The organism is Stenotrophomonas sp. STEN021 (genome assembly GCF_056760175.1).
In genome coordinates this window covers 1-53864 of sequence record NZ_JBRREH010000022.1, presented here as the reverse complement: position 1 = coordinate 53864, position 53864 = coordinate 1, and the positions used below count along the sequence as shown (strand labels likewise).

The 53864-nt window shown below is 63.6% G+C and carries 43 protein-coding genes; 35 read left to right on the top strand and 8 right to left on the bottom strand.

Annotation, left to right across the window (positions count from 1 at the left end; all coding sequences use genetic code 11):
* Positions 1-358: 358 nt before the first annotated feature.
* Positions 359-742: a RidA family protein gene (locus ACVOL0_RS06980; protein WP_057629049.1), complete on the top strand. Its 384-nt coding sequence runs from the start codon at positions 359-361 to the stop codon at positions 740-742.
* A gap of 56 nt (positions 743-798) precedes the next feature.
* On the opposite strand, the gene ACVOL0_RS06975 is transcribed toward ACVOL0_RS06980, so the two are convergent.
* Entirely contained in the window at positions 799-1836 is a 1038-nt protein-coding gene (locus ACVOL0_RS06975; protein ID WP_481548499.1) for an AraC family transcriptional regulator, read from the bottom strand.
* Positions 1837-1954: 118 nt separating this feature from the next.
* Here ACVOL0_RS06975 and ACVOL0_RS06970 point away from each other — a divergent pair, with 118 nt between their 5' ends.
* The 7 genes from ACVOL0_RS06970 (at position 1955) to ACVOL0_RS06940 (ending at position 12133) form a co-directional block, all read left to right on the top strand.
* Positions 1955-3190 carry a parallel beta-helix domain-containing protein gene (locus ACVOL0_RS06970; protein WP_481548498.1) on the top strand — a complete coding sequence of 412 codons (1236 nt, stop codon included), beginning with the start codon at positions 1955-1957 and terminating at the stop codon, positions 3188-3190.
* 9 nt (positions 3191-3199) lie between these two features.
* Positions 3200-4387: an SO2930 family diheme c-type cytochrome gene (locus tag ACVOL0_RS06965; RefSeq protein WP_481548497.1), complete on the top strand. Its 1188-nt coding sequence runs from the start codon at positions 3200-3202 to the stop codon at positions 4385-4387.
* A 37-nt stretch (positions 4388-4424) separates the two neighbouring features.
* On the top strand, positions 4425-6875 hold the full coding sequence (locus ACVOL0_RS06960) for a TonB-dependent receptor (RefSeq protein ID WP_481548496.1): 2451 nt from the start codon (positions 4425-4427) through the stop codon (positions 6873-6875).
* Positions 6876-7104: 229 nt separating this feature from the next.
* A complete protein-coding gene (gene recG, locus ACVOL0_RS06955) occupies positions 7105-9234 on the top strand; it encodes an ATP-dependent DNA helicase RecG (protein WP_481548495.1) in 2130 nt (709 codons plus the stop codon).
* Between the two features lie 65 nt (positions 9235-9299).
* Positions 9300-10238 carry a nucleoside hydrolase gene (locus ACVOL0_RS06950; RefSeq protein WP_481548494.1) on the top strand — a complete coding sequence of 313 codons (939 nt, stop codon included), beginning with the start codon at positions 9300-9302 and terminating at the stop codon, positions 10236-10238.
* A gap of 98 nt (positions 10239-10336) precedes the next feature.
* A complete protein-coding gene (locus tag ACVOL0_RS06945; RefSeq protein WP_054657059.1) occupies positions 10337-10579 on the top strand; it encodes a type B 50S ribosomal protein L31 in 243 nt (80 codons plus the stop codon).
* A gap of 279 nt (positions 10580-10858) precedes the next feature.
* Positions 10859-12133: a citrate synthase gene (locus ACVOL0_RS06940; protein ID WP_481548493.1), complete on the top strand. Its 1275-nt coding sequence runs from the start codon at positions 10859-10861 to the stop codon at positions 12131-12133.
* Between the two features lie 167 nt (positions 12134-12300).
* On the opposite strand, the gene ACVOL0_RS06935 is transcribed toward ACVOL0_RS06940, so the two are convergent.
* Together ACVOL0_RS06935 and ACVOL0_RS06930 are read right to left on the bottom strand one after the other, a co-directional pair.
* Entirely contained in the window at positions 12301-12930 is a 630-nt protein-coding gene (locus ACVOL0_RS06935) for a hypothetical protein (protein WP_481548492.1), read from the bottom strand.
* A gap of 75 nt (positions 12931-13005) precedes the next feature.
* Positions 13006-15444, bottom strand: a complete 2439-nt coding sequence (locus tag ACVOL0_RS06930) for a penicillin-binding protein 1A (protein ID WP_481548491.1) — start codon at positions 15442-15444, stop codon at positions 13006-13008.
* 214 nt (positions 15445-15658) lie between these two features.
* Between ACVOL0_RS06930 and ACVOL0_RS06925 the strand changes: the two genes are divergently transcribed.
* From ACVOL0_RS06925 to tkt, 13 genes are all read left to right on the top strand, one after another.
* The gene (locus tag ACVOL0_RS06925; protein WP_481548490.1) at positions 15659-16717 is read left to right on the top strand and encodes a pilus assembly protein PilM; all 1059 of its coding nucleotides are present in this window, start codon (positions 15659-15661) and stop codon (positions 16715-16717) included.
* Positions 16717-17502 carry a PilN domain-containing protein gene (locus ACVOL0_RS06920; protein WP_481548489.1) on the top strand — a complete coding sequence of 262 codons (786 nt, stop codon included), beginning with the start codon at positions 16717-16719 and terminating at the stop codon, positions 17500-17502. Before ACVOL0_RS06925 ends, ACVOL0_RS06920 begins: the two co-directional genes overlap by 1 nt.
* Positions 17499-18164 carry a type IV pilus inner membrane component PilO gene (locus ACVOL0_RS06915; protein ID WP_481548488.1) on the top strand — a complete coding sequence of 222 codons (666 nt, stop codon included), beginning with the start codon at positions 17499-17501 and terminating at the stop codon, positions 18162-18164. The genes ACVOL0_RS06920 and ACVOL0_RS06915 overlap by 4 nt, the downstream gene beginning before the upstream one ends.
* A gap of 2 nt (positions 18165-18166) precedes the next feature.
* The gene (locus tag ACVOL0_RS06910) at positions 18167-18697 is read left to right on the top strand and encodes a pilus assembly protein PilP (protein ID WP_481548487.1); all 531 of its coding nucleotides are present in this window, start codon (positions 18167-18169) and stop codon (positions 18695-18697) included.
* A gap of 91 nt (positions 18698-18788) precedes the next feature.
* On the top strand, positions 18789-20606 hold the full coding sequence (locus tag ACVOL0_RS06905) for a type IV pilus secretin PilQ (RefSeq protein WP_481548502.1): 1818 nt from the start codon (positions 18789-18791) through the stop codon (positions 20604-20606).
* Between the two features lie 101 nt (positions 20607-20707).
* Positions 20708-21727: an AAA family ATPase gene (locus ACVOL0_RS06900; RefSeq protein ID WP_481548486.1), complete on the top strand. Its 1020-nt coding sequence runs from the start codon at positions 20708-20710 to the stop codon at positions 21725-21727.
* A gap of 67 nt (positions 21728-21794) precedes the next feature.
* On the top strand, positions 21795-22727 hold the full coding sequence (locus ACVOL0_RS06895) for a DUF58 domain-containing protein (RefSeq protein ID WP_481548485.1): 933 nt from the start codon (positions 21795-21797) through the stop codon (positions 22725-22727).
* The gene (locus ACVOL0_RS06890; RefSeq protein ID WP_481548484.1) at positions 22727-23179 is read left to right on the top strand and encodes a DUF4381 domain-containing protein; all 453 of its coding nucleotides are present in this window, start codon (positions 22727-22729) and stop codon (positions 23177-23179) included. The genes ACVOL0_RS06895 and ACVOL0_RS06890 overlap by 1 nt, the downstream gene beginning before the upstream one ends.
* Positions 23179-24177, top strand: a complete 999-nt coding sequence (locus ACVOL0_RS06885; protein ID WP_481548483.1) for a vWA domain-containing protein — start codon at positions 23179-23181, stop codon at positions 24175-24177. The genes ACVOL0_RS06890 and ACVOL0_RS06885 overlap by 1 nt, the downstream gene beginning before the upstream one ends.
* Positions 24156-25982, top strand: coding sequence for a VWA domain-containing protein (locus ACVOL0_RS06880; RefSeq protein WP_481548501.1), 1827 nt, complete (start codon positions 24156-24158; stop codon positions 25980-25982). The genes ACVOL0_RS06885 and ACVOL0_RS06880 overlap by 22 nt, the downstream gene beginning before the upstream one ends.
* Entirely contained in the window at positions 25979-27658 is a 1680-nt protein-coding gene (locus tag ACVOL0_RS06875) for a BatD family protein (protein ID WP_481548482.1), read from the top strand. Before ACVOL0_RS06880 ends, ACVOL0_RS06875 begins: the two co-directional genes overlap by 4 nt.
* A 58-nt stretch (positions 27659-27716) precedes the next feature.
* The gene (locus tag ACVOL0_RS06870) at positions 27717-29024 is read left to right on the top strand and encodes a dicarboxylate/amino acid:cation symporter (protein ID WP_481548481.1); all 1308 of its coding nucleotides are present in this window, start codon (positions 27717-27719) and stop codon (positions 29022-29024) included.
* A 182-nt stretch (positions 29025-29206) separates the two neighbouring features.
* Positions 29207-31213, top strand: a complete 2007-nt coding sequence (gene tkt, locus ACVOL0_RS06865) for a transketolase (RefSeq protein WP_481548480.1) — start codon at positions 29207-29209, stop codon at positions 31211-31213.
* Positions 31214-31578: 365 nt separating this feature from the next.
* On the opposite strand, the gene ACVOL0_RS06860 is transcribed toward tkt, so the two are convergent.
* Positions 31579-33537: an acetyl-CoA hydrolase/transferase C-terminal domain-containing protein gene (locus tag ACVOL0_RS06860; protein ID WP_481548500.1), complete on the bottom strand. Its 1959-nt coding sequence runs from the start codon at positions 33535-33537 to the stop codon at positions 31579-31581.
* Positions 33538-33655: 118 nt separating this feature from the next.
* Between ACVOL0_RS06860 and ACVOL0_RS06855 the strand changes: the two genes are divergently transcribed.
* The 3 genes from ACVOL0_RS06855 to ACVOL0_RS06845 are packed head-to-tail and all read left to right on the top strand — an operon-like array spanning position 33656 to position 36216.
* On the top strand, positions 33656-34030 hold the full coding sequence (locus ACVOL0_RS06855) for a BlaI/MecI/CopY family transcriptional regulator (RefSeq protein ID WP_481548479.1): 375 nt from the start codon (positions 33656-33658) through the stop codon (positions 34028-34030).
* On the top strand, positions 34017-35642 hold the full coding sequence (locus tag ACVOL0_RS06850) for a TonB family protein (RefSeq protein WP_481548478.1): 1626 nt from the start codon (positions 34017-34019) through the stop codon (positions 35640-35642). Before ACVOL0_RS06855 ends, ACVOL0_RS06850 begins: the two co-directional genes overlap by 14 nt.
* Positions 35602-36216, top strand: a complete 615-nt coding sequence (locus ACVOL0_RS06845) for a hypothetical protein (RefSeq protein WP_481548477.1) — start codon at positions 35602-35604, stop codon at positions 36214-36216. The genes ACVOL0_RS06850 and ACVOL0_RS06845 overlap by 41 nt, the downstream gene beginning before the upstream one ends.
* Before the next feature lie 47 nt (positions 36217-36263).
* On the opposite strand, the gene ACVOL0_RS06840 is transcribed toward ACVOL0_RS06845, so the two are convergent.
* Positions 36264-37088 (bottom strand): S1/P1 nuclease, encoded by an 825-nt coding sequence (locus ACVOL0_RS06840; protein WP_481548476.1) that lies wholly within the window; start codon positions 37086-37088, stop codon positions 36264-36266.
* Between the two features lie 129 nt (positions 37089-37217).
* Positions 37218-37865: an OmpW/AlkL family protein gene (locus ACVOL0_RS06835; RefSeq protein ID WP_481548475.1), complete on the bottom strand. Its 648-nt coding sequence runs from the start codon at positions 37863-37865 to the stop codon at positions 37218-37220.
* Between the two features lie 210 nt (positions 37866-38075).
* On the opposite strand from ACVOL0_RS06835, the gene gap reads away from it, so the two are divergent.
* On the top strand, positions 38076-39077 hold the full coding sequence (gene gap / locus ACVOL0_RS06830) for a type I glyceraldehyde-3-phosphate dehydrogenase (protein WP_282268943.1): 1002 nt from the start codon (positions 38076-38078) through the stop codon (positions 39075-39077).
* A 185-nt stretch (positions 39078-39262) separates the two neighbouring features.
* On the opposite strand, the gene ACVOL0_RS06825 is transcribed toward gap, so the two are convergent.
* Entirely contained in the window at positions 39263-40303 is a 1041-nt protein-coding gene (locus ACVOL0_RS06825) for a pirin family protein (protein ID WP_481548474.1), read from the bottom strand.
* A 105-nt stretch (positions 40304-40408) separates the two neighbouring features.
* On the opposite strand from ACVOL0_RS06825, the gene ACVOL0_RS06820 reads away from it, so the two are divergent.
* The 6 genes from ACVOL0_RS06820 (at position 40409) to ACVOL0_RS06795 (ending at position 47944) form a co-directional block, all read left to right on the top strand.
* Positions 40409-40822: a winged helix-turn-helix transcriptional regulator gene (locus tag ACVOL0_RS06820; RefSeq protein ID WP_481548473.1), complete on the top strand. Its 414-nt coding sequence runs from the start codon at positions 40409-40411 to the stop codon at positions 40820-40822.
* A gap of 311 nt (positions 40823-41133) precedes the next feature.
* Positions 41134-43884, top strand: coding sequence for a DUF2339 domain-containing protein (locus tag ACVOL0_RS06815; protein WP_481548472.1), 2751 nt, complete (start codon positions 41134-41136; stop codon positions 43882-43884).
* A complete protein-coding gene (locus ACVOL0_RS06810) occupies positions 43881-45266 on the top strand; it encodes a DUF3999 domain-containing protein (protein ID WP_481548471.1) in 1386 nt (461 codons plus the stop codon). The genes ACVOL0_RS06815 and ACVOL0_RS06810 overlap by 4 nt, the downstream gene beginning before the upstream one ends.
* A gap of 232 nt (positions 45267-45498) precedes the next feature.
* On the top strand, positions 45499-46893 hold the full coding sequence (locus ACVOL0_RS06805) for a serine hydrolase domain-containing protein (RefSeq protein WP_481548470.1): 1395 nt from the start codon (positions 45499-45501) through the stop codon (positions 46891-46893).
* Between the two features lie 54 nt (positions 46894-46947).
* Positions 46948-47418 carry a DUF4279 domain-containing protein gene (locus ACVOL0_RS06800; protein ID WP_481548469.1) on the top strand — a complete coding sequence of 157 codons (471 nt, stop codon included), beginning with the start codon at positions 46948-46950 and terminating at the stop codon, positions 47416-47418.
* Between the two features lie 82 nt (positions 47419-47500).
* Positions 47501-47944: a hypothetical protein gene (locus tag ACVOL0_RS06795; RefSeq protein ID WP_481548468.1), complete on the top strand. Its 444-nt coding sequence runs from the start codon at positions 47501-47503 to the stop codon at positions 47942-47944.
* 215 nt (positions 47945-48159) lie between these two features.
* Here ACVOL0_RS06795 and ACVOL0_RS06790 read toward each other — a convergent pair whose 3' ends face one another.
* Complete coding sequence (locus ACVOL0_RS06790; protein WP_481548467.1) at positions 48160-48714, bottom strand: GNAT family N-acetyltransferase; 555 nt, start codon at positions 48712-48714, stop codon at positions 48160-48162.
* An 81-nt stretch (positions 48715-48795) separates the two neighbouring features.
* Between ACVOL0_RS06790 and ACVOL0_RS06785 the strand changes: the two genes are divergently transcribed.
* From ACVOL0_RS06785 to ACVOL0_RS06770, 4 genes are all read left to right on the top strand, one after another.
* Positions 48796-49974, top strand: coding sequence for a phosphoglycerate kinase (locus tag ACVOL0_RS06785; RefSeq protein WP_481548466.1), 1179 nt, complete (start codon positions 48796-48798; stop codon positions 49972-49974).
* Positions 49971-50615, top strand: a complete 645-nt coding sequence (locus ACVOL0_RS06780; protein ID WP_481548465.1) for an HAD-IA family hydrolase — start codon at positions 49971-49973, stop codon at positions 50613-50615. The genes ACVOL0_RS06785 and ACVOL0_RS06780 overlap by 4 nt, the downstream gene beginning before the upstream one ends.
* Positions 50616-51061: 446 nt before the next feature.
* Positions 51062-52528, top strand: coding sequence for a pyruvate kinase (gene pyk / locus ACVOL0_RS06775; RefSeq protein WP_481548464.1), 1467 nt, complete (start codon positions 51062-51064; stop codon positions 52526-52528).
* Positions 52529-52692: 164 nt separating this feature from the next.
* Positions 52693-53697, top strand: coding sequence for a class I fructose-bisphosphate aldolase (locus ACVOL0_RS06770; RefSeq protein ID WP_481548463.1), 1005 nt, complete (start codon positions 52693-52695; stop codon positions 53695-53697).
* The last annotated feature ends 167 nt before the right edge of the window (positions 53698-53864 follow it).

Genomic DNA, 53864 nt, shown 5'->3' with positions numbered 1-53864 from the left:
AAAAAACGGCTGGTTTGTGGGTGGGGGGTCAGCGGCGAAGCAGATGATCCATCCGGCCAACCAGCATGCTCGATCAATTCACTGGCACCAGCTTCGCGGCTGACGCCGCTCCTACAAGATCACATCGGGTTTTCGTGGAAAGCCCCAGCCGAGCATGGCTCGGCGCTACCTGCATGCGGCTATCCACACAGGCTGTGCCCTGTGATGCCGACAAGTTGTGGATAAGGTCTGGCAGGCCTTGTGCCGCAGTGCTTTCGGATATCTGGTGATTTTTTGGCCAAGGCCCGCCCAGCCTGGTCAGCCGCCCGCCAAGGTGGCGACGTTACAATGGCCCACCTTTTCCAGACTGGAGCTGTCCATGTCCCGCCAGATCATCAACACCGCCAACGCCCCGGCCGCCATCGGCCCGTACTCGCAGGCCGTGCGCGCCGGCAATACCGTGTATTTCTCCGGCCAGATTCCGTTGGACCCGGCGACCGGTGAAATCGTCGCCGGCGACGTCACCGCGCAGGCCCGTCGCGCCTTCGACAACCTCAAGGCCGTGGCCGAGGAAGCCGGTGGTTCGCTGGACAAGATGGTGCGCCTTGGCCTGTACCTGACCGACCTGGGAGAGTTCGCCAAGGTCAACGCGGTCATGCAGGAATACTTCCAGGCCCCGTTCCCGGCCCGTTCGACCATCGAAGTGTCGGGCCTGCCGAAGGGCGCTGCGTTCGAAGTCGACGCGATCATGATCATCGACTGATCCGCAATGCGGATTCGGTGGTGTAGCAGATGCCCGGGAAACCGGGCATCTGCGTTTCAGCTTGGCGGTAAGCGGGTTCCGCTCGGGGTCTGCCCGGTCCAGCGCTTGAAGGCGCGGCGGAACTCGCGCGCATCGTTGAAGCCCAGCTGGTTGCCGATGGCGGCAACGGCGAGCTCCGGGTCCTGCAGCAGTTCCAATGCGCGCTCGGTGCGCACGCGATCGTGGACCTCGCTGAAGCTGGTTTCCTCGTCGGCCAATTGCCGGCGCAGGGTCCGCTCGCTCAGGTGCAGGGCCAGCGCGATTTCGCTCATCTGCGGGTTGTCACGCAGCCGTGGCCGCAGCTGGCGCTCGACCGCGGCGGTGGTCTCCCCGCGCGAGGCCAGCGTTGCCAGTTGCGCGTGGCACATCGACAAGGCCTGCTGCGAGGTCACCGGGTTGTAGCTGGCAAACGGCAGCTGCATCCAGCGCTGTTCCAGCAGCAATGCGTGACGTGGCTGGTTGAAGCGCAGCTCGCAACGGAACAAGGCCTGGTACTCGTCGATACACGCCGGTGCCGGGTAGCCCAGTTCCAGTCGCAGCGGGCTGAACTCATTGCCAGCCAGCTCGCGGGCCAGCATCACGATGCTGGAGAACATCTCCTCGCAGAGGAACTGCAGCAGGTCGTTGGCTTCATCCGGCGCGCTGGCAACGATGGCCAGGCTGTCGCTGCCGCCGTCTTCCAGGGCCAGGCTCATCAGCGGGCCGAGATTGCGCTGGTAATCCAGCCCTATCCGCACCGCGTCGCCAAACGTGCGTGCGGTCTTCATCGCCAGGCCGAGCAGGCCGAAGTTGCCACCGTTCTGGTTGCCGCCCATGGCCAGGCCGACCCCGTCGATGGGGAAGGTGGGCAGGGCGCGGCGTATCACCTCGATTGCCTGCCGGTAGGAAATGCGGGCACTGGGATCGTTGAGCTGCGCCGCGCTCAATTGCAGCCCATTGAACCAGTTGTCGCTGCTGACACCGCGTTGCTCGGCCAGTAGCAACAGGCCACAGAGCATGTTGGTTGGAACGTTGGCGATGCTCAGGCGGTCGCCGCCGCTGATCCTGCGATGCATTCAAGCCCCTCCAGCTTGTCCGCTTTGCCCCCCCCAAGTATGCCGTTCTTGCCCTTCGCGTGAACACTGCCTGAAGGCCAGACTGCGCCCAACATCTGCCACCGTATGGGAGCACGTCATGCAGCGCAGCATTACCTGGGCGGTTTCCGCCACCTTGGCCGTCATGGTCGTCGGCTGCCAGAAGCAGGCCGAACAGGCACCAAGCGTGGCTGCGGCCGACGGGGCATTCGCGGCCACGCTGCAGGAGCGCCTGCTCGATGCCAAACCCGGCGACGTGATCGACATCCCGGCCGGCCGCCACCAGTTCGAGCGCAGCCTGAGCCTGCGCGCAGACGGCGTGACCATTCGTGGTGTCGGCATGGACCGGACCGTGCTCAGCTTCAAGGGGCAGAAGGCCGGCGCCGAGGGGTTGCTGGTCAATGGCGACAACTTCACCATCGAGAACCTCACCATCGAGGACTCCAAGGGCGACGGGCTGAAGATCAGCGAGTCGGAGAACATCACCATCCGTGGCGTAAAGGTGCAGTGGACCGGTGGCCCCAGCACCAAGAACGGCGCCTATGGCATCTACCCGGTGCTGACCAAGAACGTGCTGATCGAGAACACCGTTTCCATCGGCGCTTCCGATGCCGGCATCTACGTCGGCCAGTCCGACGGAGTGATCGTGCGCAACAGCCGCGCTGAGCAGAACGTGGCCGGCATCGAGGTCGAGAACACCCGCAACGCCGACGTCTACGACAACGTCGCCACCGGCAATACCGGCGGCATCCTGGTGTTCAACATGCCGGGCCTGTCGCAGCAGGGCGCCAATATCCGCGTGTTCAACAACAAGGTCATCGCCAACAATCACGAGAACTTCGGTGCCAAGGGCACGCCGGTGGCCAGCGTGCCTGCCGGGTCGGGCATCGTCATCAACTCCAATGATGACATCGAGGTGTTCGACAACGAGGTGCGCGACAACGCCACCACCAACATCATCGTCTCCAGCGTGTATTCCACCGGTTACAAGGACAGCAGCGCCTCGCCCAATTTCGATCCGTATCCGGAGCGCATCTACATCCACAACAACACCTTGTCCGGCGGCGGCGACTCACCCGACGGACTGGATCTGAAGGCCTTGAAAGTGGCGATGTATGGCCTGACCGGTAACTTCCCGGACGTGCTGTGGGATGGGTATTACAACAAGGAGCGCATGGTCGATGGGGTCAAGGTCGGTCCGCAGATATGCCTGCGCAATGTCAGCGGCGTGATCAACGCCGATGGTCCTGGCGGTTACAAGAACCCGAGCAAGGATGCCAAGCCGTTTGAATGCGACCTGCCGCGCTTGCCGGCCATCGATCTGAAGCGTGGTTGAGGTTTGAACATGCGCAATCTGATGGTGCGGGTGATTGTGTTGCTCAGCGTCTTGCTGATGCTGGTTGGCTGCGGCAAACCAGCGGCGGTGCATTTCTTCGAGCAGGGCCAGCCGGCGACGCTGGATGAGTGGCATGTGCTGCGCGTCCGCGAGGGCAAGCTGTCGCTCAATGACGGCGTGGTGCCGTATGACTTGAACACGCCGCTGTTCAGCGATTACGCGCACAAGCTGCGCACGGTGTGGATGCCGAAGGGGCAGGCGGCCGGCTACCAGCCAGAGCATGCGTTCGACTTCCCGGTCGGCACCATTCTCAGCAAGACCTTCTACTACCCGCTGCCGGCGCCCGGCGTTGCCGACGGCAAGTCGGTAGCACGCACGCCGCCGTCGCAATCCTCATTGCACGAGGAGAGCCTGGACCTGTCCAAGGTTCACCTGATCGAAACCCGCTTGCTGGTGCACCGCAAGGAAGGCTGGGTTGCGCTGCCGTATGTCTGGAACAAGGAGCAGACCAGCGCGACCCTGCAACGTACCGGTGCCAGTGTTGATCTGGAACTGGTCGCTGCCGATGGCTCGCGCGAAGCGTTTGCTTACCAGGTGCCGGACCAGAACCAGTGCGGTGGTTGCCATATCACCGACAACCGCTCGCGCAAGCTGCTGCCGATCGGTCCCAAGGCGCGCAACCTCAATCGCGATTTCGATTACCTCAGCGGCCACGACAACCAGCTCGCGCATCTGGTCAAACTCGGCTATCTGAAAGACCTGCCTGCACCGGCACAGCTGCCACGCGCGGCCGATGCCACTGATCCTGCCGCGCCGCTGGAGGCGCGGGCGCGCGCCTATCTGGACGTCAACTGCGGTCACTGCCATAGCCGCACCGGCCCGGCCATCACCTCCGGCCTGTGGCTGGACGCACCCACCCGGGATCACCTGAAGCTGGGCATGTGCAAGCAACCCATCGCCGCGGGCAAGGGCACTGGCAACCGCCGCTATGACATCCAGCCGGGCGATGCGGATGCCTCGATCATCGCCTACCGCATGGACAGTGATGACCCGGCGGTGATGATGCCGGAGGTCGGGCGGGCGGTGGTGCACAACGAAGGCGTGGCCTTGATCCGGCAGTGGATCAACGCGCTGGAAACAGACTGCGATACCGCTGGCGAAGGCCAGCCGGGCAACACGGGACCGCCGGCAGTCTGACGCCGGCTTTACACCTCACTGCGTGGGAGAGAGCGCGATGCGAGTGAAGCAACGGAATCTGGTAGTTGGGGTGCAGCGGGCCATGGCCGGGCTGATGGTGTTGGGGGTGAGCGCCCCGGCAATGGCGCAGTCGGCGACGGAGGATGCTGCCACCACGCTGGATCGCATCACCGTCACCGCGCAGAGCCGGCAGCAGGAAATACAGGATGTACCGATCGCCTTGCAGGTGGTCGACCAGAACCTGCTCAACGACGTGGCCGCCGAGAATCTTGGCGACATCGACTCGCTGGTGCCGGGATTGGTGATCAGCGCGGTGCAGCCGACCCAGCCATCGTTCCGGCTACGTGGCGTGGAGACCGACGACTTTGGCATCGGTACCGATCCGGCGGTAGGCATCTTCGTTGATGGCGTCTACGGTGGACGTGGCGGCGGCGTGCTGCTGCCCTTCGTCGATGTGGAACGTATCGAAGTGCTGAAGGGCCCGCAGGGCACCTTGTTCGGCCGCAATACCGCTGCCGGTGCGATCTCGCTGGTGACCCGGCGCCCGCAGGCACAAACCGAGGCGCGCGCCACCGTGCGCGTCGGCAACTACGGCAAGAAGTACGCCGATGCGATGTGGAACATCCCCACCGGTGACAACTCGGCGTTGCGCTTCAATGCACTGATCAACACCAGTGATGGTTGGTTCCAGGACGGCGCCACCGGCAAGGACCTGGGCGGCGAGAACGTCTGGGCCACCCGCGCAGCCTGGCAGAGCCGCTTCGGCGACAACACCACCGCGTACATCACCTGGGACCACGAAAGCCTGGACCAGAATGGCCGCGTCACCACCGGCATCGTGCCATTGCCGGCCTATCCGGCGCGGCCGCCAGTACCGGTGGACCCGGACGACTATCTGGACCCGCGCAAGATCAAGACCTATAGCGATGCTGACAATGCCGAATGGCGCACCTTCGACGGCGTCAGCCTGATCGTCGACCACGCGCTGTCCTGGGGCAATTTCACCTCCACCAGCTCCTGGCGCAAATACGACTCCACCAACCACACCGAGGAAGACGGCACCAATCGCTTCGACCTGTACGTGGATTCGAAGAACACCGAGAACAACGAAACCTTCTACCAGGAGTTCAAGTTCTCCGGCAGCAATGAACGCTTCGATTGGGTGGCTGGTGCCAGCTATTTCAACGAGGACGCGCGCCAGACCAGCGAGGTCAACACCAATACCGAGGCGGTGGACAACATCATCCGCAACATGGGCGTGGCCTATCAGCTGGGTATTCCCGATGGCAGCCTGTTCAATTTCACCTCGATGCTGGCGCAGATGAACGGTATTCCGATTTCGCTGGTCGGCGAGAAATGGAACGAGCGCTTCAGCAACACGCTGGGCACCACCTCGTACGCCGCTTTCGGTGACGTGATCTGGAAGGCCACCGATCGCCTCAACCTGACCTTCGGCCTGCGCTACACCCGTGACGAGAAGGACTTCACCTGGCTCAATACGCCGCGCAATGCGCCCGGCCTTGAAGCGAAGCTCGGCACGTTGGAGGCGCTGGGCTTCTTCCAGGCACTGGCGGGCATGGGCATCCCGATCACCCGCGAGCTGCTGACCTTCGACATGGCCTTCATCGACCCGCCGGCCATGGTCAACAAGGGCAAGCTGGTGCGCGACAAGAAGAGCTGGAGTGACTGGAGCCCGCGCTTCGTCGTCGACTACCACCTTAATGACGACACCATGGTGTTCGGCTCGCTGGCCAAGGGCTACAAGGCCGGTGGTTTCAATGCGCTGCAGATCGGTCCGGCGTTCGAGAACGAGGATGTGTGGAATCTGGAAGTCGGCCTGAAGCAGAGCTTCGAACGCTTCTCCTACAACGTCTCCGTCTTCCACTACCAGTACGACAACCGCCAGGCGATCCGCCTGATTGATCCGGATCCGAACAATCCGGTCGACATCCCGGTCTATGTATTCGACACCAGCGACCTGCAGGCCACCGGCGTGGATTTCGACATGCGCTGGAAGGTCACCGATGGTCTGACCCTGGATGCGGCGGCCGAATGGATCGATTCCAAGTACAAGAATTACGTGACCCCGGAAGGCGAGGATCTTGACGGTGCACCGACCGGCGAGCCGCGCTTCAGCGCCTCGGCTGGCGCGGTGTACGTCGCTGACCTGGGCGGCAACGGCCAGCTGCGCTTCTCGCTGCGCCACGCCTACCGTGGCGCCCAGCGCTGCAACGCAGGTTCCGACCTGCAGGGTGACTGCGGCATCAGCAAGCTGCTCAACATCGGCGAATCACAGCAGCGCACCGACGTACGCATCGGCTGGACCTCACCGCTGAAGCACTGGAACTGGGCGGTGTACGCCAACAACGTATTCGACAAGCAGTACGTCCGTGGCCTGAACACCTACGGACGCGATCCCCTGGGCGTGGTCGGCGCAACCATCACCGACCCGCGCACCTACGGCCTTGAAATGACCGTGAAGTTCTAACGCTTGAAGCCCCTCTCCCCGCGGGAGAGGGGGGCAGTTCCGTAGAGCCGAGCCATGCTCGGCTGAGTCTCTCCCGGGAAGGCCCTTGCCGAGCATGGCTCGGCACTACGGTTTGCTTGAAGGCGCCAATCGACAACACCGTGACAAATCAGCACTTGGGGAGTAGGAAACCCCGGCGTCCAACCACGCCGGGGTTTCTGTTTGCGGCGCATGGCGGCATCCTTATGCAATGTCTGCACGCCGTGACCTCGCCACCCTTGATCTTTCCACCGAACCACTGAGCCGTCTGGCCGGGGTCGGGCCACGGGTGGCAGCCAAGCTGGAGGCGCGCGGCCTGACCAGTTTGCAGGACCTGTGGCTGCACCTGCCGCTGCGCTACGAGGACCGCACCACGCTACTGCCGATCCGTGCCTTGAAGGCCGGCATGGCCGCGCAGGTGGAGGGCAGGGTAGAGGCAGTGGAGCGTGGTTTCCGCTACCGGCCGGTGCTGCGGGTGGCGATCAGTGACGATTCCGGCGCCACCCTGGTGCTGCGCTTTTTCCACTTTCGTGCCGCGCAGGTGTCGCAGTTCGCGGTAGGCCGTCGTCTGCGCGCCTATGGCACACCGCGCGCGGGCCAGAATGGGCTGGAGATCGTGCATCCCAGTTATCACGTGCTCGGTGACGGCGAAGACGCTGCGCTGGGCGCGGTACTGGACCCGGTGTACCCGGCAGTGGAGGGCATTGGCCCGGCCAGCCTGCGCAAGTTGATCGGCCAGGCACTGGATCGCCTGCCGGATGCCGCGGCATTGGAATTGCTGCCGCCGGCCTTGCTCGCCGGCATGGGCCTGCCGTCGTTGCGCGAAGCCATGCTGACCATGCACCGGCCGCCGGCCGACGCCGATATCGGTGCGCTGGGGGCGGGTACGCACCCGGCGCAGCGCCGCTTGGCACTGGAAGAGCTGCTGGCCCACCACCTCAGCCTGCGCCGCCAGCGCATCGCCCTGCAGCAACACCGCGCGCCGTCGCTGCGTGGCCGCGACGGCCTGGTCAAAGCCCTGCGCGAGTCCTTGCCGTTCAAGCTGACCGGCGCGCAGCAGCGCGTATTCGACGAGATCCGCAAGGACCTGGCCCGCGCCCATCCAATGTTGCGGCTGGTGCAGGGCGACGTTGGCTCGGGCAAGACCGTGGTTGCTGCGTTGGCGGCGATGCTGGCGGTGGAGCGCGGCAAACAGGTGGCGCTGGCCGCGCCGACCGAACTGCTGGCCGAGCAGCACCTGAACAATCTGCGCAGCTGGCTGGAACCGCTGGATGTGCGTGTGGCCTGGCTGGCCGGCAAGGTCACCGGCAAGGCCCGCGCCAAGGTGCTGGAAGATGTGGCCAGCGGCCATGCACAAGTGGTGGTAGGCACCCATGCGCTGATGCAGGACAGCGTGGTCTTCAACGATCTGGCACTGGCCATCGTCGATGAGCAGCACCGCTTCGGCGTGCACCAGCGGCTTGCCCTGCGCGACAAGGGCGCAACGGCCGGTGTAGTGCCGCATCAGCTGGTGATGACTGCCACGCCGATCCCGCGTACCTTGGCGATGGCGGCGTATTCGGATCTGGATGTATCGGCCATCGACGAACTGCCGCCCGGTCGCACGCCGGTGCAGACCATCGCCATCAGCGCCGAGCGGCGTCCGGAACTGGTCGAACGCATCCGCATCGCCTGCCAGCAGGGGCGGCAGGTGTATTGGGTCTGCACGCTGATCGAAGAGAGCGAGGAAGACGCCGGCCCCGGCAATGCACGCATGGATGCGCAGGCCGCGCAGACGACCTTCGAGACGCTGTCGGCGCAGCTGCCTGAGTTGCGCATCGGTCTCGTCCACGGCCGCATGAAGGCGGTTGAGAAGCAGGCGGCGATGCGCGCCTTCAAACAGGCCGAAACCGATCTGCTGGTCGCCACCACCGTCATCGAGGTTGGTGTCGATGTACCCAACGCCTCGTTGATGATCATCGAGAACGCCGAACGTCTGGGCCTGGCGCAGTTGCACCAGCTACGCGGCCGCGTCGGTCGCGGTGCTACCGCGTCCAGCTGTGTGTTGATGTACCAGGCACCGCTGTCGGCGATGGCGCGCGAGCGTCTGGAGACCATGCGGCTTACCTCCGATGGCTTCCTGATCGCCGAGAAGGACCTGGAGTTGCGTGGTCCCGGCGAACTGCTGGGCACGCGCCAGACCGGCCTGGCCGCGTTCCGGGTAGCCGATCTGGCGCGTGATGCGGGTTTGCTGCCGACTGTGCACGATCTGGCCGAACGCCTGCTCAGCGATGCGCCGGAATTGGCTGATCGCATCGTCAACCGCTGGATTGGCGGCGCAGTGCGCTACGCATCGGCCTGATTGCGTGCTTCCACTGTCATGGAGGCCGTGACAGACTCCATGGCCAACCAGAAGTGAAGCAGAAGATGAGCAAGAAGATACCGTTGCTGATTGATACTGATCCGGGCGTGGACGACGCGCTGGCACTGCTGATGGCCTTTGCCGATGAACGCCATGATGTGATCGGGTTGACGGTGGCAGCGGGCAATGTCGGCCTTGAATACACCGTGCGCAACGCGCTGAAGCTGTGCGAAGTGGCTGGCCGCGAAGACGTGCCGGTGTTTGCGGGTACCGCTGATCCGCTGGTGTACCCGGCCGAAGATGCCGCACACGTGCATGGCCGCGACGGCTTTGGCGATGTGGATCTGCCACTGGCCGCGCGCAAGGTGGAAGCCGAGCACGCCGCCTTGGCGATCCTGCGCCTGTCGTACCAATATGCCGGCGAACTGCTTCTGGTCGCCCTGGGTCCGTTGACCAATATCGCGCTCGCGCTGAAGCTTGATCCCAGCCTGCCGCAGCGCGTGAAGCGCTTCGTGGTGATGGGCGGCGCGATCACCGGCCACGGCAACATCACCCCGGCCGCCGAGTTCAATATCGCCTTCGATCCGGAATCGGCGCATATCGTCTTCACCTCGTTCCCGTTCACCGAAGTCGCGGACTGGGAGGCCACCATCGCCCACGGTCTGCTGCATCGTGATGTCGAACAGTGGCTGGCTGCAGATACTGACAAGGCGCGTTTCTACGAGCTGATTTCCCGCCAGACCCGGCTGTGGTCGGAAGACAGTCGTGGCGAGCGCTGGTATGCCGCCGATGCACTGGCAATGGCGTGGGCATTGCAGCCGGAAGGCGGTACCGTGGTCGAGCAGCGTCCGCTGTCGATCGAACTGACCGGCACCCGCAGCCGTGGCGCCACCATCGTGGACTGGAATCGCCAGACCGGTGTAGCGGACAATACGGCGTTGCTGATCGGCTATGACCAGGCCCGCTTCGAGGCCCAGGTGCGCGGCGCGCTGCTCGGTCGGTAACCGTCCTGGCAAGTGATTCAGCAGGCACGACTTGCCTGACGCGGCAGGTCGTGTCTATAATGGCGGTCTTGACCACCAGACAATACGGTGTGAGCCCCATGAAGGCCGATATCCATCCCGATTACCACAACGTCGTGTTCCACGACGTGACCTCCGATTTCAAGTTCCTGACCCGTTCGACCATGTCCTCCAAGGAAACGGTCAAGTGGGAAGACGGCGAAGAGTATCCGCTCGTCAAGGTTGAAATTTCCTCGGCTTCGCACCCGTTCTACACGGGCAAGCACAAGGTTATCGATACCAGCGGCCGCATCGACAAGTTCCAGAAGCGCTACGCGCGCTGATTGGACTGGTTGTTGCTGAACAGACAACGGCCGCGCCCTGCGCGGCCGTTGTTTTGTCTTGCCCGTCGTACGGCTGAACCATTGCAGAATCTGGCGGTAGTGCCGGTGTGACGCTGTGTCGCGCTGAATCCCTGCCTATAAGACTTTTGTCTTCGCAATCTGCAAATGCTGCTGTGCGATAATCGTCGGAACCGCCGTGGAAAACTGCGGAATTCCTTCACGCGCCTGCCCGCACCCCATTCGTCAGGACAGGCGCCTTCCACTTGAGGAGCGCACACTGTGTCCGATCTTGATCAGGTCACGCTCAACGCCGGCGATACGTCGGTCGTTCTGCCTGTCGTCAAACCCGTCCTGGGCAATAACTGTGTCGATATCTCGAAGCTGACCAAGGAAACCGGTCTCTTCACTTACGACTCGGGCTACACCGCTACCGCCAGCTGCAAGTCGGCCATCACCTACATCGATGGTGACAAGGGCGTGCTGCTGTATCGCGGCTATCCGATCGAGCAGCTGGCTGCCAAGTCCAGCTTCGTCGAAGTGGCCTACCTGCTGATCAATGGCGATCGTCCGAGCGCCGACCAGCTGAAGGCGTTCGAAGCCGAACTGACCGCTGAAGCCGGTGTCGATGATTCGATCAACACCTTGATCGGCAGCTTTGCCAAGGATGCGCATCCGATGGCGATCCTGGCTGCCTCGATTGCGCAGCTGTCGGCCAAGTACCACGCTTCGCTGGACCTGGACGATGCCGAACAGCGCCGCCAGGCTGCCGTGCGTCTGATCGCCAAGGTTCCGACCCTGTCGGCGCTGATCTACCGCCACGGCGCTGGCCTGCCGGCCAACAAGCCGGACACCTCGCTGGATTACGTCAGCCGCTTCCTGAAGCAGACCTTCGAGTCGGCCGATGGCAAGTACGACCTGAACAAGGACGTGGTCAAGGCACTGGACCTGCTGTTCATCCTGCATGCCGACCACGAGCAGAACGCCTCGACCTCGACCGTACGTCTGGTCGGTTCCACCGGCGCCAACCCGTACGCTTCGGTCGCCGCTGGCGTCACTGCGCTGTGGGGCCCGGCACACGGCGGCGCCAACGAAGCCGTGCTGAAGATGCTGGAAGAGATCGGTACTGCAGACAACGTCGAGTCCGCCGTGGTCAAGGCCAAGGACAAGACCTCGGGCTTCCGCCTGATGGGCTTCGGTCACCGCGTCTACAAGAACTTCGACCCGCGCGCAAAGGTGATCGGCGAGATGACCAAGCAGGTGCTGGGTCAGCTCGGTGTGCAGGATCCGCTGCTGGACGTGGCCGTCAAGCTGGAACAGGCCGCGCTGCAGGATGACTACTTCGTGGCCCGCAAGCTGTACCCGAACGTCGACTTCTACAGCGGCATCATCTACAAGGCGCTGAATATCCCGACCGAGATGTTCACGGTCATGTTCGCCCTGGGCCGTACCGCTGGCTGGGTGTCGCATTGGCTGGAGCAGCAGGTTGATCCGGAAATGAAGATCGGCCGTCCGCGCCAGGTCTATACCGGCCACGACGTGCGCGACTACAAGTAATGGCAGTGGCGCAGCGATGCGCCGCCTCCATCACGACAAAAACCCCGCTTTGGCGGGGTTTTTTGTTGTGTGTCACTCCAGCAAGCGCAGGTGGATGTCCGGTAGCGCCGAGCCATGCTCGGCAGGGGGGCTTTACCGGGAATGCCTTTGCCGAGCATGGCTCGGCACTACCGCTGCTCGTGCGCCAGCAGTTGCTTCAGCTGTGCCAGAGTCGCCCGCGGCAGGGGCTTGCCGTCGTCAGCAGAAACCGGCGGCTGCCGCAGCGCATCCTCGGGCAGAACTACCAGTTCGAAGGCGATGCCGTCGGCGGCGAACTCGCAGCCTGGGTAATGCTGCCTGGACGAATGTCCCGCCAAACGTAGCGACCAGGTGCGCGCCTCGGCAGGAATGCGCTGCTCATGAAGAAAACGCTGCACCGCATCGGGGTCATCGCAATGCAGGTGCAGGATGACCGGGCTGTCGCCGCTGGCAACTCCGCTCAGCACTGCGCCGGCCAGGCGCGGCTGGAAAGCCTGCAGGAACTGCATGGCCTGCAGTGCCGATTCCCGGTGCCCGCGCAGTACGCCGGGCTGGCTGCTGGAGGCGAACAGGAGTTGATGCTCACGCAAGGCCTGCTCGATTTCGCTCAGGCGTGGCCACAGGGCTTCGCTGCTGATGCCAAGCTTGCCTGCGGCCTTGCGGCGCGCATGCTCGAGATCATGGATACCGCCTTCGGCGATCAGGCGTGCCGCCTCCTGCGCGATCAATTGCCGTTCGCGGCTGTTGCGGGAAGAAGGTTGCGGTGGCGATGGCGACATCGGGTTCTACCCTGTGGGTGCTGGCCCGATTGTAGGCAGGCGGAGGGGCTTGCGTCCCTCCGCCTGCGCGGTGAATCAGAAGATGTCGAAGGCTGCGTCGTCGGTGGCGTGGTCCTGCTGGCCGAAGTCGAAGTCCTGCACGCGGTCCAGGTCTTCCGTCTTGACCCATTCGGTAGCGCCGTTGAGCGTTGCCTGGACCATGCCCGAGGGCGGGTCGTTCTTGGCGATGGGGGCGTCCTTCAGTGCCACGCGCATGTAGTCGATCCAGATCGGCAGGGCTGCCTTGCCGCCGTACTCGCGGTAGCCCAGCGAGCGGAAATCGTCGCGACCGACCCATACGGTGGTCGCCAGCGGGCCGCCGAAGCCGGAGAACCAGGCGTCGCGGTGGTCATTGGTCGAGCCGGTCTTGCCGCCCACGTCTTCACGCCCCAGGACCTTGGCCGCAGTACCGGTGCCGCGCTGGACCACGTCGCGCATCATCGACACCAGCTGGTAGGCGGTGCGTTCATCGATGGCGCGCGGTGCGGTGCGGGCGTTGGGGTTCACCGGCTTGGCTGGCTCGATGGCCTCAGGCTTGGCCTCGGCGGCCTTTGCGGCGACTGGGGCGGGTGCCGCCTCGGCGCCAAAGTTGAAGCCGTCCACCACCTGGCTGACCGGTGCCGCGCCGGCAGTGGAGGCGCCGCCGCAGCCACGGCAGGCCATCGCCGGGTTTTCCTTGAAGATCACGTTGCCGTCGCGGTCCTTGATCTCATCCACGACCCAGGTGTCCACGCGCGAGCCGCCATTGGCGAACACGGCGTAACCGCGCGCGACCGACAACGGGGTCAGTGAGGCGGTGCCCAACGACATCGAGAGGTTCGGTGGCAGCTCGGCTTCCTGGAAGCCGAATTCGCTGATGTATTTGCGCGCATAGTCCACGCCCATGCTGTCGAGCAGGCGCACCGACACCAGGTTGCGCGACTGCACCAGTGCCTCGCGTAGACGCATCGGGCCGCGGAAGCCGCCGCCATCGTTCTGTGGCTGCCAGGTCTTGCCGCGACGGTCGCGGAACACCACTGGCGCATCCAGCACGATCGAGGCCGGGTTGAAGCCCTTGTCGAACGCAGCCGCATAGATGAACGGCTTGAAGCTGGAGCCGGGCTGGCGGCGGGCCTGGGTGGCGCGGTTGAACTTGTTGCCGGCAAAGCTGAAGCCGCCGACCAGGGCGCGCAATGCGCCGCTCTCGGCATCTACCGAGACCAGTGCCGCTTGTCCGCGTGGAATCTGGTCGATCAGCCATTCGCCTTCTTTGCTGCCGGCGCGCACGCGGATCATGTCGCCGCGGGTAACCAGCTTGGCGGGGCTGCGGCTGGTCCAACGGCTGGACGCCACCGGCAATACCAGTTCGCTGCGGTCGGCCAGGACCACGGTGATGCTGCCGTCGGCATGGGTTGCCGAAACTACCGCAGGTTGCAGGCCTGACTGCGTCGGGATGCCGGCGATATGCCGGGCCAGTGCAGTGTTGTCAGCATCGGCAGCGACGTCGAAGTGCTGCTCCACGCCGTGCCAGCCATGGCGGTGGTCGTAGGTGATCAGGCCATCGCGCACCGCCGTGTTGGCGGCTTCCTGCAACTGGCCATTGATGGTGGTGGTGACGTGGTAGCCCTTGTTGAGTACGTCGCTGCCGTATTTGGCGATCATTTCCTGACGCACCAGCTCGGCCACGTAGGGCGCATAGACCTGTACCGGCGGCTCGTGTGGGCTGGCGTGCATGGCCACGGCCTTGGCCGCATCAGCCTCGGCCTGGCTGATGTAGCCCAGGTCGGCCATGCGCTGCAGTACATAGTTGTCACGGCGTTGGCGCGCGCGCTCGGGGTTGCTCAGTGGGTTGCCGCTGGAGGGGAACTTGGGGATGCCGGCCAGCGAGGCCATTTCGTCCAGGTCCAACTCGCCCAGCTTCTTGCCGTAGTAGTACTCGGCAGCGGCGCCGATGCCGTAGGCACGGTTGCCGAAGAAGCTCTTGTTGAGGTACAGCTCGAAGATCTCGTCCTTGCTCAGCTCGCTCTCGATTTTGCGGGCGAGCAGGATTTCGGCGAACTTGCGGGTGTAGCTGACCTCGCTGCTGAGGAAGAATTGCCGCGCAACCTGCTGGGTAATCGTCGATCCGCCGGGTACACCGTCCTTGGAGCCGGTGCGCGCGATCAACCACACGGCGCGGGCAATACCTTTGTAGTCGATGCCATCGTGCTGGTAGAAACGGGCGTCTTCGGTGGCCAGGAAGGCCTGCTTCAGGCGCTCGGGGACGTCCTTCATCTGTACCGGGTAGCGGCGGGTCTCGCCGAATACCGCCATCAATTTCCCTTCATTATCATAGACATACATTGGCTCCTGCAATTCGACATTGCGCAGCGCCTGTACGTCCGGGAGCTTGGACGAGACAACGTAATAGAGTGAACCGATGGCGATTGCGCCGACCAGGGAGAAGGCGACAAAGAGGGCCAGCAGCCAACGCAGCCAGCGACGAAAACGTGGCATCCAGAAGTCCCGATTGCGGTTTTTGTAGCCGCAGAGTATAGATTACGCAGGGGAGCGGCTGGGGCCGCGTCCTGGGGAGAGCAAATGAGATACAGCTGGGCGGCGTGATGCAGATCGCGTCTCGCGTTCCGGATGGTTGCCATTTGCTGAAAAAACGTTATTAATGCGCCGGCGCAAGACTTGCGTCCAAGTGCCCGTCGGCAGGGGAGAATCCGTGGGGCTTATCCCAAAGAGTCAGGCACCAATCATTGGTGTCGACATCAGTTCGACTGCGGTGAAGCTGCTTCAGCTTTCCCGCAGCGGTAACCGTTTCCGCGTGGAACATTACGCCGTGGAACCTCTTCCGCCGAATGCGGTGGTGGAGAAAAACATAGTCGAAGTCGAAGCAGTCGGCGAAGCAATTCGGCGGGCTGTTGCGCGTTCAGGTACCAAGGCCAAGGCGGCGGCCGCCGCTGTTGCGGGTTCTGCGGTGATCACCAAGGTGATTCCGATGCCGGCCGATCTGGACGAAAACGACCTCGAAGCACAGGTCGAGCTGGAGGCGGTGAACTACATCCCGTACCCCATCGACGAAGTAAACCTCGATTTCGAAGTGCTGGGTCCAGTGCCGAACAATCCAGAAATGGTGCAGGTACTGCTGGCCGCGTCGCGCTCGGAGAACGTGGAGTTGCGCCAGTCCGCGCTTGAACTGGGTGGGCTGACCGCCAAGGTGATGGATGTGGAGGCGTTCGCGATTGAGAACGCCTTTGCATTGGTTGCCAGCGAGTTGGCTGTACCCAGTGATGGGGTAGTGGCACTGGTGGATATCGGTGCCACCATGACCACGCTCAACGTCTTGCGTGGTGGCCGCAGCCTGTACAGCCGCGAACAGGTGTTCGGCGGCAAGCAGCTTACCGACGAGGTGATGCGCCGCTATGGTCTTAGCTACGAGGAAGCTGGCCTGGCCAAGCGCCAGGGGGGCTTGCCGGAGAGCTACGAGGTTGAAGTGCTGGAGCCGTTCAAGGAAGCCACGGTGCAGCAGATCAGCCGTCTGTTGCAGTTCTTCTACGCGGGCAGCGAGTTCAACCGCGTTGACCACATCGTCCTGGCCGGCGGCTGTGCGGCCTTGATCGGCTTGCCGACCATGGTTGAAGAACAGCTTGGCGTGGCGACCTCGGTGGCCAACCCCTTGGCGCAGATGACGCTGGGGCCGAAGGTCCAGGCGCATGCACTGAGCCAGGATGCACCGGCGCTGATGATCGCGACGGGTCTGGCCATGAGGGGGTTTGACTGATGGCACGGATCAACCTATTGCCATGGCGCGAGGAGCGCCGCAAACAGCGTCAGCGTGAGTTCTACGGGATGCTCGGCTTTGCTGCGCTCAGTGGCGTGGTGCTGTCGGGCTTGCTGTGGTTCTACTTCAGCCAGCAGATCAGCGGCCAGAACGAGCGCAACGCCTACCTTGAGACCGAGATCGCCAAGGTCAAGGAGCAGAACAAGGAAATTGATCGTCTTGACGTGCAGAAGAGGCGTCTGCTCGACCGCAAGAAGGTGATCGAGGAACTGCAGGGCAAGCGCTCGCAGATGGTGCATTTGTTTGACTCGCTGGTGCGCACCATCCCCGATGGTGTGGTGTTGACGGCGTTGCAGCAGGAAGGCGACACGCTGACCCTGGAAGGCCGTACCCAATCCAACGCACGAGTCAGTGCCTATATGCGCAACCTCGAGACCTCAGGCTGGATGACAAGTCCGGAATTGACGATCATCGAAGCGCGCGCGCAGGAAAAGGCCGGCAGCGTCGTTGATATCAAGTCGCTGCCTTATGTGTTCACCCTCAAGGTGAAATTGCCCACGCCGGGTGATGGCCAGTCCCAAGGGGGGGATGTTGCCGCCCCCGATGCTGCGCCGGCTGAGTCCGCGGCGGTAGGGGCGAGCGCCCCGGCTGCCGCGGGCACGGCGTTGCCTGCCGCACCGGCAACAACGGTGCCTGCGGCACCCGCAGCCCCTGCTGGTGGGGCCGAGAAGCCCAAGGCTGAGACAGCACCAGCGGCGCCGGCGCAGAAGGAGGCTCGTTCGTGAGCAAGAAATTCAACGCCAAAGAGCTGGACTTCAACAACATCGGCGCTTGGCCACGCAACGCGAAGATCGTGTTCTGCGTGCTGCTGTCGCTGCTCATCATTGGTCTTTCGTACCTGCTTGTCGTCAGTGGTCAGCGAGAAGAGCTCGAAGGCCTGGTAAGCAAAGAGGCCACGCTGCGTGAGGAGTTCGAGAAAGAGCAGAAGCGTGCTGTCAACCTGGAGCCGTTGAAGCTGCAGTTGGCGCAGATGGAGCAGGTGCTGCAGCAGATGCTGCGGCAGTTGCCCAGCAAGACCGAAATGCCGGACCTGATCATCGATGTGTCGCAGACGGCGTTGTCCAGCGGTTTGAACAACGAACTGTTCAAGCCAGGCGACGAGACCTTGAAAGAGTTCTATGCCGAAAAGCCGATCGCGCTGCGGCTGGTGGGCAGTTACCACCAGTTTGGTGCCTTCGTCAGCGGTGTTGCGTCGTTGCCACGTGTGGTCATCCTGACCATGCACGACATCAACCTGAAGCCCAAGGGGGGGCAGGGCGTGATCACCCCGGGTGGCGCGCTGGAACTGTCCGGTACGGTCAAGACCTATCGCTATCTGGATGACGCCGAATTGGCCGATCAGGAAAAAGCGAATGCTGCTGAAGCCAAGAAAAAGGGAGGGAAGTAATCATGCGTAATGTTTCCTCCTTGGCCCTGGGTCTGGCGTGTGCGGTACTGCTGGGCGGCTGCGCTCGCGGCATCACCAGCACACCGGGCGATGCGCCCAATCTTGAGAAGTGGACTGCCGACGTGCGTGCACGCCCGGCCGAACCCTTGGAAGCGCTACCGGTGATGCAGCAGTTCGAAACCTTCGAGTATTCGGCCCAGGGCTTGCGTGATCCGTTCAGTGATGCCTGGGTCTCGGATGACGGCAACAGTCAGTTGCGACCGGATCCGAACCGTCGCAAGGAACCGCTCGAGGCGTTCCCGCTCGACAGCCTGGACATGGTTGGCACCATCGGCAGTGGCGGTGCTGCAATTGCTCTGGTGATGGGGCCGGACAAGGTCACTTACCGTGTACGCCCTGGGGTGTACATGGGTCAGAGCGACGGCCGTGTGACCGGCGTGCGCGAAGACGGGATTGAGCTTATTGAACTGGTGCCGGACGGTGCAGGTGGCTGGCTGGAACGCCCAGCTTCGCTTGCACTGGACGATCGTTGATTGATTAGGGGATAGCACGATGACTTTTACCAAAGCCCTGAGCCTGCGTCCCATCCGGCGCCAAGCACTGGTCCGCGTCTGCGCCCTGGGAGTGGCGTTGGCAGCGGTGTGCGGCTCTTCCTTCGCAGCGCAGCCTGTTGCTGGTGTTGGCGGCTTAGCCGCAGCTCCGCAACAGGCGGTGAAGGCGGTTTCCGTAACCAAGATCGACTTCAAGCGCGGCGATGACGGCGCTGGACGTTTGATCATGCAGTTCGATGGCCAGGGCGCCAGCCCGGACCTGCGCAGCCAGGGCAACAATGTCGTGATCGACGTTGGCAACGCCGTGCTGCCGGCCGATCTGCAACGCCCGCTCAATGTTGTTGATTTCGCCACGCCGGTGCAGCGCATTGATGCCAAGCCATCTGGGCAGGGTTCGCAGCTGGTGCTCAGCACCAATGGCGCATTCGACTCGCTGGCCTATCAGACCGGCAACGAGTATGTGGTGGAGATCACTCCGCGCAAGGCTGACGTGGCTACCGGTGCGGTGACCTCGAAGACTGTTGCGCAGGCAGCTGCTACGGTGGCTGCACGCGGTTACAGCGGCCGTCCGGTGACCTTCAACTTCCAGGACGTGCCGGTGCGCACCGTGTTGCAGCTGATCGCGGAGGAGTCCAACCTCAACGTGGTGGCGTCCGACACGGTGCAGGGCAATGTGACCCTGCGACTGGTCAATGTACCGTGGGACCAGGCACTGGACATCGTGCTGCGTGCCAAGGGCTTGGACAAGCGCCGCGACGGTGGTGTGGTCTGGATTGCACCGCAGCAGGAGCTGGCCAAGTTCGAGCAGGACAAGGAAGACGCACGCATCGCGTTCGAGAACAAGTCGGATCTCATTACCGACTACGTTCAGATCAATTACCACAGCGCCAACGCCATCTTCAAAGCCATTACCGAGGCCAAGGGTGTCGGCAATTCAGGTAACTCAGGTGGTTCAGGCGGCTCAGGTGAGAATGAGAATGGCTTCCTGTCGCCGCGTGGTCGCTTGGTAGCCGATGAACGTACCAACACCTTGATGATCAGTGATATCCCGAAGAAGGTCGCGCAGATGCGTGAACTGATCGGTGTCATCGATCGCCCGGTCGACCAGGTGCTGATCGAAGGCCGCATCGTCATTGCCAATGACACCTTTGCCCGTGACCTCGGTGCCAAGTTCGGCATCGGTGGCAAGCGCAGTTACAACAATGGTGACAATGACGCGACGATAGGCAGCACCACCAATGGGGTGGGTAACGCCAATCGTGGGCTCAACGTCAATCTGCCGGCGGGTAGCTTCACCTCGGCCAATGGCTTGGGTCCGAGCCTTGCCTACACCTTGCTGGGTGCCAACTTCAATCTGGATCTGGAATTGTCTGCGCTGCAGGAGGAAGGCCGCGGTGAAGTCATCTCCAACCCACGTATCGTGACCGCCAATCAGCGTGAAGGCGTGATCAAGCAGGGTAAGGAGATCGGCTACGTCACCATCACCGGTGGTACCGGCGGTGCTGCAGCGACCCCGAACGTTCAGTTCAAGGAAGTGCTGCTGGAGCTGAAGGTCACTCCGACCATCACCCAGGACAACCGTGTCTTCCTCAATATGAACGTGAAGAAGGATGAGGTTGATCGCTACTTGCCGGTTACCGACTTCGGCGTCGTTCCGATCATCAACCGTCGAGAAATCAACACCGCCGTGTTGGTTGATGATGGTCAGACCGTGGTTATTGGTGGCGTCTACGAGTTCACCGACAAGGAAAGCGTCGCCAAGGTGCCGTTCCTGGGTGATGTTCCGTTCCTTGGCAACCTGTTCAAGAAGCGTGGTCGCAGCAAGGACAAGGCTGAGCTGCTGGTGTTCGTGACCCCGAAGATTCTGCGTGTGGCCAAGGCTGCCCAGTAAGCACTTGTTACATTGAAGGAAAAGGGCCGCGATAGCGGCCCTTTTCCGTTTGCAGGCTGGTGTTTGGAACCATTTCACCGCGGATCGGTCAAACTGCGCCTATGAACCTACCTCCCCAGTTGCCCAACCAAGACGATGCCATGGTCCGCGACAACGGCCTGCATCAGGAATTCACCGCACTGCGCGACGCCCTGTCCAGCGAAATCGTTGGTCAGTCCTTGCTGGTCGACCGGCTGTTGACCGCGCTGCTGGCGGACGGTCACCTGCTGGTGGAAGGCGCACCTGGCCTGGCCAAGACCACCGCCATCCGTGCCTTGGCCTCCCGCATCGATGCCAGCTTCGCGCGCATCCAGTTCACCCCGGACCTGCTGCCCGCCGACCTTACCGGCACCGATATCTGGCGTTCGCAGGAGGGCCGCTTCGAGTTCCAGGCCGGGCCGATCTTCCACCCGATCCTGCTCGCAGACGAAATCAACCGTGCCCCGGCCAAGGTGCAGTCGGCCCTGCTCGAAGCAATGGGCGAGCGGCAGGTGACGGTGGGCCGCAACACCTATCCGCTGCCTGACGTGTTCCTGGTCATGGCCACGCAGAACCCGATCGAGCAGGAGGGGACCTTCCCGCTGCCCGAGGCGCAGCTGGACCGTTTCCTGATGCATGTGCGCATTGGCTACCCGGATGCCAGTGCCGAAACCGAGATCCTGCGGCTGGCGCGCGAGCGCGCCTTGCGCGCAATGCGGCCGCAGCAGGTGACGATAGAAAAGATCTCGCTGCAGAAGATCGAACAAGCCCGTCGCGAAGTGCTGGAACTGCATATGGCGCCGCAGCTGGAGCGCTACCTGATCGCGTTGGTGTTGGCCTCGCGTGACGCCAGTGCGTATGACGCTCAGCTGGCCAAGCGTATTGCCTGGGGCGCAAGCCCGCGCGGTTCGATCGCACTGGAGCGTTGCGCGCGTGCCCGCGCCTGGTTGGCCGGCCGTGACTACGTCACCCCTGATGACATCCGCGCCGTGGCAGCCGACGTGCTCCGCCATCGCGTGCTGCCCAGCTACGAGGCCGCGGCCGAGGGCTGGGATGGCGAGCGCCTGGTGGCGGCGCTGCTTGAATGCGTGCCTCTGCCTTGAGGCAGGGCGTGATGACTTGCGCCATTGATGGAATGATCATGAGGCCACGTTTGCAAGCAGGTCAGCGATGAGTGCGCCCGTAGCCAAACACGCGCAGACGGTTGCGGCTGTCGAAGACGGTATCCGCCCGCAGCTGGCCGAGCTGATCGCGCTGCGCGGCTCCGCCAACGGTGGCCGCAAGGCCCGCCGTGGGCACTACGCGGTAAGCGGCCGTGCCGCATCCATGCTGCGTGGTCGCGGCATGGAATATGCGGAGTCACGCGAGTATGTGGCCGGTGACGATGCGCGCCATATCGATTGGAAGTTGACCGCACGCACGGATACAACGCATACCAAGACGTTCCAGACCGAACGCGAGCGGGTCACCTTGTTGATTGCCGATACCGCAGCGGCCCTGTACTTCGGTACGCGGGTACGTTTCAAATCAGTGCAGGCGGCACGCGCTGGTGCAGTGGCGGCGTGGTCGGCGTTGCGCGATGGTGATCGCATCGCGGCGCTGCGCGGCTCCGCGCAGCAGGCCCTGGTACCACCGGCGGGTGGTACACGCGGTGTCTTGCGGACGCTGGATGCCCTGGTGCGCTGGTATGGCGAGCGGCCTGCCGATGACGGCGGATTGCAGCTGGCCTTGGAGCAGGCTGCACGGGTATTGCATCCCGGCGCACGCGCGGTGGTGCTTGCTGATCCAGCCAGCGCACAGGCAGTGCCTGCAGCAACCTGGTCGGCACTGTCGATGCATGTTGAAGTGGAGTTGGTGTTGTTGCTTGATCCCCTGGAAATCTCACCGCCGAGTTGTGTCCTGCCGCTGGCAACGCGATCCGGCCGCCTGCAACTGGATCTGACCTCGTCCGCTGTACGCGATGCCTGGCATGACGCACTGATCGGCCCGGTCGAGGACTTGTGCAGGCAACTGCCGGGTCGACGTATCCGTGTCAGCACTCTGGTCACCGATGATGCCAGCGATGCCTGGTTGGGCGCAGCGCCAATCCGGAGCGTGGGCTGATGGCCGCACAACTGCAGCTGCGCGATGTGCACCTGCCTGCAGAGCCGGGTTGGTGGCCGCTGGCACCGGGTTGGTGGTTGCTGATCGGCGCGGTCGTGGTGGTTGCCCTGGTCGTGCTTTCCATCTATCTCTTTCGCCGGCGCCGATTGCAGCGCTGGATGGCTCTGTTCGACCGGCAGGTGCAGGCAGCACAGCAAGGGCCTGCCAAGTTGGCGGCAGCCTCGGAGCTGCTGCGCCGTGCGGCGCGGCGGCTTGATCCACATGCTGTGCAGTTGCAGGGGGAGGCGTGGTTGCGTTTTCTCGATGGGACCAAGGGCGATGATTTCAGCAGCGGAGACGGACGTCTGCTGCTGGACGGCGGCTTCCGCCCAACGCTTGAAGCTGCGCAGGTTGATCGTGTCTGCCAGTTGGCCCGTAGCCGCTTTCTGCAATTGATGGCCGGGCGCCGCTGATGCAGGACACGATTGCCAGTTGGTTGAGCTTGTTGCCGGCGTTTGCGTGGCCTTGGGCATGGCTGGCGTTGCCATTGCCCTTGCTGATGTTGTTGTGGCCGCTGCGTGAACAAAACGGGGCAGCATTGCGCGTGCCCTACGAACCGGCGCGTCTGCAGGGCCAGCCGCCCTCGCGCGCCGGTGCGGTGCTGCAGACCTTGCTGCTGTGGTTGGCCTGGTTGTGCCTGTGTGCCGCGTTGGCGCGTCCGCAGCAACTGGGTGAGCCGATCGAGCCGCCGCGGCAGGCAAGGCAGATGATGCTGGCGGTGGACCTGTCCGGCAGCATGAGCGAGCCGGACATGCAGCTTGGTGGCCAGGTGGTGGACCGCCTGACGGCTGCCAAAGCAGTGCTGGCTGACTTCCTTGAGCGTCGCGAAGGCGATCGCATTGGCCTGTTGGTGTTCGGTCAGCGTGCCTATGCGTTGACGCCGCTGACCACTGATCGCGCCACCGTTCGCGATCAACTGCGCGATAGCGTGGTTGGCCTGGCCGGGCGCGAGACCGCGTTGGGTGATGCGATTGCACTGTCGGTGAAGCGCCTGCGCGAACAGCCGCAGGCGCAGCGCGTACTTATCGTGTTGACCGATGGCGTGAATACCGCCGGCGTGCTGGAACCGCTGAAGGCGGCCGAGCTGGCCAAGGCCGAAGGTGTGCGCGTCTACACCATCGCCTTTGGCGGCAGCGGTGGCATGTCCTTGTTCGGCGTGCAGTTGCCCGGTGCCGATGACCAGGTGGACGAAGCCACTTTGACCAAGGTGGCCGACGAAACCGGCGGGCGTTTCTTCCGTGCCCGCGACACCGATGAGCTGGTCAATATCTATGCCGAGCTGGACCGACTGGAGCCGGTGAAAGATGCGGGCCCAGCGGTGCGGCCACGTATCGAGCGCTATCCATGGCCGTTGGCGCTGTCCGTGTTGTTGGGTGTGCTGGTGTTGGCGTGGCGGGGGCTGCGGTCATGATCAATTGGCAGGATCTGCACTTTCTGCGGCCTGAATGGCTATGGGCGCTGTTGTTGGTGCCGGCGGCCCTGCTGGGCAGCTGGTGGCGTCGTCGCCGCAGTGCGCGTTGGCATGAGGCAGTGGACCCGCATTTATTGGCGCAGCTGTTGAGCGATGGGGGTAAGCGCGGCTGGTGGGGCAGCGTTGTACTGGTACTTGGCTTGGTGCTGGCAGTGCTTGCCCTGGCCGGGCCGAGTTGGCGTCAGCTGGAACAGCCGCTATGGGAATCGAAGACGCCGCTGGTGATCGTGATGGATTTGTCCAGCAGCATCCGTGCTACCGATCTGCCGCCGTCGCGGTTGCTGCAGGCGCGGGCCAAACTGGCCGCTTTGCTGCGTGAGCGCAAGGGCGGTGAAGTCGCGTTGATCGCTTTCGCCTATGAGCCATTCACCGTGGCACCGCTGACCGATGACGCAGCCAACGTGGCGCTGTTCCTTGATGCCTTGGCGCCGGAAGTGATGCCGGCCGATGGCCAGCGCCCGGACAAGGCATTGCTCTGGGCCGGTGACCTCTTGAAGCAATCCGGCGCGCACAACGGCGAGATCCTGCTGTTGAGCGATCACGCTGACGCTGCGGCGGTGGCGGAGGCCGGAAAACTGCGCGTCGCCGGTTACCGGGTCTCGGCGATCGGTCTTGGCAGCCTGCAGGGTGCTTCTTACCGCGATCCGCGTGGGGCGATTGAACAGGCACATCTGGATGAAACCTCGTTGCGCGCACTGGCTGCGGCCGGCGGAGGTGGCTACCAGCGTATTGCCACCACCTCGGCGGACCTGCAGGCCTTGGGCGTGCTGGAGCCGCAGGCCGGCGCACGGGATCGCGAGCAGCAGGTCAATGCCGGCAAGCAGTGGCAGGACGAAGGTTATTGGTTGTTGCCGCCGCTGTTGTTGCTTGCGTTGTTCGCGTTCCGACGCCCGCGTCGGGCGCTGCCGGTCCTGGCGCTTTGCCTGTTGTTGCCAGTGCTGCAGCCAGCCCATGCAGCAGAGCAGGGCGGCTGGTGGCAGCGCGCCGACCAGCGCCAACACCAGCGTCTGGGCGAAGGTGTTGAGGCCTACCGGGCCGGTGATTTCGCCACGGCGCAGAAAAAGTTCGAAGGCATCGACAGCGATCAGGGCTGGTACAACCTTGGCAATGCGCTTGCCCGTCAGGGCAAGTACGACGAAGCCATCGCTGCCTACGATCGCGCCCTGAAGGCGCAGCCAGGCATGCAGGACGCGGTGGCCAACCGTGCCGCGGTGGATGCAGCGCGCAAGCGCAAATCGCAGCAGGGTCAGCAAGGCAAGCAACAGAATCCGTCCAGGCCGCAGCAGGGCAAGGACCAGCCCGGGCAGCAGAGTCCGCCGCAGAACGGGCAGCAGAATCCTTCGCAGCAGAACCAACAAGGTCAGCAGCAGGGGCAGCAGGGCCAGCCGCAGCAGGGTCAACAATCAAGCCCGTCGCAACAAGGCCAGCAGTCCCCTGAGCGCACTCCGCAGGCGGATGGCAAGTCGTCATCCGGCAAGGATCAGCAGCCACCACAGGGCGAAGATGCCGGCAGGCAGCAACAGGCCGATCAAGCCCAGAGTCAGCGCATGGCCGAGGCCATGCGTCAGCGGCAGGCGCGCGAAGGTGAGCAGCAGAACGCCGCCTTGGCTGCGATGACACCTGCGCAACGCGAGCAGCAACAGGCCGTGGAGGCCTGGATGCAGCGCGTGCCGGATGAGCCTGGCGATCTGTTGAAAGCGAAATTCCAGCTCGAATACGAGCGACGGATGCGGGAAAAACGATGAGAAAGAATCACACAGGCAGCGCCATGCAGCTGTGGCTGTTGCTCGCTCTGCTGGCCTTCACTGGCCTGCTGCAGGCACAGACCCGGGCCTGGTTGGATCGCGACAGCATCAAGCAAGGTGAGTCGGTCACGCTGACCATCGAAACCGATCAATCCGGTAGTCCGGACTACGCGCCGTTGGAAGCAGACTTCGTGATCGGTGCGCAGAGCAGCAGCCGCCAGTTGCAGTTGGGCGGTGGCGCCTCGCGCAACTATGCCCAATACGCGGTTGCACTGACGCCACGCCGCACCGGCATGCTCGACATCCCGGCACTGCGCGTGGGTGGCGGCAGCACCACGCCCTTGCTGGTGAAGGTTGACGAGGCGCCGGTCGCCAGCCGTGACGGCAATGCGCTGGCTTTCATCGAAACCGAGGTCGATGACAAACAACCCTATGTGCAGCAGAGCGTGGGCGTGGTGGTGCGGCTGTACTTCGCCACCCAGCTGGCCTCCGGCGAGCTGGTACTGGATACACCCGCTGCTGCCTCATTGCAGCGTATTGGTGACGACCGGACTTCCGTGCGTGAAGTGGGCGGACGCCGCTACAACGTCGTGGAGCGCCGCTTCCTGCTGATTCCCGAGCGCAGCGGCCCCTTGCAGTTGGCCGGAGCCCGTTTCAGCGGGCAGGGTGCGGGTGGCTTCTTCGACGATTTCTTCGGTCGCGACAACGGCCAGCTCAGCGCCCGTGGTCCCGACCAGACCTTGCAGGTGCGGGCGACCCCCGCAGATGCGCCACAACCGTGGCTGCCGCTGAAGAACCTGCAGCTGCGCTATACCGCAGCGCCCAACAGCGGGCGCACCGGTGAAGCCATCAGCATCGAAGTGGAGGCGATTGCCAGTGGCGCTACCAAGGCACAGTTTCCGGAATTGCCGGTGCCTTCGTTGGGTGACAGCGCACAGGTGTTTGCCGAGCCCCCGCAATACGATGAAACCTTCGAGGGGGCCAGTCCGCAATTGAAATTGACCCGTCGCTATTCGGTCGTGCCGCAGCAGACCGGCGCGCTGAGCGTGCCGGGGATACAGATGCAATGGTGGGATGTCGCCACCGGGCAGGCGCGCACCACCGCGCTGCCGGCGCTGTCATTGCAGGTTGCCCAAGGTAGCAATACCGGCATGGTCGCGCCGCCGCTGGTACAACCGACAGCGACCGGGACTGCCGCGCTGGCTGCAGGCAATGCCCTGGCCGCCTCGCAGGACGTGACGAACAACTGGACATGGCCTGCGTTGGCTGCAGGTTTTGCCTTGTTGTGGCTGGCTACGCTGATCTGGGGCTTGTCGCGTCGGCGTGGCGCCGCACTTGCACGTATCGAGCACGTCGCACAACCCGGTGGGGCTGCTTCGCGCTATGGCGTCGCCGATCTGCGTCGCGCCCTGGACACAGGCAGTCTGGACGAAGTGGTACAGATTCTTGCCTCGATGGGCGGGGTGGAAGGCCTGGACGCGGTGGTTGCGAAGCTGGATGACCCGGCCCAGCGCGATGCCCTGCAACGCATGCAGCGCGCCCGCTGGGGCGGCGAGGGCGATGTGGGCGCAGCGCGAGCCCAGCTACGTGAAGTATTCAAGGCCGGTCCGCGTTGGCGGCAAGCCGCAGTGGTGGAAAAACCGCTGTTGGACCCTCTCTATCCAGGACAAAGCTGAAAAGGGCGGTTGTACATCGTCTGTTAAGCTGAATAATTCTCTGGAGGGAAACCCACCTATGGCCAATGCAGCCAAGAGCACCGACAAAATGCCGTTCCACTGGAAGATAGGGATCGGCTTCGGCTTCGGTCTGCTGCTCGGCCTGTTCGTCCACCTCGTCAGCCCTGACGCGGCCTGGGTGCACACCGTCACCACCTATGTGACAACGCCGCTCTCCGGGCTGTTTCTGAGCCTGATCTTCATGCTGATCGTGCCGTTGATCTTCTCGGCACTGGTGATGGGCGTGTCGGAGATGGGGGACATCCGTTCGCTGGGGCGCATCGGCTGGAAGTCGCTGGCCTACACCATCGTGCTGTCCGGTGTGGCGGTATTGATCGGCCTGGTGCTGGTGAATCTGTTCCAGCCTGGTGCAGGTGTTGACCCGGCTGTGGCAGCCAAACTGCTGGCCGAGAACGCCGAGCGCAGCAAGGCCATCGTGGCCGGTGCGGGCACCGCGCCCAAGGGCCTGGACATGCTGCTGTCGATCGTGCCCGACAATGTGCTCGACGCGGCTTCGGACAACGGCAAGATCCTGTCGCTGATGTTCTTCGCATTGATGCTGGGCATCGGCATGGTGCTGTCGCCGGCGGAAAAGGTCGCCACCCTGCGCAAGGGCATCGAGGGCCTGTTCGAGATCTCGATGACCCTGATCAACCTGGTCATCCGCCTGGCGCCGTATGCCGTGGCCTGCTTCATGTTCAACCTGGCGGCCATCTTCGGCTTCGATCTGCTGATCAAGCTGGGCGCCTATGTGGGCGTGGTTGTGCTGGCGCTGGCCACCCACATGTTCGTCAGCTACGGCATCGCGGTGAAGCTGGCCGGGCGCTCGCCCATCCAGTTCTTCCGGCAGACCCAGGAAGCCACGGTGATGGCGTTCTCCACCGCCTCGTCCAATGCGACCCTGCCGACCGCGCTGCGCGTGGCCGACCAGATGGGCTTCCCACACAAGGTCTCGCGCTTCGTGCTGACTGTCGGCGCTACCGCCAACCAGAACGGCACCGCGCTGTTCGAGGGTGTGACGGTGATCTTCCTGGCGCAGTTCTTCGGCGTGGACCTGAGCATTGGCCAGCAGTTCATGGTGATGGTGGTCTGCATCCTTGGTGGTATCGGTACCGCTGGTGTGCCGTCGGGCTCGCTGCCGGTGGTGGCGCTGATCTGTGCCATGGTCGGCGTCAACCCTGCCGGTATCGGCCTGATCCTGGGCGTGAACCACTTCCTGGACATGTGTCGTACCGCGCTGAACGTGACCGGCGACCTGGCCCTGACCACGCTGGTGGCGCGCGGCGAGAGTGACGAAAGCGTCGGCCGGCATCATCCGCAGGATTGAATTCCGGCGGGTTTGCGGTAACCACGGCCACCCTGTTCAGGGTGGCCGTTTTGCTTGGGCATGTTCCTGTCAGGCGAAACCAAGACGAACTACCGTCAGCTTTTACGGACTGATCCCGGCAGTCGCTTGTGGGACAATAGGCCGCCCGCAGTTCCGCGGGAGCCTCCTGATTCTGACGACCCATGACGCAGCCCACCCGCCGCCAGTTGGCGAACGCCATCCGTTTCCTTGCCGCTGATGCGGTAGAAGCCGCCAAGTCCGGTCATCCCGGCATGCCGATGGGCATGGCCGATATCGCCGAAGTGCTCTGGAACGACTATCTCCGTCACAACCCGAACAACCCGAAGTGGTTCAACCGCGACCGTTTCGTGCTGTCCAACGGTCACGGCTCGATGCTGCACTACGCACTGCTGCACCTGAGCGGCTACGACCTGCCGATCGAAGAACTGAAGGCCTTCCGCCAACTGGGCAGCCGTACCGCCGGCCACCCCGAGCGTCACGAAACCCCGGGCGTGGAAACCACCACCGGCCCGCTGGGTCAGGGCCTGGCCAATGCCGTGGGCTTCGCGCTGGCTGAGAAGCTGCTGTCGCAGCGCTACAACCGCCCGGAATTCGAAGTCGTCGACCACCGTACCTGGGTGTTCATGGGCGACGGCTGCCTGATGGAAGGCATCTCGCACGAAGCCGCATCGCTGGCTGGCACCTGGGGCCTGAGCAAGCTGGTCTGCTTCTGGGACGACAACAACATCTCCATCGACGGTGAAGTGGAAGGCTGGTTCACCGACGACACCCCGGCACGCTTCGAGTCCTACGGCTGGAACGTGGTGCGCGGTGTTGATGGCCACGATCCGGAAAGCATCAAGGCCGGCATCGAGCAGGCGCTGTCGCAGTTCGACAAGCCGACCCTGATCTGCTGCAAGACCACCATTGGTTTTGGCTCGCCGAACAAGGCCGGCCAGGAATCCAGCCATGGCGCACCGCTGGGCAAGGACGAGCTGGAAGCCACCCGCAAGGCGCTGAACTGGCCGTACGGCCCGTTCGAGATCCCGGAAGAGATCTATGCCGGCTGGCGCGCTGGCGGCACCGGCACCCTGCGTCAGGCCGAGTGGGAGCAGTTGTTCGACAAGTACGCCGCACAGTTCCCGGCCGATGCCGAGGAGCTGACCCGCCGTTCGCACGGCGAGCTGCCGGCCGACTTCATTGCCCAGGCCGATGCCTACATCGCCCAGGTGCAGGCCGAAGCGCCGAACATCGCCTCGCGCAAGGCCTCGCAGAACGCCATCCAGGCCTTCGCACCGCTGCTGCCGGAAATCATCGGCGGCTCGGCTGACCTGGCCGGTTCCAACCTGACCCTGTGGAAGGGTGCGCAGACCGTGGTCGGCGAAGACCCGCATGCCAACTACGTGCACTACGGCGTGCGTGAGTTCGGCATGAGCGCGATTGCCAACGGCCTGGCCCTGCACGGCGGCTTCCTGCCGTTCGACGCCACCTTCCTGGTGTTCAGCGACTACGCCCGCAACGCGCTGCGCATGAGCGCGCTGATCCCGGCGCACGTCATCCACGTGTTCACCCATGACTCGATCGGTCTGGGCGAAGACGGCCCGACCCACCAGCCGGTGGAACACGTGTCCTCGCTGCGCTACATCCCCAACAACGATGTCTGGCGCCCCTGCGATGCGGCCGAATCGGCGGTCAGCTGGAAGGCTGCCATCGTCCGCAAGGATGGCCCGAGCTGCCTGATCTTCAGCCGCCAGAACCTGGCCCCGCAGCCGCGTACGGCCGAGCAGGTGCAGCAGATCGAACGCGGTGGTTACGTGTTGGCTGACGCCGCCGGTACCCCGGACGTGATCCTGATCGGCACCGGTTCGGAAATTGGCCTGGCCGTGGCTGCCAAGGCCGAGCTCGAAGCTGCCGGCATCAAGACCCGCGTGGTGTCGATGCCGTGCACCGACGTGTTCGATCGCCAGGACGCCGCTTACCGCGAGTCCGTGCTGCCGAATGCCGTGCGCAAGCGTGTTGCCGTCGAAGCCGGCGTCACCGGTTTCTGGCGCCAGTACGTGGGCCTGGACGGTGCGGTTGTTGGTCTGGACACCTTCGGCGCATCGGCCCCGGCCGACAAGCTGTACAAGCACTTCGGCATCACCACCGAAGCGGTTGTGGCAGCTGCCAAGGCGCAGATCGCGGGCTGATAGCCCTACATCGCAAGATTTGGACAAAGGCCGGGGAAACCCGGCCTTTGTTTTTGTTTCATCGCAACTGTAGTGCCGAGCCATGCTCGGCAAGGGGCTTTCCTCGCAAAAGGCCAACCCCTCCTCAACCCTCCCCTTCGCTGCGCGAAAGGGAGGGAGTAGATCTGTAGTGCCGAGCAATGCTCGGCAGAGGCCTTCCCGGTACTCCCACCAATGTGGGAGCGGCGTAAGCCGCGAAGCTGAGAACCTTTGGCTACCGATGCCAATATCGATTGTCAGCTTCGCGGCTTATGGCCCGAGGCCACCCAGCGCCGCTCCTACAAAACCGGTCTTCTCTGTGTGCGATCAGATTGCGATGCACACCATCAAGCTTTCCCGGCACTCCGCGCCAGACCAACCCGCAGCAACCCGGCATTGAGCCGCTCGCCAAAATTGGCCGGTCGCTCCAGTCCCATCCGCTGCATGTACATCGCATCGTTCTCCGCAGCTGGTTGGCGCATGGCCGCCAGTACGGTACGCAGCTTGCCCATCGGTGTCGCGGTCGCCGACTTCAGCCAACCCAAGGCGCGTACCAGATCCTGTTCAACGGCATCGAAGTCACTGCCCAGCGGGTAATCCGGCAGACTGCCATCGGCGCGGAAGGGGGCGAGTTTCTCGCGCAGCACCTCGGCGCGGTTCTGTTGCCACGGTGCTGGTGCGCTGAAGTTGGCGGCGAGTTTCTTCGAGGCCTTGGCTTGATCCAACAACGCAGGCTGGAACGCTGTATCGGTGATGCTGCTCATCGCGATCACGCAGTCTTCGTCGGTGAGGTTGCGCAGGTCGGCGATGCCGTACTCGTTGACGAAGACATCGCGCAGATGGCGGGGGATCGTGGTGTGGCCGTAGTTCCAGCGCACATTGGATTGCGGCTTGCCGCCATCGTCGCGCGTCGCACGGAACATCAGGATGCTGCGTGCATCGGGCAGGGCATGCGCCATCGCCACGAAGTTGTATTGGCCGCCGACGCCGGAGACCACACGGCCGTCCTCCAGTGCATCCGATGCCGCTGCACCGAGTGCGCTGGCGATCATGCAGGAGTTGAAGAAGCGCGCATCGCGGCGTTGCAGGCGTTCCAATGCCTCGTTGCCGCCGTAGAGCTGGTTGATCTCACTGATGCGGCGCATGCCGATGGCGGCGCGTTCGGCATCGGGGAGATTGCGCAGCCAGTCGTAAAACTCGGCTGAGCCCAGGTAGAAGGCGCCGTGCAGGTACTCGCCCTCGCGTGCCAGGCGGCCGCGGTCGCCATTGCTGGCGGTGCCGTCGGCCAAGCGCTGCATCAGGCCAAGATCGTCGTGGACCTTGCGCCAGATCACGCCGGTCTGCACCAGCTTGCGGAAACCTTCGTTGAGCATCTCGCTGCAGCCGTACAGGCCGATCTCGAACGGCCCCAGCCCACCCACTTCATGCACCAGCGGGTGCTCGGCGATCTGCGGATCGAGCGCGTGCAGGATCTGCCGGTAGCGTGCGTTGTCGGTGTGCCGCAACACCAGTGCATGGCTGAGCGCGTCGGCCAGCGTGCCGATGCCGATCTGCAAGGTGCCGCCGTCGCGCACCAGGGTGCTGGCGTACAGGCCGATGGCGTAATCGGCATCGCTGACCGGTTGCCGTGGCAGGCCAAACAGCCGCGGGTAGGGACCGGGCGGGGTGATCACCAGATCGAAGAAGTCCGGATCAACGGCAGCGGTGCCGCCCAGCCACGGCAACTGCGGATCAACCTCGGCGATCAGCAAGGGCTTTGGCAGACCGCGCGCAGCGATGGCATCAAGCGTGTCCTGGGTGATGTCGTTGTTGCACGACAGTGAGAGCTGGTGGCTGCCTTCGCGGTAGGCCACTTTCTGCACGATCGCATTCGGCGCGCGCTGCGCTACCGCATCGGCGGCATGCGTGTAGTTGAGGCTGGTGTAGTAGCGCTGTGCCTGCGACGAACGCAGCAGCGCACCGGATTGCATGTAGAACTCTTCCACCTGCACGTGCGCGGGCAGCGCATCACGGGCGATGGCGTCGGAGTAGGCAAGACGCGGGAAGTCGGCGCCGAAGTGGCGCTCGACGAAGGGGCGCATGAAACGCGCTTCCAAACCATCGCCTTTGGCCTGCGGCGGGTTCAGTGACAGCGCGGTATACAGTTGCAGGGGCCGCGCCGGGTCGTGTTCGATACGCGCGTACAAGGCATTGAGCAAACGGTGCGGTTTGCCCAGTGCCAGTGGGGCGCCGATGCGCAGTGGGCCTTGGATGTTGCTCAGCAGCCAGTCCACGGCGGCGTCGAGGTCGGTCACGTGATGGGGCATGGTGTCCGGTATCTGCGGGGGTATCGGCATTACAGCATGTCCCCCCTGAATCACTTGGTGAGGGCTTGACAGGGCTTTCGTTTACTCGTGTAATCGTAAAAAATTACAGGTGTAAACGATGATCCGTATCAGTGAGGCCGAGGCTGTGGTCATGGAAGTCCTCTGGGGGCAGCACCCGCTGTCTGCAGACGAGGTCATCGCGCGCTTGCCCGGTGGCAATGAGTGGGCCGAGGCCACGGTCAAGACCTTGCTCAACCGCCTGCTCAACAAGGCCGCGATCAGTGCAAGCAAGGATGGCCGGCGTTTTCTGTATACCCCGCTGGTGCAGCGCGATGCCTGGTTGCTGGAGGAGAGCAGCAGCCTGATCGAGCGCTTGTTCGACGGCCGGGTCGCGCCCCTGGTGGCCCATTTCAGCCAGCACCAGCGGCTCAGCCGCGAGGACGTGGCCGAGCTGCGCAAGCTGTTGGAGGGACTCGACGATGACCAGCATTGAGCTTCTGGCGGTGCTGCTGAAAACCACCTTGGCAAGCAGCGTGGCGGTTGCATTGGTGCTGATCCTGCGCCGGCCGTTGCGGCACTGGCTCGGAGCAAGCGCCGCTTACCTGATGTGGCTGTTGTTGCCGGTGATGCTGCTGTCGGTGTTGCTGCCCGCGCCGCAGGTTGCGGCAGTGCCGATGCGGGTCAGCGAAGTGGCGGTGCAGGTTGGGCAGGCGGTAGTTGCTGGCCCGGCGGTGATTGCGCATTGGCCGTTGTGGCTGTGCTGCACATGGTTGGCCGGGGGGCTGCTGATGGCAGTGCGACTGTATCGCCAGCAGCGGAATTTCCAGCGCGGATTGGGGCGGCTCAGCCAACGCGATGACGGCCTGTGGCAGGCGCAGGCAGTGGCGGGGTTGCCCGCGGCGATGGGCTTGTTGCGGCCGCGAATCGTGCTGCCGGTAGGTTTCGAACAGCGCTATCTGCCGATCGAGCAGCAACTGGTGCTGCTGCATGAGCGTGTGCATCTGCAACGCGGCGACATCGTGATCAACGCCTTGCTTGCGCTGCTGCAGTGCCTGTACTGGTTCAACCCGCTGCTGCTGTTCGCCCTGCGCTGTTGCCGCGAAGACCAGGAGTTGTCCTGCGATGAACGTGTGATTGCGCAGCTGTCAGGCGCACGCCGCAGTTATGGCGAGGCCATGCTCAAGACCGGGCTGGCTGCGTCCCCGTTGCCGGTGGGGTGCCACTGGCAGAACCATCATCCACTGAAGGAGCGTATTGCCATGTTGAAGCGTCCCGTACCAGGCAGGAAGCAGTGGTGTGCCATGTTGGTGCTGTCGTTGGGCTTGTCGTCCGCTTTCGGCTATACCGCGTGGGCAGCGCAGCCGGGCAAGCGGGTATCGAGTTCGACTTCCTCGTCCACCTGGTCTTCCTCATCGACCTCGACGACAACCGGGAAGGGCACGGTGTATGCCACCTTCGTGGAGGCGACGCTGGAGGGCACCAAGCAGCGCTTCGAGCTGCAGCAGTCGGCAGGCACGCCGTTCTCCTTCAGCGCCAGCTCGGACAAGGGCGTGCAGTGGGCAGCGGAGTTCACACTGCAGCCAGCCGCCGACGGCATGCTCACGCTGAAAGGCACGCTGAAGGCGAACGGGGAACTGATCTCGTCGCCGACCTTGCTGATCAAGCCCGATGTGGCCGCAGGTATCGAAGTGTCTACCGCCGATGGGCGCTCAACCTGGACACTGGAGCTGCGATCGGTTGCGTTGGCAGCAGGGGATACGGCCATCGTATCGGCAGCTTCCGGCAGGGCTGAGCAGGTTGCCTTGCCGAATGCCGGACGGATGCCGCCGCCCAGTTATCCGCGCGATGCGATGGACAGTCGCACCACGGGCAAGGTGGTGCTGCGTATCGCGGTGGACGCCGAAGGCCGGCCGACCGATGTGGTCGTCACCGAGGCGTATCCCAAGGGCGTGTTCGAGGCCACCTCGATTGCCGCTGCAAGGCAGTGGCGGTTCACACCGGCGATGAAGGACGGCAAGCCGGTTGCCGGCGTCATCCGGGTACCTGTTTCGTTTGATATGGATGATGAAGACACGCATCACTCCGAAACCCGGAGCAGGGGCTGAGGTGCGCGGGCGTGCTGCGGTGCTGGCGGTACTGATGCTTGCCGGCTGTGCGACGCAGCCGGCGAAGCAGCAGATGGGCAGCAGTTTCAATCTCAACCAGCATAGGCAGATGCTGACGCCCGAGTCTTCCGGTAGCGCAGGCGAGATACAGCCGTATCAGCTGGCGGCGACGGAAAGCTTCCGCATGCCGATTGCGGTCAGTGCCTCCGATCCGGTTCTGCCGCCGGAGTTCGCCAGGCGTTCGCTGGCTGCCACGACGGTTTGCGTGAATGTGATGCTTGATGCGCAGGGGCGGGTACAGGGTAGCGCGCCACTGTTGGCGCACTCGGCTTGCGGGGCTGGAAACGATGCGGCCAACGCAGGTCTGCTACAGGCTGCGCTAACGGCGACCGAAGGCTGGTCGTTCGAGCCCGCCGCGGTCTGTCACTACGCCGCCGGGGTGCAGGCAGCGGAAAGAGGCGACTGCGTCAACGCCTCACGCATAGAGGCTGTGCCGGTCACTCTGGCCTATGCCTTCACCTTTGAAGTGGTGGAGGGCCGGGTGCTGGTGCGCAGCGAGGGCGGGCTGCGCTGATCAGTCGAGGTTCGCGCCGGGCAAGGGCTCGGCGCGAAATCAGAGGTTCAGGGCGTATCCAGCAGCCGGTTCAGCAGCGCAGCCAGCTGCTCACCACCGAGGCGAAGCTGTGCTTCCGCAACCGGTTCCCACACCGCGGTGTAACGTTCGTCGATCTTGTGACCGTCCGGGTACAGGCCCTTGCGGGTGGCAACGCGGCAGGTCTGCTCGGCCCACAAGGCAGGGTCGCGCTGCAGGTCCGTTGCGCGCATGCCGACTGGTGCCGGGAGCGCCAGCAGACGCTGCAGGAACTGATCGTCGTTGAGTTGCAGTGCGTAGAACATGCCGCTGTCCCAGACCGAATGCAGGTTGGTACCACGGCCATTGAACTGCAACTGGTAGTTGTTGCCGCCGCGGTCATTGCCATAACCGGCATGCAGGGGTTGGTGCAGGTCGCCGACCAGATGCACCACGAATTTCAACGCTTGCAGGCGTTCGCCGTCGCTACGGCTGCGGTCGGCGAGGATTGCCGACTGCGCCTTCAGCGCCTCCACCACGCAGTTGCCATCGGCACAATGCGTGGGCTGCTGGTAGATGCAGCCGTCCTCGGCCATGTTGATGTAGTGCCAGCCAGCCGACTTCCTGCCCAGGTCGGGGTCGTTGGCACGCAGCTGGTCGGCCCAAGGGGCGATGCTGCTGAGGGTTGCCCCGGGCTCGCTTGCCAGCAGCCGGTCGACTTCGGCCTTGGCCTGCGGGTCCAGATGGGTTTCGGCAATACGCGCGACCAGGCGGTGGCCTTGCGCGCCCCAAGCCAGTGCCTGGCCGGGGAGGGTTGCGGAGACGGCGATGGCGATGCCGATGGCGGGTATCAGGAGACGATGGAGCTTGTTCATGCCGCCATTCTAACGGCTGCCGCTCCTTGGGCTACGTGCGGCAGATGGCGAAACACGCCCCCGCTTGTGGCCGGGGGCGTGTTTGCTGGGGGAGGGCAATACGCAATTACCCATCAACCATGGCCAGCCTCAGAACTTGAAGACGTAAGCCACGCCGTACACCAGCGGATCGATCTTGGCGGTGCCCAGCTTGTTGCCGTTGACCTTCACCTTGGTGTCGATGTCGGCCCAGCGCAGGTCCACGCGCAGCGCGCCCTTGTCGCTGACGGCGAAGTCCAGGCCGGCATGAGCGGCCAGGCCCCACGAGTCTTCCAGCTTCAGCTTGGTGCCAGCCAGTGCGCCCTTGCTGTCGGTGCTGAAGAACTTGGTGTAGTTCACGCCCAGGCCGACGAACGGGGTGACCTTGCTGCTGTTGGTGAAGTGGTACTGCAGCGAGACTACCGGCGGCAGCTGCTTGGTTTCGCCAACCTTGCCGACACCGTCGATGCTGACGTCGTGCTTGAACGGCAGTGCGCCCAGGACCTCGATGCCGATGTTGTCAGCGACGAAGTATTCAAAGGTGATGGTCGGCTTGACGTCGCTGTCGACCTTGGTGGACAGCTTGCCCAGGCCCAGTGCGGCGCCATTTAGATCGCCCGCATCGGACTTCGGGTCAACTGCGTGGACGCCGACGCCCAGGGTCCAATCGCCCTTGGACTGGGCCATGGCGGGGGCGGCGGCAGCCAAGGACACGGCGGCGGCCATGGCGGTGAGCAGCAGGGCGGAGGTCTTGCGCATGTGTAATTCCGTTGCTTGGTGGAGGTGGCGCCAGTGTCCGGCCAGCGCCCGGGTACCGCTTTGATCCTGATCAAACAGGTGTTTGCGCTCAGCTGGCGCTCAGCTGGGGAGGTTCGGCGGACGGCCACGGGGCGGGCAACTGTCCTGCTAGAATGGCGTCCCCTTTCCACCCCCGCCGCAACGGTTTTGCGGCTGCAGGAGCTTGTGAACATGGCAATCAAGGTCGGCATCAACGGTTTCGGTCGCATCGGACGCAATGTGCTGCGTTCGGCAGTGTTGAATTTCGGCAACGACATCGAGATCGTGGCCATCAATGATCTGCTGGAGCCGGATTACCTGGCCTACATGCTCAAGTACGACTCCGTGCATGGCCGCTTCAAGGCCGACGTGGAAGTGTCGGGCAGCGACCTGCTGGTCAATGGCAAGAAGATCCGCCTGACCCAGGAGCGTGACCCGGCCAACCTGAAGTGGGACGAAGTGGGCGTGGACGTGGTGATCGAATCCACCGGCCTGTTCCTGACCAAGGAAACCGCGCAGAAGCACCTGGACGCGGGCGCCAAGAAGGTGATCCTGTCGGCACCGTCCAAGGACGACACGCCGATGTTCGTGTTCGGCGTGAACCACAAGACCTACGCTGGCCAGAGCATCGTCTCCAACGCCTCGTGCACCACCAACTGCCTGGCCCCGTTGGCCAAGGTCATCAACGACAAGTGGGGCATCAAGCGTGGCTTGATGACCACCGTGCACGCTGCCACCGCTACCCAGAAGACCGTTGACGGCCCGTCCAACAAGGATTGGCGCGGCGGCCGCGGTATCCTGGAAAACATCATTCCGTCCTCCACCGGTGCTGCCAAGGCCGTGGGCGTGGTGATCCCGGAATTGAACAAGAAGCTGACCGGCATGAGCTTCCGCGTGCCGACCTCGGACGTGTCGGTGGTCGACCTGACCGTCGAGCTGGAGAAGGAAGCCACCTACGCTGAAATCTGCGCCGAAGTGAAGGCGCAGAGCGAAGGCGCGCTGAAGGGTATCCTCGGTTACACCGAAGACAAGGTGGTTGCCACCGACTTCCGTGGCGAGACCCACACCTCCGTGTTCGACGCCGAAGCCGGTATCGCCCTGGACGGCACCTTCGTCAAGCTGGTCAGCTGGTACGACAACGAGTGGGGCTATTCCAACAAGTGCCTGGAAATGGTGCGCGTCGTCGCCGCCTGATCCACGCAACAGCTGCAATCAGAACGGGCGCCGAAAGGCGCCCGTTCTGCGTTCAAAGCCCTCCCTTTCGCCATGGGCGAAGGAGAGGGTTGGGAGGGGTGCTCTGGCTTGAAGCGCTGTAGCCCGGGTGCGCTGCGCCTACCCGGATTACACGATGTCGCAGGCTGTGCAATCTCTGTTCGGCCTTACTTCACCGGCGGCAACTCAATCGCATCCTTGCCCGGGTGCTTGGCAAAGCGCCCTTGCCCAGCCGGATGCACCGGCCCATGGCTCGACCACGGCCAGCCACCAAACTGGGTACGCCCGTAGTCCCGCCGCGCCTGCTCGATCTCCTCGGCGGTATTCATCACAAACGGGCCATACGCCACCACTGGTGCGCCAATCGGTACGCCCTGCAGCAGCAGGATCTGCACCACGTCTCCGCCGCTGTTGTGCAGCGGCAACGCGCTGCCGGCAACCACTTCCAGCAGGCGTGGCCCGTTGATCGCATCACCATCCAAATCCAGCTGCCTACCGTCGTGGAAGTACAGCGTGCGGCGCGTACCTTGCCCGTTCGCTGGCGGCAGGGTCACCGAGGCACCCGGCTCCAGGGTGATCTGCCAGACCGCGACATCGGCTTGCGGATTGGCCGCCCAGGAACTGCGCCCGGGCGCCAGCGGCAGCAGTTCGGCATGGCCGGCTTCCTGTGGAAGATAGCGCCCGGCAATCACCTTCACCTCGGCGCCGTCGGTGCGGTACCTGGGAATGTTCTCGTCCCACAGCATCACAAACTCCGGCTCGGCCATCTTGCTCTGCGGCGGCAGGTTCAGCCAGATCTGGTACAGATCCAGTGGATTGCCATGCTCGCGCGAACGCAGCGGAAACATTTCCGAATGCTGCGTGCCGCCACCAGCGGTAAGCCATTGCACGTCGCCGTCGCCGTAGCGTGCGGTCGCGCCCAGCGAATCGGCGTGGTCCACCAGGCCCTGCGGAACGATGGTTATGGTTTCAAAGCCACGGTGCGGGTGCGCAGGGAAGCCCGGTACGTTGACCCCGTGGTACATGCTGAAGCCATCTTTGCCACTGAAGTCATGTCCGAGCTCCCGCCCGCCCAGCAGGCGCATGTCCACGCCCTGTTCGGCGGTGGCCTGCGGGTACTGGTCCAGGTGATGGGCGCAGAACAGGAACGGGTCGGTGCCTGGCCAAGGACGGCCCAGCGGTTCATTGCGGAGGATCAGGTTGGACATCGTTGACTCCTTGGTTGTTGGGACCGCAGTGGTGGGCTGGCGTCCACCTGCGTCGACATGCTCTATTGATGGGTGCGCGGTTCTACGCCACAAGGAGGCACGCCGATGACAGCAACTCACACCGCTGATACTGGCCCAGCGGCGGGTGAAGACGCCGCGTATTGCCAGCAGGTGCGGCTGCTGCTGGACCGCGTCGGCGAGAAATGGAGCTTGTTGGCGGTAATCGCCTTGCGCGAACAACCACGCCGTTTCAATCAGCTGCGGCGTGAGTTGAGCGGAGTGTCGCCGCGCATGCTGGCGCGGACGCTGCGCGGCCTGGAGCGTGATGGTCTGGTCAACCGCCATGTTTACCCGACGGTGCCTCCGCAGGTGGACTATGCACTGACGGAACTGGGGAAATCCCTGCTGCAACCGGTCGATGCCTTGCTGCAGTGGGCATGGACGCACCAGCCGCAGATGGATCAGGCGCGCTCTGAATTCGATGAGCGCCAGCGCGATGCCGGGGAAGCCTCGCTGTAAGGCCGATGCTGTCCACTCGCTACCCGACAACCAAGCTGATGCCAGTGTTGCGCGAGCAGCGTTCTGTGTGGGAGCGGCGTAAGCCGCGAAGCTGAGGGTGCTGAAACCCTTGGTATATGTGCCATCTGACGATGTAGCGGCTTCGCGGCTTACGCCGCTCCCAGAAACGTGCAGTCTGGGGCTCAAGGTGGCTCAAACGCCCAAGCTGACAGCATTGCCGGGGGCTGGGCTGAAGCTGACTGAGCACACCTTGCGTTTTCAGGTGACCCCGATAAGGTGATGCAGCACGTTCAGGTGCACAAGGATGATCAATGGACGAGGGTTGGGTGTTGTTGATAGTGCTGCTGGTACTGGCCGCACTGGCGATGCCGGTGTTGCTGGTGGCTGCCTTGGTATCAGTGTCCTCGCTCAAGCGCCGCGTGGCTGCACTGGAGGAGCGATTGGATGCTGGCGAGACGGAATTCGCACCACGCAGGCAGCACGCCGAGGCCATCCGGCCGTACGCTTGGGCGGAGCCCGAGGTTGAGCCCGATTCAGATCAATCCCTTGTCGAGCCGTTGGCGGTGGCATCGCCGCCGACCGCGGCTGAGCCGGTCGCTGTCTCGCCAGCACCACCGCCGTTGCCGCCCCGGCCAGACCCGCTCGATCCACTGGCGAGCGAGCCACGTCGGCCGATTCCTGCCCGCCGCGAGCCGCCCCCGGAGCAGGTTTGGACTCGGACCGAGCCGGCGGAGCCGGCCGAACCCAACTTCATCGAGCGTGCGCTTGCCTACGCCAAGCAGTGGCTGACCAGCGGCAACGTACCGGTCAAGGTCGGCATGCTGGTGCTGTTGGCTGGCGTCGCTGCCTTGCTGAAGTATGCAAGCGACCAGGGCTGGTTCGTGGTGCCGCCGAGCCTGCGTCTGGCCGGCATCAGCGCCGCTGCCCTGGCGGGTCTGGTATTCGCCTGGCGCAAGCGCGAAAGCCATCGCACCTTCGCCCTGGCGATGCAGGGGGGCATGATCGGCATCCTGTTGCTGGTGGTGTTCTCTGCCTGCAAGAACCACGGAATGATCGGCACTGGCGCCGCTTTTGCGTTGAGTGTGGTGTTGATTGCCGGCTTGTCGGTGATGGCGGTGCTGCAGGAAAGCAGAACCCTGGCGATTCTCGGTGTACTGGCTGGCTTCATGGCGCCGATCTGGTTGTCCGATGGCAGCGGCAATCATGTGGCCCTGTTCTCGTACTACGCATTGCTCAATGCCGGCATCTTCGCCATCGCCTGGGTGCGGCCGTGGCGCATCCTCAACCTGCTGGGGTTTGTCTTCACCTGGGGCATTGGCACGGCTTGGGGCGTGTTGAAGTACATCCCGGCCAATTTCAACAGCACCGAGCCATTCCTGGTGTTGTTCTTCGTGTTCTATCTGCTGTTGCCATTGTTGTATGCCCGCAAGGCCAGCAGCGCTGGCAGTGCGCGCATCGATGGCTGCCTGTTGTTCGGCACGCCGCTGGTCGCATTCTCGTTGCAGGCAGCCTTGCTGCAGGGTGATCGCATGCCCTTGGCGTTCTGTGCACTGGGCGTGGCGGCGTTGTACGCAGTATTGGCGCGCGCGTTGATCAACAACGAACGCATGAATGTGCTGGCACGTGGCTATGCCATTCTCGCCGTCGGATTCGCCACCTTGGCGGTGCCTTTGGCCTTGTCGGCCAAGGCAACCGCATCGGTGTTCGCGCTGGAAGGTGCGGGTCTGGTCTGGCTGGGCTTGACCCAGGACCGTCGTCTGGCCCGCTGGACCGGTCTTGGCCTGCAACTGGCCGCTGCCGGGGCCTTGGCGATTGGTGTGTCCGGCAGCCATCTCAGTGCCACGATTGCCATTGCCAACGCCGCCTTCATGGGCGCCTTGCTGATCGCCGTGGCCGGCTTCGCCACCGCATGGTGGTACCGAAGCGCAGGCAATCTGCAGGTAGCAACGGTGGCTTACCTGTGGGCGCTGGCCTGGTGGTTGGGCAATGTGATCCTGGAGATTGGCGATTTTGTCGAAGTCGACAGTCGTCTGCATGCAGTCTTGCTGCTACTCGGTGTGACCGGTTGGCTGGCGGCGGAAGTGCAACGGCGCGCACCTGCGTTGGCGCTGTCCTTGACCACTCTCGGTTCTCTGGTGATGGCGTTCCCGCTCGCCTTCCTGCAGGTGTCCGAGTACGGGCAGCCGTTCGCGGGCTACGGAGCGATTGCCTGGGCGATCTTTGCTGCCTTGGGTGTGCGCAGCCTGATGTGCCTGCGCGCTGGCAGCGGCACGGTTGCCGGTTTGGCGCAGCTGGCCTGGTGGCTGCTGTGGCCGACCGTGCTGTCGCTGTTGGCCTGGCATATCGGCGACCGCTTCGCACTGGCCGAGGGCTGGGTGGGCATGTTGCTGGCGCTGCCGTGGCTGCTGCTTGCGGTGTTGTCCATGTATCGCTGGGCGTGGTTGTCACAGCCCTTGGGGGCGGCGTTTGATGGCTATCGCAAGGCTTTGCAGATCGCCGTGTTCGCGGCACTTGGTCTGTGGTGGCTGACATCGTTGGCCAGTGCAGGTTCGGCTGCGCCATTGCCTTGGATCGTCGTACTCAATCCGCTGGAACTCGCGGAGATCGCGGTGCTTGCCCTGCTGGCGATGCGCCTGCGGCAGAACGGTGGCGGGGCGGTATTGCCGATGCAATTGGTGGGCACGGCGGTGGCCGCGCTGGTGTTGGTGACGGTGATGACGCTGCGCGCCGTGCATCACTGGGGTGATGTGCCGTGGAGCGACAGTCTGCTTGGCACCAAGTTGGCGCAGACCAGCCTGACCGTGGTCTGGAGCCTGCTGGGTGTGATTGGCTGGATCAGCGGCTCGCGGCGCGGCCAATGGGGGCTGTGGTTGGCCGGTGCGATCCTGATGAGTGTGGTGCTGGCAAAGCTGCTGCTGATCGATCGCGGCAATCTCGGCGATCTGCTGGGTATCGGTGCCTTCATCGCCTACGGTCTGCTGTGCACCCTGGTCGGCTGGCTGGCGCCAGCGCCGCCACGACGCTCAGGTGCTGAAACAAACAATGAGGAAACAACCGTATGATCAAGCGCCTGCTGGTACTGGCGTTGCTGCCTTTCAGTGCTGTCGCAGCCGATGACTTTGCCCGGCAATGGCCGCTGCAGCTGTCGCAGGCGGATGCTGGCGCCTACCGGGTGCCGTTGGATGCGTCCGTGTATTCAGCTGTGCACTGGCGCGACCTGCGTGATGTGCGGGTGATCGATGCCGATGGCAAGCCGGTGGCCAGTGCGGTGTACGCCGCCGCAGTGCCACTCGGCGGCGCAGTGCGTATCGCCCCGTTGCAATGGTTTGCATTGCCTGCGGCCAGCGTCGGCGGTGATGACGACCTGAGCGTCGTGGTGGAACGCGATACCGCTGGCAAAGTGGTGTCGATCCGCAATTCCGTGGGCGCGGCGCCTGTGGCTGGTAGCGCTGATCCGGTATGGCTGATCGATCTTGGTGGCGAGGCAGGCAAGCTGCACAAACTGCTGGTGGATTGGAGTGACACCACAGCGACGCTGGATCTGGGCTATCGCCTCGAAGGTAGCGATGACCTGCGCGGCTGGCAGGTGCTGGATCCGCAGGTGCGGCTGGTGCAATTGCGCAACCAGGGCAACGAGCTGCGCAGCAACGGCATCAAGGTTGAATCGGGCCTCCGCTATCTGCGTCTGGTACCTCTGCAGCGCGGCGGCGCGCCGCAGCTGCAGGGTCTGCGGGGTGAATTCGCCGATGCGATCGAGGTCGGCGACTGGCAGTGGCAGGAATTGCAGGCGGCTGCCGGTGGCAATGGCCAGGATGGATATCTGTACCGCCTGCAGGGTCGATTCCCGGTGCAGCGCCTGGATGTGGTGATGCCGCCGAACAGCGCGGTGAGCTGGACGGTATCCAGTCGCGATGAGGACCGCACGCGCGCTGACAACGGCGAACCGGTCTGGCAAACGCTGACCAGTGGCTGGAATGCGTGGAACCTGAGTCAGGCTGGCAAGCAACAGCGCTCTCCGCCGCTGGAGACCTCGGGCATCGTTGATGACCGGCAGTGGCGCCTGCAGGCCGAGCCTGGCGCGGTACCTGCTGCCGCGCCAGCGTTGCGTCTGGGTTATCGCCCCGGCAGCGTGGTGTTCCTTGCACAGGGGCGTGCGCCTTACCTGCTGGTTGCAGGCAGCGCGGATGAAGGCAAGGCGCAGTCAGCGTTGGACCCGATGTTGGCGGCCTTGCGCGCACACAACGGCCCGCAATGGCAGCCTGCCGCAGCGACGCTGGGGGCCGGAGCGCAGCGTGCCGGTGATACTGCCTATCAGCAGGCCGAGGCACCGCGCGATTGGAAGAACATCGTGCTGTGGGTGGTATTGGTACTGGGGGCGTTGGCGGTGGCGGGTTTCGCATTCAGCCTGATTCGCAGCAGCCGCGCAGAAAAGAAAGAGACCTGAGGTAGTGCCGGGCCATGCTCGGCAGAGGCTTTCCCAGTACGCCTGACCGACCTGCCGCCCTCCCTTTCGCACAGCGAAGGGGAGGGCCGGGGAGGGGTTGGTTTTTTGCTTTATTGGTTTATCTGCTTCGCGGCTGATGCCGCTCCTACAGTCGGGATGTGTCGGTAGTGCTCCTGCCGAGCATGGCTCGGCACTACAGGTGTCGTCGGCAATGGAAAGGATTGGTTGGCTTATGCGTTTGAAGTCATTTGCGGTTGCAGTTCTGCTTGGTTTTTCGACCGCCGCCGCTGCCAGGCAGCCGCTGCATGATGCCCATGCCGAGCAGGTCTTCAATTTGTGGCTTGCTGCATATAACAGCGGTGAGCGCGATGCGCTGCAGACGTTCCTGGTCGACTACAAGGTTGGCCAGGAGGCGCAGCGCTTTCTGGATATCCGCCAATCACTGGGGACGTTCAAACTGTTGGGCGTCAAATCCAGCACGGCGGAAAGCGCGCAGCTGATCCTGCTGTCGGAGATGACCGACCGCGGGGTGCTGGCGACGCTGGAGATGGATCCTGCGGATCCGTTTGATGTCACCAAGTTGCAGCTGGAAGGGACGGACTTGCCGGATGAGTTCAAGCCGCAGCGGATGCCCCTGAATCAGGTGCTGGCCGCAGGCAAGGCAAGACTGGATGCAGCGCGTGCAGCCGACAGCTTGTCTGGTGCACTGCTGGTGGCGAAGAACGGCAAGGTTCTGTTGGCCTGGCATGGCGGTGCCGCAGATCGCGAGCGCGCTGTTGGAGTCGATGAAACAACCCGGTTCCGACTGGCCTCCTTGAACAAGATGTTCACTGCCGTGACCATCCTGCAGTTGCAGGATGCGGGAAAGTTGTCGCTGGATGACACGATTGCCACACACTTGGAGAACTATCCGAACCAGGAAGTGGCCAGGGCAATCAGCATCCGCCAGCTGCTCAATCACACCAGCGGGCTGGGTGATGTGTTCGGCGAGGAGTTCGAAAAGCGTTCGCAATCGTTGCGGACATTGAACGACTACTGGAGCCTCGCCAGTGCCGCGCCGCCGAGCTCGCCCCCCGGGACTGAGGATGGTTATTCAAACTACGGCTATATCCTGCTCGGCTCGATCATCGAGGCGGTTAGCGGGCAGTCGTATTACGGCTACGTGGATCAGCATATCTATCAGCCAGCTGGAATGGGCGCGACCGGCTCGGAGCCGGAGTCCGCAGCAGTTCCCGGGCGCGCGATCGCCTATGCCAAGCTTGACGGAAAGTGGGTGCAGGAAACCAAAACGCTGCCGTGGCGAGGCACGTCGGCCGGCGGTGGCTACAGCACGCTTGGCGACATGCTGAAGTTTGCCGAAGCACTGCGTGCTGGTCGGCTGATCTCGCCTGAGTCATTGGCGTTGGCCACATCACCGCAGAACAACAAGGGGTGGTACGGCTATGGCTTCATGGTCAGTGGACAGGGCGCGGAGCGGCAGTACGGGCACGAAGGCGGCGCGCCAGGCGCGAATACGTCATTGGTGGTGCTGCCTGAGTCGGGCTACGTGGTGATCGGCTTGAGCAATGTTGATCCGGGCGCGATGGAGAATGTGGTGAACTTCATCGTGCATCGCCTGCCGTTGTGATTTCCCTGATCAATGGATTCCATGGCCTAAGGTCAAATACTTGAGGAATATCGAATGAGCACTGCCGAGAATTCCGTGGTCACATTTCGTGTGTTCGGAGACGATCTGCTGCCAGCCGAATTATCAGCGCTGCTTTGCTGTGATCCAACCTCGGCTGCAGCAAAAGGGGATGTTCGTGTCATTGGGAACGATAAGCTGAAGTACGTCGAACCAACCGGGCGATGGAAGCTGTGTTCCGTTGATCGGTCGCCTGAGGATGTCGCGGCGCAGATCACGGAGCTGCTTGGGAGGATGACGTCTGACCTTGCCACGTGGAAGTTGCTCGGCAACAGGTACAGCATGGATTTCTTCTGTGGGATTTTCATGGGCTCATCAAATGATGGTCTGGTGCTCCCATCGGAAATTCTCTTGCAGTTGACGATGCGCGGCATTGGGTTGGAGCTGGATATCTACGATTATCTGGATGAAGCCCGAGGTCGTAGTGACGAGCTACGCCTGGAAGGGACTTCGTCTGCGCGGCCGTGACTTCTGCTGAGCCAGGAGTTGCGCTGGTGAGTGGTCTGCGCGGGCAGCCGCTTTTCACAACACCCGACAGGTCTGAATAGCCATGTCCAGAAGATCTCCGCAGCTGGAAGGTCCTTCGCCTGACGAACTGGCGTTCGCCGCGCCGCTGTTTACGCCACTGTTCGCGCTGACCGGGCTTGGCGTCAGTTTGTCGGGGCCTTTTACCTCGTTTGATCTAGCCTTGCTTTCGCCCTTGGTTGCGATTGTCTCGGTAGCCTTCGGTTACATCGGTCTGCTGTTCATATGCATTCCGGTGATGGCGTTGCTCTATTGGGCGCGCCGGCTGGATGCTGTGCGGTTGTGCTTCTTCACCACGTTGCTGGGTGGCGGGCTATGGGCTGCCTGGTCTGTTTCTGGAAGTGCACAGGCACCAGGGTCGCATGATCTGCTTTCCGGATTATCCGTCGGTAGTTGGTGCAGCTTCGGTGTGACCGCGGTGTTCTGCGCGCTGGGAAAGATTCCATTGCGCGCCAAGAGGCTGCCTTAGATACCAGCCGTAGTGCCGAGCCATGCTCGGCAGGGGCTTTCTCGATGCACTTGTGGGAGCAGCGTGAGCCGCGAAGCTGGTGCAAAGAACGCTGGAAAGACAGTTGCAATTGCCGTCAGTTCAGGCAGCTTCTGTACTACCAGCTTCGCGGCTTACGCCGCTCCCACAGGTAGTGTGGGTTGCTGGTGACGCCCCCAGCCGAGCATGGCTCGGCACTACAGTTTGAAGTCCTGGCGCAGCAGGCCGTAGATGGCGCTGTCGCAGATTTCGCCGTTTACCTGCCAGCGCTCGCGGAGCAGGCCTTCATGGACGAAGCCGAGCCTTTCCACCAGGCGACAGGAGGGCAGGTTGCGGGGGTCGATGTCGGCTTCGATGCGGCGCAGCCCCAGTTCGTTGAACACGTAGCCCAGTACCAGCTGCAGGGCTTCGCTGGCCAGGCCACGGCCCTGCCAGTCGGGATGCAGGCTGTAACCGATCTCGGCACGTGCCTGTATCAGGTCCATGTAGAAGATGGCGCTGCTGCCTATCAACAGGTCAGTGTCCGCGTCGGCAATGGCCCAGACCAGCATGTCCAGTTCGCGGCGCTGGCGCTGGATGTCGGCGATCTTCTGTTCGGCCTGTTCCAGTTCGGTCCAGGCCGGGTAGCTCCAGTAGCGCATCACCCGCGCATCGCCATGAATGGCGAACAGCGCTGCAGCGTCGCCATCCCGGACTTCGCGCAGGCGCAGGCGGGGGCTGGACAGCTCGGGTTGCGGCAGGCGTGGTGACATCCGGTGCACCTTGGGTTTGCCCCATCAGGCAGGGCGGGCGAGAATTGCGGTTTCCCCCATCTTTGCGGAGCTGATCCTGCCATGTCCATCGTTCGCATGACCGACCTCGACCTTTCCGGCAAGCGCGTACTGATCCGCCAGGATCTGAACGTGCCAATCGACGAGAGCGGCAAGATCACCTCCGAGCAGCGCATCACCGCCTCGCTGCCGACCCTGAAGCTGGCACTGGAGAAGGGCGCCGCTGTGTTGGTGACCTCGCACCTGGGCCGTCCCAAGGAAGGCGTGTGGAGCGAAGCCGATTCGCTGGCGCCGGTGGCCAAGCGTCTGTCCGAGCTGCTGGGCGTGGACGTGCCGCTGGTCAAGGACTGGGTCGACGGCGTTGATGTGGCTCCGGGCCAGATCGTGCTGCTGGAAAACTGCCGCATGAACGTGGGTGAGGGCAAGGACGACGAGGCGCTGTCGCAGAAGTACGCCGCGCTGTGCGACGTGTTCGTGATGGATGCCTTCGGCACCGCGCACCGCGCGCAGGCCTCGACCCATGGCGTGATCCGCTTCGCTCCGGTCGCTGCCGGCGGCCCGCTGCTGATGGCCGAACTGGACGCGCTGGACAAGGCGCTGGCCAACCCGGCGCGCCCGCTGCTGGCGATCGTGGCCGGCTCCAAGGTCTCGACCAAGCTGGAGCTGCTGTCCAGCCTGGTCGGCAAGGTCGACCAGCTGATCGTCGGTGGCGGCATCGCCAACACCTTCATCGCGGCCGAAGGCCATGGCGTGGGCAAGTCGCTGGTCGAGAACGACCTGCTCGACACCGCGCGCAAGATCGATGCCGACGCCAAGGCACGTGGTGCCGAGATCCCGCTGCCGACCGATGTTGTGGTGGCGCCCGCATTCGCGGCTGACGCTCCGGCCACGATCAAGGCGGTTGATGCCGTTGGCGCCGATGACATGATTCTGGATATCGGCCCGCAGACAGCTGCGCAGTATGCCGAGCTGATCGCCAAGGCCGGCACCGTGGTCTGGAACGGCCCGGTTGGCGTGTTCGAGTTCGACGCGTTCGGCAAGGGTACGGAAGCGCTGGCCAAGGCCATCGCCAGTTCCAGTGCGTTCTCGATTGCCGGCGGTGGCGATACCCTGGCTGCGGTCGACAAGTACGGCATCGCCAAGCAGGTGAGCTACATCTCTACCGGCGGCGGCGCGTTCCTGGAGTTCCTGGAAGGCAAGACCTTGCCGGCGGTGGCAGCATTGGAGGCGCGCGGCTCGTGAGCCGCGATGTTTTCTTCTTCGATCTCGACGGCACGCTGATTGATTCGGCCGTCGGCATCACCCGCTGCGTGGCCTATGCGCTGGAGCAGATGGATCAACCGGTGCCAGGCGATGCTGAGCTGCGCAAGTGGATCGGCCCGGCGCTGCGTACCAGCTTCAAGCCCTTGTTCGGTGACGCCCTGCGCGTGGAGCGGGCGGTGGAGTTGTACCGCGAGCGCTTCGATGAGCACGGCTGGAAGGAGCACGACATCTACGCCGGTATCGGTGATGTGGTGCAGGGCCTGCACGCGGCCGGCCATCGGCTGGCCGTGGTCACCGCCAAGAACGAGCCGCATGCGCGGCGCATCGTCGAGCACCTGCCGTTTGGTGGCTGCTTCGAGGACATCATCGGCGCGACCGAAGATGGTTCGCGCAGCCACAAGCCGGAGTTGATCGCCGAGGCCTTGCAGCGTCTGCAATTGCAGGCGCCGCAGTGCTGGATGATCGGCGACCGCCGCATGGACATCGAAGGCGCACGTCACCACGGCATGCGCAATGTCGGCGTGCTGTGGGGCTTTGGTGGCCGCGAAGAGTTGCAGGCTGCCGGGGCTGGCGCGTTGGCGGCTACGCCGGATGAGTTGGCGGCGGTGCTGCGCGGTTGATTGAGGGTTTGGGTTTTCGCGGCTTCCGCATTCGGAGCCGCGATGTACTGAACGCAGGAAAAAAGATTTGTCATTCCCGCCTGCGCGGGAATGACGGCCTGAAAGGTGTGGGGGGAGCTCCAGGCATTGGCCGCCTCCCCGGCACCACTTGTCACCCGATGTCTTCGGCATGTCTTCACTGCCAGCTTTTCTTGCTGCAAAGCAGCACATCTTCCCCGCGTGCCAACACGCAACAGCAACATTCGCGTGCTGAGCTATCTCCCTGGCTTATTGACCTATGCAAGTCAGCTATAGGTCCCGCGTTGTCATACCGTACGGTATGTCCAGATCGACTGTCTGGCCTGTCTTTGGGACACAGCAGAAAGTGTCGAATGAAATCGTATGCGACATCGTTGTCATGCAATGGATGTGCTACTTTCGGCGGTCTATTAGGGAGACCACGCACAATGATTGAACGTCAGCGCCGCACCAAGATCCTCGCCACCCTCGGGCCGGCAACTGACGCGCCAGGGGTGCTGGACGATCTATTCCGCGCCGGCGTCAATGTTGTGCGTCTGAACTTCTCCCACGGCGATCCGTCCGGCCAGGCCAAGCGTGCCGCCGACGTGCGTGCCGCTGCCCAGCGCGTGGGCGTGGAAGTCGGCATCCTGGCTGACCTGCCAGGCCCGAAGATCCGCATCGAGCGTTTTGCCGAAGGCAAGATCACGCTGAAGGCCGGTGACCGTTTCGACCTGATCGCCAGCACCTCGGCACCGGCCGGTGACACCAGCCAGGTGGGCGTGAGCTACCTCGGCCTGCCGCAGGACGTGGCGCCGGGCGACGTGCTGCTGCTCGACGATGGCCTGATGCAGCTGCAGGTCGTGGAAGTACAGGGCGAGCGCATCATCAATACCGTGCTCAACGATGGCGTGCTGTCCGACCGCAAGGGGTTGAACAAGCAGGGCGGTGGCCTGTCGCTGGGTGCGCTGACCGAGCGCGACAAGGAGCTGATCGGCATCGTCGCCAAGATCGGCGTCGACTTCATCGCCGTCTCGTTCTGCCGCAATGCGCAGGACATGAACGATGCGCGTGAGATCGCCGAGTCGCATGGCTGCTACGCCGCGCTGGTGTCCAAGATCGAGCGCACCGAGGCCATCGAGAACCTGGAAGAGATCGTCGACGCCAGCGATGTGGTGATGGTGGCGCGTGGCGACCTGGGCGTGGAAATCGGCGACGCCGAGCTGCCGGGTCTGCAGAAGAAGATCATCAAGGCCTCGCTGGCGCAGAACAAGGTGGTCATCACCGCTACGCAGATGCTGCAATCGATGGTGGAAAGCCCGATCCCGACCCGTGCCGAGGTGCTGGACGTGGCCAACTCGGTCATCGACGGTACCGACGCGGTGATGCTGTCGGCCGAAACCGCGGCCGGTGCCTATCCGGTCAAGGCGGTCGAGGCGATGGCCCGCATCTGTCTCGGTGCCGAGCGCCAGTTCCAGACCGAGACCGACTTCAATGCCTCGCCGCGCAACCTGGAGCGTGCCGACCAGGCCATCGCCATGGGCACCATGTTCCTGGCCCAGCACGTGGGCGTGCGCGCCATCGTGGCGATGACCGAATCCGGTGGCACCGCGCGTTACCTGTCGCGCTTCCGCGCCAAGTCGCCGATCTACGCGGTCACCCGCCATGACGGTGCGCGCCGGCAGATGGCGCTGATGCGTGACGTGTTCCCGATCAACTTCGACAGCCGTGGTTTCACCCCGCGCGAAGCGGCGCGCGGCAGCATCCGTCTGCTGGTCGAGTCCAACCTGCTGCAGGCGGGTGATCGCGTGGTGTTCACCAGTGGCGAGCACATGGAAACCCATGGCGCCACCAATACCCTGCGTCTGCTGGAAGTGGGTAACGACGGCCGCGCCAGCGGTCTGGGCGACCTGTAAGCGACGCCAGCAACAAGCCACCGCTCCGGTCACAAGTTGATCGGAGCGGACAGGTTTTGTCCTGACCTGACACACTGAAACCGGTTCCAGACCTTGCGGGCAGCCAGCCGGTGAGCGTGCCGGGCTATAATCCGGGTTTTCCCGCACGCTGTCACAGGAACCTCATGAGCATCGAACTGCTGGCTGAAACCGCCCAGGCCATGGTTGCCCCGGGCAAGGGCATCATCGCCATTGACGAATCCACCGGTACGATTGCCAAGCGCTTCGCAAGCGTCGGCATCGAGAACACGGAAGAAAACCGTCGTGCCTACCGCGAACTGCTGCTGACCACGCCGAAGCTCAACGAGCACATCTCCGGCGCCATCCTGTACGACGAAACCATTCGCCAGTCGACCAAGGACGGCGTGCCGTTCGCCAAGTTCATGGCCGACAACGGGATGATCCCGGGCATCAAGGTCGACAAGGGTGCGCACCCGCTGGCCGGCTGCCCCGGTGAGCTGGTGACCGAAGGCCTGGACGGCCTGCGTGAGCGCCTGCAGGAGTACTACAAGCTGGGCGCGCGTTTCGCCAAGTGGCGTGCGGTGATCAACATCGGCGAAAGCATGCCGTCGGGCACCTGCATCGAGTCCAACGCCCACGCGCTGGCCCGTTATGCCGCCCTGTGCCAGGAATGCGGCCTGGTGCCGATGGTCGAGCCGGAAGTGATCATGGACGGCGACCACGACATCGAGACCTGCTACGAAGTCACCGAAGCCACGCTGCGCTCGCTGTTCGACGCGCTGTACCAGCAGAACGTGGTGCTGGAAGGCACCATCCTGAAGGCCTCGATGGTCATCCCGGGCAAGACCTGCGACGAGCAGGTGGATGTCGAGGAAGTGGCCGAGTCCACCGTGATGTGCCTGAAGTCGACCGTGCCGGCGATCCTGCCGGGCGTGGTGTTCCTGTCCGGCGGCCAGAGCGACGAGCAGTCCACCGCTCACCTCAACGCCATGAACCAGGTCGGCACCCTGCCGTGGCCGCTGAGCTTCTCCTATGGCCGCGCGATGCAGCAGGCTGCACTGAAGCTGTGGGCCAAGGACATGAAGGGCAACTACGCTGCCGCGCAGAAGACCGTGTTCGAGCGTGCCAAGGAAAACGGCCTGGCTGCACAGGGCAAGTGGGAAGGCTGATAGGCCAACCTGCGTGAGTTGAACAAAACGCCGGCCAGAAGCCGGCGTTTTTTGTTTGTTTTGTAGGAGCGGCGTAAGCCGCGAAGCCCCGACCGCATCAGCCAGTCAGAAGCCACCCCTCCCCAGCCCTCCCCTTGGCTGCGCCAAAGGGAGGGGGCGTAGAGCCG

Excerpts from the sequence above, each read along its gene's own strand:
- ACVOL0_RS06980 (WP_057629049.1), top strand. The coding sequence starts at position 359 with ATGTCCCGCCAGATCATCAACACCGCCAACGCCCCGGCCGCCATCGGC.
- ACVOL0_RS06975 (WP_481548499.1), bottom strand. The coding sequence starts at position 1,836 with ATGCATCGCAGGATCAGCGGCGGCGACCGCCTGAGCATCGCCAACGTT.
- ACVOL0_RS06970 (WP_481548498.1), top strand. The coding sequence starts at position 1,955 with ATGCAGCGCAGCATTACCTGGGCGGTTTCCGCCACCTTGGCCGTCATG.
- ACVOL0_RS06965 (WP_481548497.1), top strand. The coding sequence starts at position 3,200 with ATGCGCAATCTGATGGTGCGGGTGATTGTGTTGCTCAGCGTCTTGCTG.
- ACVOL0_RS06960 (WP_481548496.1), top strand. The coding sequence starts at position 4,425 with ATGCGAGTGAAGCAACGGAATCTGGTAGTTGGGGTGCAGCGGGCCATG.
- recG (WP_481548495.1), top strand. The coding sequence starts at position 7,105 with ATGTCTGCACGCCGTGACCTCGCCACCCTTGATCTTTCCACCGAACCA.
- ACVOL0_RS06950 (WP_481548494.1), top strand. The coding sequence starts at position 9,300 with ATGAGCAAGAAGATACCGTTGCTGATTGATACTGATCCGGGCGTGGAC.
- ACVOL0_RS06945 (WP_054657059.1), top strand. The coding sequence starts at position 10,337 with ATGAAGGCCGATATCCATCCCGATTACCACAACGTCGTGTTCCACGAC.
- ACVOL0_RS06935 (WP_481548492.1), bottom strand. The coding sequence starts at position 12,930 with ATGTCGCCATCGCCACCGCAACCTTCTTCCCGCAACAGCCGCGAACGG.
- ACVOL0_RS06930 (WP_481548491.1), bottom strand. The coding sequence starts at position 15,444 with ATGCCACGTTTTCGTCGCTGGCTGCGTTGGCTGCTGGCCCTCTTTGTC.
- ACVOL0_RS06920 (WP_481548489.1), top strand. The coding sequence starts at position 16,717 with ATGGCACGGATCAACCTATTGCCATGGCGCGAGGAGCGCCGCAAACAG.
- ACVOL0_RS06910 (WP_481548487.1), top strand. The coding sequence starts at position 18,167 with ATGCGTAATGTTTCCTCCTTGGCCCTGGGTCTGGCGTGTGCGGTACTG.
- ACVOL0_RS06900 (WP_481548486.1), top strand. The coding sequence starts at position 20,708 with ATGAACCTACCTCCCCAGTTGCCCAACCAAGACGATGCCATGGTCCGC.
- ACVOL0_RS06895 (WP_481548485.1), top strand. The coding sequence starts at position 21,795 with ATGAGTGCGCCCGTAGCCAAACACGCGCAGACGGTTGCGGCTGTCGAA.
- ACVOL0_RS06890 (WP_481548484.1), top strand. The coding sequence starts at position 22,727 with ATGGCCGCACAACTGCAGCTGCGCGATGTGCACCTGCCTGCAGAGCCG.
- ACVOL0_RS06885 (WP_481548483.1), top strand. The coding sequence starts at position 23,179 with ATGCAGGACACGATTGCCAGTTGGTTGAGCTTGTTGCCGGCGTTTGCG.
- ACVOL0_RS06875 (WP_481548482.1), top strand. The coding sequence starts at position 25,979 with ATGAGAAAGAATCACACAGGCAGCGCCATGCAGCTGTGGCTGTTGCTC.
- ACVOL0_RS06870 (WP_481548481.1), top strand. The coding sequence starts at position 27,717 with ATGGCCAATGCAGCCAAGAGCACCGACAAAATGCCGTTCCACTGGAAG.
- tkt (WP_481548480.1), top strand. The coding sequence starts at position 29,207 with ATGACGCAGCCCACCCGCCGCCAGTTGGCGAACGCCATCCGTTTCCTT.
- ACVOL0_RS06860 (WP_481548500.1), bottom strand. The coding sequence starts at position 33,537 with ATGCCCCATCACGTGACCGACCTCGACGCCGCCGTGGACTGGCTGCTG.
- ACVOL0_RS06855 (WP_481548479.1), top strand. The coding sequence starts at position 33,656 with ATGATCCGTATCAGTGAGGCCGAGGCTGTGGTCATGGAAGTCCTCTGG.
- ACVOL0_RS06850 (WP_481548478.1), top strand. The coding sequence starts at position 34,017 with ATGACCAGCATTGAGCTTCTGGCGGTGCTGCTGAAAACCACCTTGGCA.
- ACVOL0_RS06845 (WP_481548477.1), top strand. The coding sequence starts at position 35,602 with ATGAAGACACGCATCACTCCGAAACCCGGAGCAGGGGCTGAGGTGCGC.
- ACVOL0_RS06840 (WP_481548476.1), bottom strand. The coding sequence starts at position 37,088 with ATGAACAAGCTCCATCGTCTCCTGATACCCGCCATCGGCATCGCCATC.
- ACVOL0_RS06835 (WP_481548475.1), bottom strand. The coding sequence starts at position 37,865 with ATGCGCAAGACCTCCGCCCTGCTGCTCACCGCCATGGCCGCCGCCGTG.
- gap (WP_282268943.1), top strand. The coding sequence starts at position 38,076 with ATGGCAATCAAGGTCGGCATCAACGGTTTCGGTCGCATCGGACGCAAT.
- ACVOL0_RS06825 (WP_481548474.1), bottom strand. The coding sequence starts at position 40,303 with ATGTCCAACCTGATCCTCCGCAATGAACCGCTGGGCCGTCCTTGGCCA.
- ACVOL0_RS06820 (WP_481548473.1), top strand. The coding sequence starts at position 40,409 with ATGACAGCAACTCACACCGCTGATACTGGCCCAGCGGCGGGTGAAGAC.
- ACVOL0_RS06815 (WP_481548472.1), top strand. The coding sequence starts at position 41,134 with ATGGACGAGGGTTGGGTGTTGTTGATAGTGCTGCTGGTACTGGCCGCA.
- ACVOL0_RS06810 (WP_481548471.1), top strand. The coding sequence starts at position 43,881 with ATGATCAAGCGCCTGCTGGTACTGGCGTTGCTGCCTTTCAGTGCTGTC.
- ACVOL0_RS06805 (WP_481548470.1), top strand. The coding sequence starts at position 45,499 with ATGCGTTTGAAGTCATTTGCGGTTGCAGTTCTGCTTGGTTTTTCGACC.
- ACVOL0_RS06800 (WP_481548469.1), top strand. The coding sequence starts at position 46,948 with ATGAGCACTGCCGAGAATTCCGTGGTCACATTTCGTGTGTTCGGAGAC.
- ACVOL0_RS06795 (WP_481548468.1), top strand. The coding sequence starts at position 47,501 with ATGTCCAGAAGATCTCCGCAGCTGGAAGGTCCTTCGCCTGACGAACTG.
- ACVOL0_RS06790 (WP_481548467.1), bottom strand. The coding sequence starts at position 48,714 with ATGTCACCACGCCTGCCGCAACCCGAGCTGTCCAGCCCCCGCCTGCGC.
- ACVOL0_RS06785 (WP_481548466.1), top strand. The coding sequence starts at position 48,796 with ATGTCCATCGTTCGCATGACCGACCTCGACCTTTCCGGCAAGCGCGTA.
- pyk (WP_481548464.1), top strand. The coding sequence starts at position 51,062 with ATGATTGAACGTCAGCGCCGCACCAAGATCCTCGCCACCCTCGGGCCG.
- ACVOL0_RS06770 (WP_481548463.1), top strand. The coding sequence starts at position 52,693 with ATGAGCATCGAACTGCTGGCTGAAACCGCCCAGGCCATGGTTGCCCCG.